At 72.3% G+C, this 55,197-nt stretch carries 56 protein-coding genes; 26 read left to right on the forward strand and 30 right to left on the reverse strand.

Going from position 1 to position 55,197, the window contains the following annotated elements:
- Positions 1-2: 2 nt before the first annotated feature.
- The gene (locus B7C62_05110; protein ID ARF71704.1) at positions 3-398 is read left to right on the forward strand and encodes a hypothetical protein; all 396 of its coding nucleotides are present in this window, start codon (positions 3-5) and stop codon (positions 396-398) included.
- Positions 395-715: a hypothetical protein gene (locus tag B7C62_05115; GenBank protein ARF71705.1), complete on the forward strand. Its 321-nt coding sequence runs from the start codon at positions 395-397 to the stop codon at positions 713-715. Before B7C62_05110 ends, B7C62_05115 begins: the two co-directional genes overlap by 4 nt.
- A gap of 56 nt (positions 716-771) precedes the next feature.
- On the opposite strand, the gene B7C62_05120 is transcribed toward B7C62_05115, so the two are convergent.
- Positions 772-1,707, reverse strand: a complete 936-nt coding sequence (locus B7C62_05120; GenBank protein ID ARF71706.1) for an alcohol dehydrogenase — start codon at positions 1,705-1,707, stop codon at positions 772-774.
- Between the two features lie 213 nt (positions 1,708-1,920).
- Between B7C62_05120 and B7C62_05125 the strand changes: the two genes are divergently transcribed.
- Both B7C62_05125 and B7C62_05130 read left to right on the forward strand, forming a co-directional pair.
- Positions 1,921-2,943 carry an acyl-CoA dehydrogenase gene (locus B7C62_05125; GenBank protein ID ARF71707.1) on the forward strand — a complete coding sequence of 341 codons (1,023 nt, stop codon included), beginning with the start codon at positions 1,921-1,923 and terminating at the stop codon, positions 2,941-2,943.
- Between the two features lie 6 nt (positions 2,944-2,949).
- Complete coding sequence (locus B7C62_05130) at positions 2,950-4,164, forward strand: acyl-CoA dehydrogenase (GenBank protein ARF71708.1); 1,215 nt, start codon at positions 2,950-2,952, stop codon at positions 4,162-4,164.
- Positions 4,165-4,217: 53 nt separating this feature from the next.
- On the opposite strand, the gene B7C62_05135 is transcribed toward B7C62_05130, so the two are convergent.
- From B7C62_05135 to B7C62_05145, 3 genes are all read right to left on the reverse strand, one after another.
- Entirely contained in the window at positions 4,218-5,552 is a 1,335-nt protein-coding gene (locus tag B7C62_05135) for a Leupeptin-inactivating enzyme 1 (protein ARF71709.1), read from the reverse strand.
- 291 nt (positions 5,553-5,843) lie between these two features.
- Positions 5,844-6,437: a TetR family transcriptional regulator gene (locus B7C62_05140; GenBank protein ID ARF71710.1), complete on the reverse strand. Its 594-nt coding sequence runs from the start codon at positions 6,435-6,437 to the stop codon at positions 5,844-5,846.
- A 166-nt stretch (positions 6,438-6,603) separates the two neighbouring features.
- The gene (locus tag B7C62_05145) at positions 6,604-7,404 is read right to left on the reverse strand and encodes a dehydrogenase (GenBank protein ID ARF76994.1); all 801 of its coding nucleotides are present in this window, start codon (positions 7,402-7,404) and stop codon (positions 6,604-6,606) included.
- Positions 7,405-7,651: 247 nt separating this feature from the next.
- Between B7C62_05145 and B7C62_05150 the strand changes: the two genes are divergently transcribed.
- Positions 7,652-8,926, forward strand: coding sequence for a hypothetical protein (locus B7C62_05150; GenBank protein ARF71711.1), 1,275 nt, complete (start codon positions 7,652-7,654; stop codon positions 8,924-8,926).
- Between the two features lie 123 nt (positions 8,927-9,049).
- Here the strand turns inward: B7C62_05150 and B7C62_05155 are convergent, their stop codons facing one another.
- The gene (locus B7C62_05155) at positions 9,050-9,532 is read right to left on the reverse strand and encodes a GNAT family N-acetyltransferase (GenBank protein ARF71712.1); all 483 of its coding nucleotides are present in this window, start codon (positions 9,530-9,532) and stop codon (positions 9,050-9,052) included.
- 277 nt (positions 9,533-9,809) lie between these two features.
- Between B7C62_05155 and B7C62_05160 the strand changes: the two genes are divergently transcribed.
- Together B7C62_05160 and B7C62_05165 are read left to right on the forward strand one after the other, a co-directional pair.
- Positions 9,810-10,430 carry a hypothetical protein gene (locus B7C62_05160; protein ARF71713.1) on the forward strand — a complete coding sequence of 207 codons (621 nt, stop codon included), beginning with the start codon at positions 9,810-9,812 and terminating at the stop codon, positions 10,428-10,430.
- A 93-nt stretch (positions 10,431-10,523) separates the two neighbouring features.
- On the forward strand, positions 10,524-11,249 hold the full coding sequence (locus B7C62_05165) for a hypothetical protein (GenBank protein ID ARF76995.1): 726 nt from the start codon (positions 10,524-10,526) through the stop codon (positions 11,247-11,249).
- Here B7C62_05165 and B7C62_05170 read toward each other — a convergent pair.
- Entirely contained in the window at positions 11,246-11,773 is a 528-nt protein-coding gene (locus tag B7C62_05170) for a redox-sensitive transcriptional activator SoxR (GenBank protein ID ARF71714.1), read from the reverse strand. The genes B7C62_05165 and B7C62_05170 overlap by 4 nt on opposite strands.
- Before the next feature lie 183 nt (positions 11,774-11,956).
- Between B7C62_05170 and B7C62_05175 the strand changes: the two genes are divergently transcribed.
- Positions 11,957-12,418 carry a dehydratase gene (locus tag B7C62_05175; protein ID ARF76996.1) on the forward strand — a complete coding sequence of 154 codons (462 nt, stop codon included), beginning with the start codon at positions 11,957-11,959 and terminating at the stop codon, positions 12,416-12,418.
- Between the two features lie 71 nt (positions 12,419-12,489).
- Here the strand turns inward: B7C62_05175 and B7C62_05180 are convergent, their stop codons facing one another.
- Genes B7C62_05180 through B7C62_05200 form a run of 5 tightly spaced genes read right to left on the reverse strand, consistent with a single transcriptional unit; the run spans position 12,490 to position 17,330 of the window.
- Positions 12,490-13,188, reverse strand: a complete 699-nt coding sequence (locus B7C62_05180) for an urea ABC transporter ATP-binding subunit UrtE (GenBank protein ARF76997.1) — start codon at positions 13,186-13,188, stop codon at positions 12,490-12,492.
- A gap of 5 nt (positions 13,189-13,193) precedes the next feature.
- Positions 13,194-14,021: an urea ABC transporter ATP-binding protein UrtD gene (locus tag B7C62_05185; GenBank protein ARF71715.1), complete on the reverse strand. Its 828-nt coding sequence runs from the start codon at positions 14,019-14,021 to the stop codon at positions 13,194-13,196.
- On the reverse strand, positions 14,018-15,205 hold the full coding sequence (locus B7C62_05190) for an urea ABC transporter permease subunit UrtC (protein ID ARF71716.1): 1,188 nt from the start codon (positions 15,203-15,205) through the stop codon (positions 14,018-14,020). Before B7C62_05190 ends, B7C62_05185 begins: the two co-directional genes overlap by 4 nt.
- A complete protein-coding gene (locus B7C62_05195; GenBank protein ARF71717.1) occupies positions 15,202-16,086 on the reverse strand; it encodes an urea ABC transporter permease subunit UrtB in 885 nt (294 codons plus the stop codon). The genes B7C62_05190 and B7C62_05195 overlap by 4 nt, the downstream gene beginning before the upstream one ends.
- A complete protein-coding gene (locus tag B7C62_05200) occupies positions 16,083-17,330 on the reverse strand; it encodes an urea ABC transporter substrate-binding protein (GenBank protein ID ARF71718.1) in 1,248 nt (415 codons plus the stop codon). Before B7C62_05200 ends, B7C62_05195 begins: the two co-directional genes overlap by 4 nt.
- A gap of 376 nt (positions 17,331-17,706) precedes the next feature.
- Between B7C62_05200 and B7C62_05205 the strand changes: the two genes are divergently transcribed.
- The gene (locus B7C62_05205; protein ID ARF71719.1) at positions 17,707-18,240 is read left to right on the forward strand and encodes a MarR family transcriptional regulator; all 534 of its coding nucleotides are present in this window, start codon (positions 17,707-17,709) and stop codon (positions 18,238-18,240) included.
- Here the strand turns inward: B7C62_05205 and B7C62_05210 are convergent.
- The 4 genes from B7C62_05210 to B7C62_05225 form a co-directional block, all read right to left on the reverse strand.
- The gene (locus tag B7C62_05210; GenBank protein ARF71720.1) at positions 18,197-19,315 is read right to left on the reverse strand and encodes a hypothetical protein; all 1,119 of its coding nucleotides are present in this window, start codon (positions 19,313-19,315) and stop codon (positions 18,197-18,199) included. The two genes, B7C62_05205 and B7C62_05210, sit on opposite strands and share 44 nt — an antisense overlap.
- A gap of 40 nt (positions 19,316-19,355) precedes the next feature.
- On the reverse strand, positions 19,356-19,985 hold the full coding sequence (locus tag B7C62_05215) for a TetR family transcriptional regulator (GenBank protein ARF71721.1): 630 nt from the start codon (positions 19,983-19,985) through the stop codon (positions 19,356-19,358).
- Positions 19,986-20,072: 87 nt separating this feature from the next.
- On the reverse strand, positions 20,073-20,363 hold the full coding sequence (locus B7C62_05220) for a hypothetical protein (protein ID ARF71722.1): 291 nt from the start codon (positions 20,361-20,363) through the stop codon (positions 20,073-20,075).
- 97 nt (positions 20,364-20,460) lie between these two features.
- A complete protein-coding gene (locus B7C62_05225; protein ARF76998.1) occupies positions 20,461-21,612 on the reverse strand; it encodes an acyl-CoA dehydrogenase in 1,152 nt (383 codons plus the stop codon).
- Positions 21,613-21,689: 77 nt separating this feature from the next.
- Here B7C62_05225 and B7C62_05230 point away from each other — a divergent pair, with 77 nt between their 5' ends.
- Positions 21,690-22,367 carry a TetR family transcriptional regulator gene (locus B7C62_05230; protein ARF71723.1) on the forward strand — a complete coding sequence of 226 codons (678 nt, stop codon included), beginning with the start codon at positions 21,690-21,692 and terminating at the stop codon, positions 22,365-22,367.
- A gap of 255 nt (positions 22,368-22,622) precedes the next feature.
- On the opposite strand, the gene B7C62_05235 is transcribed toward B7C62_05230, so the two are convergent.
- Both B7C62_05235 and B7C62_05240 read right to left on the reverse strand, forming a co-directional pair.
- Positions 22,623-23,183, reverse strand: a complete 561-nt coding sequence (locus tag B7C62_05235) for a formylmethionine deformylase (GenBank protein ARF76999.1) — start codon at positions 23,181-23,183, stop codon at positions 22,623-22,625.
- Between the two features lie 5 nt (positions 23,184-23,188).
- Entirely contained in the window at positions 23,189-24,160 is a 972-nt protein-coding gene (locus B7C62_05240) for a transcriptional regulator (GenBank protein ID ARF77000.1), read from the reverse strand.
- A gap of 143 nt (positions 24,161-24,303) precedes the next feature.
- Between B7C62_05240 and B7C62_05245 the strand changes: the two genes are divergently transcribed.
- The 4 genes from B7C62_05245 to B7C62_05260 are packed head-to-tail and all read left to right on the forward strand — an operon-like array spanning position 24,304 to position 28,284.
- Positions 24,304-25,458: a vegetative cell wall protein gene (locus B7C62_05245; GenBank protein ID ARF71724.1), complete on the forward strand. Its 1,155-nt coding sequence runs from the start codon at positions 24,304-24,306 to the stop codon at positions 25,456-25,458.
- Positions 25,455-26,159 (forward strand): hypothetical protein, encoded by a 705-nt coding sequence (locus B7C62_05250; GenBank protein ID ARF71725.1) that lies wholly within the window; start codon positions 25,455-25,457, stop codon positions 26,157-26,159. The genes B7C62_05245 and B7C62_05250 overlap by 4 nt, the downstream gene beginning before the upstream one ends.
- Entirely contained in the window at positions 26,156-27,391 is a 1,236-nt protein-coding gene (locus B7C62_05255) for a hypothetical protein (protein ARF71726.1), read from the forward strand. Before B7C62_05250 ends, B7C62_05255 begins: the two co-directional genes overlap by 4 nt.
- Positions 27,388-28,284 (forward strand): hypothetical protein, encoded by an 897-nt coding sequence (locus B7C62_05260; protein ID ARF71727.1) that lies wholly within the window; start codon positions 27,388-27,390, stop codon positions 28,282-28,284. Before B7C62_05255 ends, B7C62_05260 begins: the two co-directional genes overlap by 4 nt.
- On the opposite strand, the gene B7C62_05265 is transcribed toward B7C62_05260, so the two are convergent.
- Positions 28,242-28,724 (reverse strand): hypothetical protein, encoded by a 483-nt coding sequence (locus tag B7C62_05265; GenBank protein ID ARF77001.1) that lies wholly within the window; start codon positions 28,722-28,724, stop codon positions 28,242-28,244. The genes B7C62_05260 and B7C62_05265 overlap by 43 nt on opposite strands.
- 269 nt (positions 28,725-28,993) lie before the next feature.
- Between B7C62_05265 and B7C62_05270 the strand changes: the two genes are divergently transcribed.
- From B7C62_05270 to B7C62_05280, 3 genes are all read left to right on the forward strand, one after another.
- Positions 28,994-29,473 carry a DNA mismatch repair protein MutT gene (locus B7C62_05270; GenBank protein ID ARF71728.1) on the forward strand — a complete coding sequence of 160 codons (480 nt, stop codon included), beginning with the start codon at positions 28,994-28,996 and terminating at the stop codon, positions 29,471-29,473.
- A 195-nt stretch (positions 29,474-29,668) separates the two neighbouring features.
- Complete coding sequence (locus tag B7C62_05275; GenBank protein ARF71729.1) at positions 29,669-30,655, forward strand: EamA family transporter; 987 nt, start codon at positions 29,669-29,671, stop codon at positions 30,653-30,655.
- The gene (locus B7C62_05280) at positions 30,621-31,640 is read left to right on the forward strand and encodes a polyphosphate kinase 2 (GenBank protein ID ARF71730.1); all 1,020 of its coding nucleotides are present in this window, start codon (positions 30,621-30,623) and stop codon (positions 31,638-31,640) included. Before B7C62_05275 ends, B7C62_05280 begins: the two co-directional genes overlap by 35 nt.
- 7 nt (positions 31,641-31,647) lie before the next feature.
- Here the strand turns inward: B7C62_05280 and B7C62_05285 are convergent, their stop codons facing one another.
- The 6 genes from B7C62_05285 to B7C62_05310 form a co-directional block, all read right to left on the reverse strand.
- Positions 31,648-32,727 carry an alcohol dehydrogenase gene (locus tag B7C62_05285; protein ID ARF71731.1) on the reverse strand — a complete coding sequence of 360 codons (1,080 nt, stop codon included), beginning with the start codon at positions 32,725-32,727 and terminating at the stop codon, positions 31,648-31,650.
- Between the two features lie 36 nt (positions 32,728-32,763).
- Positions 32,764-34,158, reverse strand: coding sequence for an aldehyde dehydrogenase family protein (locus B7C62_05290; GenBank protein ARF71732.1), 1,395 nt, complete (start codon positions 34,156-34,158; stop codon positions 32,764-32,766).
- A 167-nt stretch (positions 34,159-34,325) separates the two neighbouring features.
- Positions 34,326-35,645, reverse strand: coding sequence for an MFS transporter (locus B7C62_05295; protein ID ARF71733.1), 1,320 nt, complete (start codon positions 35,643-35,645; stop codon positions 34,326-34,328).
- A gap of 61 nt (positions 35,646-35,706) precedes the next feature.
- Positions 35,707-37,113 (reverse strand): citrate:proton symporter, encoded by a 1,407-nt coding sequence (locus B7C62_05300; GenBank protein ARF71734.1) that lies wholly within the window; start codon positions 37,111-37,113, stop codon positions 35,707-35,709.
- 169 nt (positions 37,114-37,282) lie between these two features.
- Entirely contained in the window at positions 37,283-39,487 is a 2,205-nt protein-coding gene (locus tag B7C62_05305; GenBank protein ID ARF71735.1) for a molybdopterin-binding oxidoreductase, read from the reverse strand.
- Positions 39,488-39,638: 151 nt separating this feature from the next.
- The gene (locus tag B7C62_05310; GenBank protein ID ARF77002.1) at positions 39,639-40,214 is read right to left on the reverse strand and encodes a TetR family transcriptional regulator; all 576 of its coding nucleotides are present in this window, start codon (positions 40,212-40,214) and stop codon (positions 39,639-39,641) included.
- A gap of 319 nt (positions 40,215-40,533) precedes the next feature.
- Between B7C62_05310 and B7C62_05315 the strand changes: the two genes are divergently transcribed.
- A complete protein-coding gene (locus B7C62_05315; protein ARF71736.1) occupies positions 40,534-41,853 on the forward strand; it encodes a homogentisate 1,2-dioxygenase in 1,320 nt (439 codons plus the stop codon).
- Here the strand turns inward: B7C62_05315 and B7C62_05320 are convergent.
- On the reverse strand, positions 41,762-42,151 hold the full coding sequence (locus B7C62_05320) for a hypothetical protein (GenBank protein ARF71737.1): 390 nt from the start codon (positions 42,149-42,151) through the stop codon (positions 41,762-41,764). The genes B7C62_05315 and B7C62_05320 overlap by 92 nt on opposite strands.
- Here B7C62_05320 and B7C62_05325 point away from each other — a divergent pair.
- The 3 genes from B7C62_05325 (at position 42,150) to B7C62_05335 (ending at position 45,623) form a co-directional block, all read left to right on the forward strand.
- Positions 42,150-42,956 carry a GntR family transcriptional regulator gene (locus B7C62_05325; protein ARF71738.1) on the forward strand — a complete coding sequence of 269 codons (807 nt, stop codon included), beginning with the start codon at positions 42,150-42,152 and terminating at the stop codon, positions 42,954-42,956. The two genes, B7C62_05320 and B7C62_05325, sit on opposite strands and share 2 nt — an antisense overlap.
- A 91-nt stretch (positions 42,957-43,047) precedes the next feature.
- Positions 43,048-44,325: a DNA methyltransferase gene (locus B7C62_05330; protein ID ARF71739.1), complete on the forward strand. Its 1,278-nt coding sequence runs from the start codon at positions 43,048-43,050 to the stop codon at positions 44,323-44,325.
- Between the two features lie 71 nt (positions 44,326-44,396).
- Positions 44,397-45,623 carry a formyl-CoA transferase gene (locus B7C62_05335; protein ID ARF71740.1) on the forward strand — a complete coding sequence of 409 codons (1,227 nt, stop codon included), beginning with the start codon at positions 44,397-44,399 and terminating at the stop codon, positions 45,621-45,623.
- Positions 45,624-45,714: 91 nt separating this feature from the next.
- Here the strand turns inward: B7C62_05335 and B7C62_05340 are convergent, their stop codons facing one another.
- Entirely contained in the window at positions 45,715-45,978 is a 264-nt protein-coding gene (locus B7C62_05340; GenBank protein ARF71741.1) for a hypothetical protein, read from the reverse strand.
- 242 nt (positions 45,979-46,220) lie between these two features.
- Positions 46,221-47,030: a lipase gene (locus B7C62_05345; GenBank protein ID ARF71742.1), complete on the reverse strand. Its 810-nt coding sequence runs from the start codon at positions 47,028-47,030 to the stop codon at positions 46,221-46,223.
- A gap of 178 nt (positions 47,031-47,208) precedes the next feature.
- Here B7C62_05345 and B7C62_05350 point away from each other — a divergent pair, with 178 nt between their 5' ends.
- Positions 47,209-48,342 (forward strand): ATPase, encoded by a 1,134-nt coding sequence (locus B7C62_05350; GenBank protein ID ARF77003.1) that lies wholly within the window; start codon positions 47,209-47,211, stop codon positions 48,340-48,342.
- 86 nt (positions 48,343-48,428) lie between these two features.
- Here the strand turns inward: B7C62_05350 and B7C62_05355 are convergent, their stop codons facing one another.
- On the reverse strand, positions 48,429-48,803 hold the full coding sequence (locus B7C62_05355) for a GntR family transcriptional regulator (protein ARF71743.1): 375 nt from the start codon (positions 48,801-48,803) through the stop codon (positions 48,429-48,431).
- A gap of 96 nt (positions 48,804-48,899) precedes the next feature.
- On the opposite strand from B7C62_05355, the gene B7C62_05360 reads away from it, so the two are divergent.
- From B7C62_05360 to B7C62_05370, 3 genes are all read left to right on the forward strand, one after another.
- Positions 48,900-49,820: a GNAT family N-acetyltransferase gene (locus B7C62_05360; GenBank protein ARF71744.1), complete on the forward strand. Its 921-nt coding sequence runs from the start codon at positions 48,900-48,902 to the stop codon at positions 49,818-49,820.
- Complete coding sequence (locus B7C62_05365; protein ID ARF71745.1) at positions 49,801-50,313, forward strand: DUF402 domain-containing protein; 513 nt, start codon at positions 49,801-49,803, stop codon at positions 50,311-50,313. The genes B7C62_05360 and B7C62_05365 overlap by 20 nt, the downstream gene beginning before the upstream one ends.
- A gap of 220 nt (positions 50,314-50,533) precedes the next feature.
- A complete protein-coding gene (locus B7C62_05370) occupies positions 50,534-51,079 on the forward strand; it encodes a hypothetical protein (GenBank protein ID ARF71746.1) in 546 nt (181 codons plus the stop codon).
- Positions 51,080-51,163: 84 nt separating this feature from the next.
- Here the strand turns inward: B7C62_05370 and B7C62_05375 are convergent, their stop codons facing one another.
- Entirely contained in the window at positions 51,164-52,651 is a 1,488-nt protein-coding gene (locus B7C62_05375) for a methyltransferase type 11 (GenBank protein ARF71747.1), read from the reverse strand.
- A 242-nt stretch (positions 52,652-52,893) separates the two neighbouring features.
- Here B7C62_05375 and B7C62_05380 point away from each other — a divergent pair, with 242 nt between their 5' ends.
- Positions 52,894-53,949, forward strand: coding sequence for a chitin-binding protein (locus B7C62_05380; protein ARF71748.1), 1,056 nt, complete (start codon positions 52,894-52,896; stop codon positions 53,947-53,949).
- A gap of 105 nt (positions 53,950-54,054) precedes the next feature.
- Here B7C62_05380 and B7C62_05385 read toward each other — a convergent pair whose 3' ends face one another.
- Positions 54,055-54,948: a lipase gene (locus B7C62_05385; GenBank protein ID ARF71749.1), complete on the reverse strand. Its 894-nt coding sequence runs from the start codon at positions 54,946-54,948 to the stop codon at positions 54,055-54,057.
- Positions 54,949-55,197 lie beyond the last annotated feature (249 nt).

A 55,197-nucleotide genomic window follows, 5' to 3' on the forward strand; every position in this document is an offset into this window, starting at 1 on the left:
GTGTGAACAAGATCGCGCAGAGCGTACGGCTGTGGTTCGCGCCGGAGCGGGTCCGGGACGAGGGGACCACCCCCGACTACCGGTTCTCCCTGGCCAACGAGCGTACGTTCCTCGCCTGGATCAGGACGGCGCTGGCCCTGATCGGCGGGGGCTTCGCCGTGGACCAGTTCCTGCCGGAGCTGGCCTGGGGCGTCCGGGCGGGGCTGGCGCTCGGGCTGCTCGCCACCGGGGTGCTGTGCGCGCTGCGGGCGGTCAACCACTGGGTGCGGTGCGAGCGGGCGATGCGGCGCGGGGAGGATCTGCCGGTCTCCCGGTTTCCGACGGTGCTGAGCCTCGTGGTCGCGGTCGTGGCCGTCGCGATGGTGGTGGTGGTCCTCTTCGGCTGGGAGGGCCGGTGACGGGCGGCGAGGGCGGGGAGCGGGACCCCGGGCTCCAGCCCGAGCGGACCCGGCTCGCCTGGCGGCGTACCACGTTGTCCGCCACGGTGGTGGCGCTGCTCGCCGGGCGGCAGGCGCTGCACAGCGGTGCCAGCCCGGCCGGGCTGGCCGCCCTGGCGCTGACCGCGGCGGCCTGGCTGGGGTTCCTGACGGCGGCCCACCTCAGGGTGGTGCGCCTGGGCGTGGCGCGACCGGAGCCGCTCGGTCCGCGCGGGGCGCTGACGGCGGCGCTGTGCACGGTGGCGTTCGCGGTGTTCGCGGCGGCGATGCTGTTCTGAGCGCGCCCCCGGGCTGTTCGGGCGTCGCTGTTCCGAGAGCTGCGGACCGTGTTCGCTCAGACGTCCCAGTCCACCGTGACCACGATCTTGCCCCGCGTGCGTCCCTCCTGGTTGAGCCGGTACGCCTCGGCCGCCCGCTCCAGCGGGAAGACCCGGTCCACATGGACGGTGACGATGCCCTGTTCGGCCAGTTCCGCGAGGTGGGCCAGGTCGGTGGCGTCGGGCCGGACGAAGGCGTAGCGACCGCCGTACGAGAACACCTCGCTGTCGGCGATCGAGGCGAGCCGGCCGCCCTCGGCGAGGGTGTCGGCCGAGACCCGCAGCGCCTCGCCGCCCACCGTGTCGAAGGCGGCGTCGAAGCCGTCGGGGGCCAGCTCCCGCAGCCGGTCGGCGAGGCCGTCCCCGTAGGCGACGGGCTCGCCGCCCAGACCGCGTACGTACGCGTGGTTGCGCTCGCTCGCGGTGCCGATGACCCGGCAGCCCTCGTGGCGGGCGATCTGCACGGCGATCGAGCCGACCCCGCCCGCCGCCGCGTGGACGAGGACGGTGTCGCCCTCGCGGATCTTGAGGGTGCGGTGCAGCACCTGGTACGCGGTGAGCCCGGCCAGCGGCAGGCCCGCGGCCTCCTCGAAGCTCAGCCTGAGCGGCTTGCGGGCGAGGGTGCGTACGGGGGCGGCGACGTACTCGGCGAACGTACCGCGCGAGAGGAAGTCCTCGCGCACATAGCCGATCACCTCGTCCCCGACCGCGAACTCGTCCACGGCGACGCCCGGTTGCACGACGACCCCGGAGACGTCCCAGCCGGGGATCACCGGGAAGACGGCTTCGAGGCCGCCTTGGAGGAACCCCTCGCGGGCCTTCCAGTCGACCGGGTTGACGGCGGCGGCCCGTACCTTCACGAGCACCGAGTCGGGGCCGACCCTCGGGTCGGGCCGCTCGCCGTACTCCAGGACATCGGCCGGGCCGTACGCGCTGTAGCTGATCGCCTTCATCCCTCGACCTTCGGCGCAGGTCAGGGCAGGCGCAACTCAGGACGTACGCGGCCGGGAGCCGGCGGGGGCGCCGGGGTCCGCGCGGTTGACCGCGGGAGTGCGCCGGACTGATCGCGGGAGTGCACTGGACGACATACCGACTGGTCGGCATGATGGTCGGCGACCGTGGTCCCGTTCGTCGCCCCATCGCCCCATCGCCCGGAGGTACGCCCCATGAGTCCCGTCCCCCCACCAGGTCTCGACCCCGAGCTGCTGCGCGGGCACCTCGACCGCGAGCGTCCCGGGCTGGTGCGCGGGCCGCTGGAGGCCCGGCTGATCGAGGGCGGCCGGTCGAACCTGACGTACACGGTCACCGACGGGACCGGCCGGTGGGTGGTGCGTCGGCCGCCGCTGGGCCATGTGCTGGCCACCGCGCACGACATGAAGCGCGAGCACCGGGTGATCAGCGCCCTGCACCCCACCGCCGTGCCGGTGCCTGAGCCGTTGCTGCTCTGCGAGGACGACGCGGTGCTCGGTGCGCCCTTCTACGTCATGGAGCACGTCGAGGGCGTCCCGTACCGCACCGCCGAACAGCTCGCCCCGCTGGGCCCCGAGCGCACCCGGGCCGCCGTCCTCGCCCTGGTGGACACCCTGGTCGACCTGCACGCGGTGGACCCGGAAGCGGTGGGGCTCGGGGACTTCGGGCGGCCCGACGGGTTCCTGGACCGGCAGCTGCGGCGCTGGGGCAAGCAGCTGGACGCCTCGCGCAACCGGGAACTGGCCGGCATCGACGAGCTGCACGCCTCCCTCGGCCGCGAGCTGCCCGTATCGCCCGCGCCCACCGTCGTCCACGGCGACTACCGCCTGGACAACGTGCTGCTCGGGCCGGACGAGAAGATCAACGCCGTGCTGGACTGGGAGATGTCCACGCTGGGCGATCCGCTGACCGATCTCGGGCTGCTCGTGATGTACAGCTCCGACCTCGATCTGCCGCGCTCCCCCGTCTCCACCACCAGCGGCGCCGCCGGGCACCCCTCCCCCGCCGAACTGATCGAGCGGTACGCCGCCGGATCGGGCCGGGACACCTCCGCCATCTCCTGGTACACGGCGTTCGCCTGGTTCAAGCTCGCCGTGATCCTGGAGGGCATCCACTACCGCTACACCCTCGGGCAGACCGTCGGCGCGGGCTTCGACCGGATCGGTGAACTGGTCCCGGTCTTCATCGAGCACGGCCTCACCACCCTCCAGGAAGGCTGACCACCCATGGACTTCGCATTCGACGCCCGAACCGAGGAGCTGCGCTCCCGGCTGCTCGCCTTCATGGACGAGCACGTGTATCCGGCCGAGCCGGTCGCGGAGGAGCAGCGGGCGCTGCTCGCCTCGCCGTGGGACACGCCCGCGGTCGTCGGGGAGCTGAAGGCCGAGGCGCGGCGGCAGGGGCTGTGGAACCTCTTCCTGCCGGACGCGGCGTACGGGGCCGGGCTGACGAACCTCCAGTACGCGCCGCTCGCGGAGATCACCGGCCGCTCCCCGCACCTCGCGCCGACCGCGACGAACTGCGCGGCGCCGGACACCGGGAACATGGAGGTGCTCTTCCAGTTCGGCACGGACGAGCAGAAGAAGCGGTGGCTGGAGCCGCTGCTCGCCGGGGAGATCCGCTCCGCCTTCGCGATGACGGAGCCGGAGGTGGCGTCCTCGGACGCGACGAACATCGAGACCCGGATGATCCGGGACGGCGATGACTACGTCATCAACGGGCGCAAGTGGTACATCTCCGGGGCGATGAACCCGGACTGCGCGGTCTTCATCGTGATGGGCAAGACCGACCCGGACGGCGACGATATCCGCCGACAGCAGTCGATGATCCTGGTCCCGCGCGACACCCCGGGCGTCGAGGTGCGGCGGGCGATGCGGGTGTACGGGTACGAGGACCACTCCCACGGGGGCCACGCGGAGGTGGTCTTCCACGACGTGCGGGTGCCGGTGGCCAACCTGGTCGGGGAGGAGGGCGGCGGGTTCGCCATCGCGCAGGCGCGGCTGGGGCCGGGGCGCATCCACCACTGCATGCGGCTGATCGGGATGGCGGAGCGGGCCATCGAGCTGATGTGCCGCCGGGCGGTGGACCGTACGGCGTTCGGCAAGCCGCTGGCCGCGCAGGGCGTCGTGCAGAACTGGATCGCGGACGCCCGGGTGACGGTGGAGCAGCTGCGGCTGCTGGTGCTGAAGACGGCCTGGCTGATGGACACCGTGGGCAACAAGGGGGCGCACACGGAGATCCAGGCCATCAAGATCGCCACCCCGCGCGCGGTGGTGGACATCCTGGACTCGGCGGTGCAGCTGCACGGGGCGGGCGGGGTGAGCCAGGACTTCCCGCTGGCGGAGCTGTGGGCCTCGGCGCGGACGCTGAGGCTGGCGGACGGGCCGGACGAGGTGCACCAGCGGTCGCTGGCCCGGCGGGAGATCAAGCGGTACGGGTGAGAACGGGGTGCGGCCCCCTCCGGCGGAGGGGGCCGCACCGGATCGTCCTGCGGTCAGAACGTGAGCTTCCAGCTGTCGATGTAGCCGGTGTCGGACCGGTAGACGTCCTGCACCCGGAGCCGCCAGACGCCGTTGGCCGCCTTGGTGGAGGCGTTGACGGTGTACGTCGTGATGACGTTGTCCGCCGAGTCGCCGCTGCTGGAGTTCTTCAGCCGGAAGGCGGCGCCGTCCGGGGCCAGCAGGTCGATCACCAGGTCGCCGCGGTAGGTGTGCTTGATGTCCACGCCGACCTGGAGTGCGGCGGGGGCGTTGCCGGTCCGTCCGGAGACGGTGATCGCGGAGGTGACGGCCGCACCGGCGTCCGGGATGGCGACGTCCGTGTCGTTGGTGAAGACGGTGCCCGTGGGCGGCTCGCCGCCGGAGCCCGCGGAGAGGGTCCAGATCGCGTGGGCGGCGGCATCGCTGTTGCGGTCCAGGGCGGTGTCGTTGATGTTCGCCGTGGTGTCGCAGGAGGTGTGGTAGCAGCGGTCGAACGCCTGGCCGGCCGTTCCGCCCCACTTCTGCGCCTGGGCCGCGGTCTTGGTGCGGCTGGCGCCGGTGAAGAGGCCGCCGACGGGGACGCCCGCCGCCTTGAACGGGGCGTGGTCGGAGCGGCCGTCGCCCTCGGTCTCGATCTCGGTGGGCACGTTGAGGCCCACGAAGTAGTCCTTGAAGGTCTTCTCGATGACCGGGTCGTCGTCGTAGACGAAGTAGCCGGCGTTCGGCGAGCCGATCATGTCGAAGTTGAGGTAGCCGGTGATCTTCGAACGCTCGGCGGCCGGGAGGTTGTTGACGTAGTACTTGGAGCCGATCAGGCCCAGCTCCTCCGCGCCCCACCAGGCGAACCGCAGGCGCTTGTCGGGCTGGTACCCGGCGCGGGAGACGGCGAGCGCGGTCTCCAGGACGGCGGCCGAGCCGGAGGCGTTGTCGTTGATCCCGGCGCCGGAGGAGACGGAGTCCAGGTGGGCCCCGGCGATCAGGACCTTGTTCGGGTCGCCGCCGGGCCATTCGGCTATGAGGTTGTAGCCGACGGCGCCGCTGGTGGTGAACTGCTGGAGGGACGTGGTGTATCCGGCGGCGTCCAGCTTGGCCCGTACGTAGTCGACGGACGCCTTGTAGCCGGGGCGGCCGTGGGCGCGGTTGCCGCCGTTGTTGGCGGCGATCGTCGAGAACTGGGTGAGGTGGGCCTTGACGTTGGCCAGCGGGATGTCGGGCGCCGCGACGGCGGCGGGGGCCGCGGTCGTCGGGGCCGCCTGCGCGGTGGGCGCGGCGGTCGCCAGGAGAGCCGCGAGGGCGACGGCGGCGACGGCCGCCGGGGATCTGCGCAGGGTGAGGCGGTTCGGTCTCATGGTGGGGCTCCGGATTCCGTTCGGGGACTGACGGAACGTGCGGGGGGTACCCGGCCGCGTCGCACGCGTGGAACGTACGGCCGGGTCCTGGAGCTGGTGAAGCGCACCGCACGACCGAGGAGGCTCGGTGCGATGCGTGACCGATGGTCAATGAGGTGACAGTGTTCCGTCAAGAGCGGAAAGCGGACATGTCAGTTCCATTAACGAACACATATCGGTGTTTGGACGGGTGCAACCGCCCCCGAACAGGGCGGTGTTACGTACTCCCCGGCACTCCCCGCGCCGGGCGCGCTACGGGCGCAGGGCCCGCAGCAGCAGGTCCGCGAGATGGGCGGCGACCTGCTCGGGGGTGAGCGGGCCGTCCGGGCGGTACCAGGTGGAGAGGTGGTGGACCGAGCCGAAGTGGTAGTCGACCACCAGGTCGGCGGGGGTGGCGGTGGAGAAGACCCCGCTGCGCTGCCCCTCCTCGACCAGCGCCCGGAACCGCTCGTGGTAGCGGCGGCGCTCCGCCCGTACCTGCTTGTTCTTCTCCGGGCTCAGGTGGTGCATGGAGCGGAAGAAGATCGCGGCGTCGTCCAGGTTGTCGATGGTCGTGACGACCACGTCCGCCGCCGCGTCGCGCAGCCGCTGCTCGACCGGCGCCTCGGCGTCCGCGACGGCGTCGAGCCGCTCCTGCTGGAGCCGCAGCACCCGGGCGTAGACCTCCTGGAGCAGGTCCTCCTTGGAGCCGAAGTAGTGGTAGAGCGCTCCCTTGGTGACGCCCGCCGCCTCGACGATCTCCTGGACCGAGGTGCGGTCGTACCCGTGCTCGGCGAAGAGCCGGGTGGCGGCGGCCAGCAGCCGTTGGGGGACGGGCGTGCCATTCTGCTCCGTCGCCTTGGCCATGAGCCGCCACCTGCCTTTCATACCGTGCGTTCGCCGTTTCGACGAGGTTCTGACGGGGGGAACGCGGTCCCGCCTGAGGATCTTCCCACTCGCCGCCTCCGGAGGCTCGGTCAGGACCTCACCGGGCGGTGAGCGGCCGCGCGCCGGGCCGCCCGGGGGCCGTCGCTCAGGGGCCGGTCGCCGCCCCCGGGGCCGCCGCTCCCGCTCCGGTGGTCTCCTCCCACTTCTGCTGGAGGCGGTTCATGCCGCCCAGCCAGCGGTCGGGGTCGGCGGCGCGGGCCTGGTGGTACCCGGCGACCTCGGGGTGCGGCAGGACCAGGAAACGGTCGGCCGCCATCGCGTCGAACAGCGCGTCGGCGACGGCATCCGGCTCGACGGCGCCGGGGGCGAGGACCAGTTCACCGGCCGAACCGGCGGCGGTGAGCATATCGGTGCGTACGCCCTGCGGGCAGATCGCGTGGACCTTGACGCCCCGGTGGCGGTAGGTGAGCGAGAGCCATTCGGCGAAGGCGACCGCCCCGTGCTTGGTCACGCTGTACGGGGCCGCGCCGATCATCGTCAGCAGTCCGGCGGCGGACGCGGTGGTGACGAAGCGCCCGCCGCCCCGCTCCAGCCACTGCGGCAGCAGGGCCCTGGCGGCACGGACATGGGCCATCACATTGACGTCCCAGGCGGCGGCCCAGACCTCCTCGTCGGCGAACGCGTCGCCGGGCGAGGCGAGTCCGGCGTTGGCGCAGTAGACGTCCACCGTGCCGCCCAGCGCGTCGCGAGCGGCCGCCACGACGCCCGAGGCGTCCCCGGCGACGGCGATCCCGCCGATCTCCCGCGCGAGCGGCTCGATGCGCGCGGGGTCCAGGTCGTTGACGACGACCCGCGCTCCCCCGGCGGCGAACCTGCGGGCCAGGGCGGCGCCGATACCGCCTCCGGCTCCCGTGACCACCACACCGGCGCCCCGCACCGTGTCCATCGCCGCCATCCCGTCCCTCCGCCTTCCGGTCCGTGCGTCCGTACATGCGTCCGCGCTTCCGTTCGCACCGGCAGACTAACCGGTCGGTATGTCGTCGCGGAAGGGCGGGCGCGGCGGTCGCGGGAGCCGGCGGAGGGCGGCGGTCCGGCGCGCGGACATCGGGGCGGCCCGGGTCGTTCCGTACGGCTCCCGGCCGCGCTAGCGTGCGTGGCCATGACAGTCGGCGCACGATCATGGAGGTAGCGGAATGAATCTGTCCCGACGTGGTGTGCTGGCCGCCGGAGGCGCCGTGGGGGCGCTCGCGGTGACAGCGGCGGGCAGCGCTCCCGCCGCCGCATCGGCCGCTTCCGTACGGGGCCGGGGCCGCCCCCGGGTCCGTACCGGCTTCGACCGGCTGGCCGCCGACGGCTACCGGCTGCTGCGGGGGCAGAAGGTCGGGGTCGTCACCAACCCGACCGGCGTGACCGCCGACGTACGGCACATCGTCGATGTGATGCACCCGGACGCCCGCGTGGACCTGACCGCCGTCTTCGGCCCCGAGCACGGCTTCCGGGGCACCGCGCAGGCGGGCGGTTCGGAGGGGCGGTACGACGACCCGGCGACCGGGCTGCCGGTCTACGACACGTACCTCAAGAGCGGGCAGGACCTCGCGGACATCTTCACCGCGTCGGGCGTGGACACGGTGCTGTTCGACATCCAGGACGCGGGTGCGCGCTTCTACACGTACATCTGGACGCTGTACGACTGCATGGAGGCGGCGGCGCTCGCGGGCAAGCGCCTGGTGGTGCTGGACCGGCCCAACCCGGTGACCGGGCGGGCGGCGCTGGGGCCGGTGCTGGACCCGGCGTTCGCCACGTTCGTGGGCCGCCGGGAGATCGCCCAGGCGCACGGGATGACGGTGGCGGAGCTGGCGCTCCTCTTCAACGCGGAGTTCCTGCGGGCCGATCCTGTGCGGCTGGAGGTGGTGACGATGTCGGGGTGGCGGCGCTCGGACTTCTTCGACGACACCGGGCTGCCCTGGGTGCCGCCGAGCCCGAACATGCCGACGCCGGAGACGGCCCTCGTCTACTCCGGCACCTGTCTCTTCGAGGGCACCAACCTCTCCGAGGGCCGGGGCACCACGCGCCCCTTCGAACTGCTCGGCGCGGAGGGCATCGACCGCCACTGGGCGGCGGCCGTGAACGCGCTGCGGCTGCCGGGGGTCGCCTTCCGGGAGGCGTACTTCGCGCCCACGTTCTCCAAGTTCCAGGGGAAGACGGTGGGCGGGGTGCAGGTGCACGTCCAGGACCGGGAGGTCTTCGACCCGGTCCGTACGGGGATCGCCCTGCTGGTGACGGCGAAGCAGACGTGGAGCGGCTTCGCCTGGCGCCCGGACCACTGGATCGACAAGCTCACCGGGAACACCCGGGTCCGCACCATGATCGACGCGGGGGCGGACACGGACGCGGTGGTGGCCGCGTGGCGGAGCGACCTGACAGCGTTCCGGGCGAAGCGGCGGAGGTATCTGCGGTACGAGGGGTAGCGCGGGCGAGGCCGGGACGGGGCGCGGCGTTCCTGCGGGAGGGCGGCCCGCACCCGCCGGTCCCAGGCCGTGAGGCCCCCGCCCGCAGGTCCCAGGCCATGAGAGCGCCGCCGCCTGCCGGTCTCAGCCCGTGAGGTCCAGATCGCCGAGGTACTCGCCGTCGCTCGTCAGGCCGCGCTTGCGGTAGCCGAGCCGGAGGTAGAACTCCTCCGGACCGCCCTCGCCGGGGTGCCAGGTCACGGTCGAGACCGTCCCGCCCCGGCGGCGGATCTCCTCGTTCACCGCGCCCACCGCGAAGCGCCCGTACCCCCGGCCCTGCTCACCGGCGGCTATGGCCAGCCGCCAGAGGCCGGAGCGGCGCGGGGCGTCCGGCACATCGGCGTCGTAGTCGAACCGGGCGTCGAAAAAGGCCATCACGAAGCCGACGATGCGGTCGCCGTCATGGATCAGCCGGGGCCAGGCGACACCGGGGTGCACATATGCCTCGGCCAACGACTGCGCGACCGGCGAGACGAACTTCCGCTGTTCGGGCGCGACTTCCAGCCGACAGGCGTCGAGCACCGTGTCGGGGGTGACCTCTTCGAGGCGGGGAGAAACTGCTGTCATGAGGGCAGCCAACCGCACCCGCCCGAGGCTCCGCCACTCTTTTCCCCTGGTCAGCGCGGCGGGAACGGACGGCACCCCGGTACGGGTGCCCCGAGGGCCCCGCACGGCCGCGCGCCCTCTCACCACCCATGCGCGCGCCGTTCCGCTTCAGCCCGTGTCGCCCTTCCCACATGGGGAGTCTCGGCCAATGGAAGGTTTCCATCTTTCGATGGAGCCGAAACGGGCAGGCGTACGTCCACTCCTTGACGCCGAAGGACGAACGACGGAGGTGGCAGACATGGCCGGTTTCCGGAGTCTTGCGAGACAGGTTCGCGATCCGCGGGGCGATCTGGCCCTGCGGCGGTACTCGCTGCGCAAGTGCCTGGAGAGATTCGCCCCCTACGGTCACCGGGCGACCTGGGACCATCTGTGCGCCCGGCACGGGATCGATCCCGAGGACCGGGCCCCCGATCCGGCGCGGCTGCTGAGCGCCCTGGAGGAGCTGGAGGAGGCGCGGGCCATCTGGCTCGCGTACGAGGCGGGGTTCGCCGAGCGGCGGCGGCGCGAGAAGCACGAGGGCCTGCGGCGGCCCGGCGCGTTCGACGACTGGCACCGCCGGACGTGGGGCGGCCACGGGGTGGCCCGCTGCGCGGACCCGGAGGTCCACCCCAGCGAACCGCTCGCCGAGGTGCTGCGGCGGCTGATCTCCGCGCTCGGCTCCGGCCCCGGCTCCGCCTGCCCGGTCTGCGCGGACACCGGGATCGAGTGGCGGCAGGAACGGGAGCGCGGGCACGAGGCGTGGTCGGGGCCGGTGTGCACGGGGTGCGGGATCGCGGTGCCGCAGCCGGTGCTGACGGACCGCACGCTGGCCCGGGCCCGGCTGGTACGGCACCGGAGGCTCGCGGCGGCGGCCGCGTAGGACGGGTCCCGGGATGCACCACCGGGGACCGCCGCGGTGGCCCCCCGGGCGTTCCCGGGCCCGTTGTCAGTGGCGGATGTCACCATCGGGGACATGATCCAGGTCTGCCTGAACGGCCGGCGCGGTGCGGACGCCTCGGCGGCCGTGCCCCTGTCCCCCGAAGCGCTGGCCCGGTCGGCGGCCGAGGCCGTCGCCGCCGGTGCCACGGACATCCATGTGCATCCGCGGACCCCCTGCGGGCAGGACACGCTCTCGCCCCGGGTGGTGGCCGCGACGCTGACGGCGATACGGGCGGCGGTGCGGGTCCCGGTCGGGGTGACGACGGGCGTCTGGGCTGAGCCCGATCCGGTGCGCCGGGTCGAGCGGGTGCGGGCGTGGACGGTGCTGCCCGACCACGCCTCGGTCGACTGGCACGAGCCGGGCGCCGAGGAGCTGGCCGCCGCGCTGCTGGAGCGGGGCGTGGGCGTGGAGGCCGTGCTCCGGTCGGGCACGGAGGGGCACCGCCTCTTCCGGCGCTCCCCCCGGGCGTCCGAGGTGGCACGGGTGCTGGCCGGGGTCACCGACACGGACCCGGCGACGGCGACCGGCTCCGCCCGGCTGCTCCTCGCCGAGATCGGCACCGCCCACGGCCGCCCGGTGCTGCTGCACGGGGAGGAGGGCGGGGCGTGGCCGGTGGCCGCCCTGGCCTTCCGGCTCGGCCTCGGTACGCGGATCGGCGCGGAGGACGTGACGGTGCTGCCGGACGGCCGCCCCGCCCGCTCGAACGCGGAACTGGTCGCGGCGGCGGTGCGGTTGCGGCAGGCGGCGGCGGCAGCCTAAGGAGTCTCCTCCGGGGCCGGGGCCGGGGCCGGGGCCGCGCCCGGGGCCGGGGCCTCCGCCGGGTTCTTCCTGCGCTCGGGCATCAGACGCGAACCGGTGATCCGTTCGCCGGAGATGTCGTCGGGGTTGGACAGCACGCAGGTCTCCAGCGACAGGCACCCGCAGCCGATGCAGTCGGTCAGATGGTCGCGCAGCCGGTGCAACTGCGTGATGCGCTCGTCCAGTTCCCGGCGCCATGCCTCGGAGAGACGGGCCCAGTCCTCCCGGTTCGGCGTGCGCTCCTCGGGCAGTTCGGCGAGTGCGTCCCGGATCGTGGCCAGCGGGATGCCGACGCGCTGGGCCGCCCGTACGAAGGCGACCCGGCGGAGTGTGTCGCGCGCGTAGCGGCGCTGGTTGCCGCTGGTGCGGCGGCTGCTGATCAGGCCCTTGGACTCGTAGAAGTGCAGGGCGGAGACGGCGGCGCCGCTGCGCGCCGAGAGCTGACCGACCGAGAGTTCGCAGAGTGTCTGTGGGATCTGGGGCACTCCTCAGATGCTACTGCTCCCCCGGCGGACCCCTCCCCAGCCGTTCTCCCGATCGCGTTCTTCCGGCCGCTCCCCCGGGCGCTCTCCCGCTCGTTGACAGGAAGCCACCGCGCAACGATGCTGAGCAAGCGCTTGGACATCGCGCCGGAAGGTGCGGAGAACCGGAAGGCAGGGACCGGGAACATGGCAGAGCCGAAGATCTTCACGTCCGCGCAGGAGCTGCGCGACGGCGTGGGCGAGCAGCTGGGGTACAGCGACTGGCTGGAGGTCGACCAGAAGCGGATCGACCTGTTCGCCGAGGCGACCGGCGACCACCAGTGGATTCATGTGGACCCGGAGCGCGCGGCGGCCGGACCGTTCGGCACGACCATCGCGCACGGCTATCTGACGCTCTCGCTGCTGCCCGCGCTGGTGCCGCAGGTGATGCGCGTCGAGGGCATGAAGATGGGCATCAACTACGGCACCAACAAGGTCCGTTTCCCCGCCACCGTTCCCGTCGGCTCCCGGCTGCGGGCCACCGCCGTACTGAGGAGCGTGGCGGAGGCCGGGGGCGGTGTGCAGGTCACGGCCGTCGTCACGGTCGAGCGCGAGGGCAGCGAGAAGCCGGCCTGCGTCGCCGAGTCGGTGTCGCGCTACTACTTCTGACCGCGCGCTTCCTGCCCGGACCGGGACGGTCCGGGAGGAGGGGCAGGAGGGGCAGGAGGGGCAGGTGGCGCTCACACGCTCAGCGCCTCCCGGACCGTCCGCTCCGCCCCCGTGCCGCCCTCGCCCGACAATGTGACCCGGCCCGCCTCCAGGACGTAGTAGCGCTCCGCCGCCCGCATGGCGAAGCCCACGTGCTGTTCGACAAGGAGGACACAGAGGCCGCCGCGCGCGGCCAGGGAGAGGATCGTCGTCTCGATCTCGGCGACGACGGAGGGCTGGATGCCCTCGGTCGGCTCGTCGAGGAGGAGGAGCCGGGGGCGGGTGACGAGGGCGCGGGCGATGGCGAGCTGCTGACGCTGGCCGCCGGAGAGGAGTCCGGCGCGGCGGTGGGAGAGTTCACGGAGTACGGGGAAGAGGTCGAGGGCCTCGGCCATGGCGTCCCGGCCGCCCCCGCGCGGGGAGCTGTCGGCGACGAGCCGGAGGTTCTCGGCGGTCGTCAGGTGGGGGAAGGACTGCTGGCCCTGGGGGACGTACGCCATGCCCCGGGCGACGCGCTGGTGCGGGGCCAGGCGGGTGATGTCCTCGCCGTCGAGGAGGACGGTCCCGTGCGACGGCCTGATGAGGCCCATGGCGGTGCGCAGGAGGGTGCTCTTTCCGGCCCCGTTGTGGCCGAGGACGGCGGCGACGCCGTCGTGCGGCACGGCCGCGGTCACACCGTGCAGGACGGTGGTGCGGTCGTAGCCCGCGCGGACGTCGTTGATCTCCAGCACGGCGGTCACACCTCTTCTCGGACGGCGGCGGGGGATGGGGCGGCAACGGGAGCGGCGGCCGGAGGATCGGATTCCGCGGCACGGCCGGACTCGGGTTCCGCGGCCCGGCCGAGGTAGACCTCCTGGACCTTGGCGTCGGCCCGGACCTGGGCGACCGTCCCCTCGCTGAGCACCTTGCCCGCGTGCAGGACGCTGACGCTGCGGGCGAAGGAGCGCATGAAGTCCATGTCGTGCTCGATGACGACGACGGTGCGGTCCTCGCTGATCCGCTGGAGCAAGGCGCCGGTGGACTCCCGCTCGTCGTGGCTCATCCCGGCGACGGGCTCGTCCAGCAGGAGCAGCTTCACGTCCTGGACGAGCAGCATGCCGATCTCCAGGCTCTGCTTCTGGCCATGGGCCAGCACCCCGGCCGGGCGGTGGCGGAGCGCGGTCAGGCCGGTGGTCTCCAGGGCCCTGCCCACCGCGTCGGGCAGGTGCTTGCGGCGCCGGAGCAGGTTCAGCGCGCCGCGTCCGGCCCCCGCCGCGATGTCGAGGTTCTGCTCGACGGTCAGCTGCTCGAAGACCGTCGCCGTCTGGAAGGTGCGGCCGATACCCCGGCGCGCGATGCGGTGCACGGGCTCGCCGATGATCTCCGCGCCGCCGAACCGGATCGATCCGCTCGCCCGCACCAGGCCGGTGACGGCGTCCACCAGGGTGGTCTTGCCCGCGCCGTTCGGCCCGATCAGGAAGCGCAGGTCACCCGGGGGAATGTCCAGATCGACGCCGTCGACGGCGCTGACACCCCCGTCGAACGTCACCCGCAGATCGCGGACGGTCAGTCCCTCGCCGCTCATGCGGCCGCTCCCTTCGTCGTCGTACCGGCCCCGGGGTCCGGGGTCCGCCGCCCGCGCAGCACCGTCCGCAGCGAGGCGAGCCCGCCGGGCAGGAAGCCGACCGCGACGACGAACAGCAAGCCCTGGAGGTACGTCCACCCGGCGGGCCAGGCGTCCGAGAGCGTGCTCTGCGCCCAGGCCACCGCGATCGCCCCGAGCACCGCGCCCACCAGTGAGGCCCGCCCGCCGACGGCCGCGCCGATGACGAAGCCGATGGACGGCACGACCCCGATGAGCGCCGGGGAGATGATCCCCACCGCGGGGACGAACAGCGCTCCGGCCAGCCCCGCCATACCGGCCGCGGCCACGTACGCCACCAGCTTGACGTTGGCCGGGTTGTAGCCGAGGAAGCGCACCCGCTCCTCGGAGTCCCGTACCGCGACGAGGAGTTCGCCGTACCGGCTGACGAACAGCTGCCGGGCGAGGGCCATCAGGAGCAGCAGGGCGATCGCGATGACGATGTACACCATCCGCTGGTTGACCGGGTCGTTCAGGTCGTAGCCGAAGAAGCCCTGGAAGTCGGTCAGGCCGTTGGTGCCGCCCGTGGTGGCCTGCTGGCCTACCAGCCAGATCGCCAGCGCCGCCGCCAGCGCCTGGCTGAGGATCGCGAAGTACGCGCCTTTCACCCGGCGGCGGAAGACCAGCACGCCGAGCAGCGCGGCGACGGCCATCGGCAGCAGTACGGTCATGGCCAGGGCGAAGACCGGGTTCGCGAACGGCTGCCACCACCAGGGCAGTCCGCCCTCGGTGCCGTACAGCTGCATGAAGTCCGGCAGCGGCTGTCCGGTCGCCGCCGCGTCGGCCAGCTTGAGGTGCATGGCCATGGCGTAGCCGCCGAGGCCGAAGAAGACGCCCTGCCCGAGCACCAGCAGCCCGCCCCGGCCCCAGGCGAGGCTGACGCCGACGGCGACGATCCCGTAGCAGAGGTATTTGGCGAGCAGCCCGAGCCGGAAGTCGGACAGGAGCAGCGGGGCGACGCCCACCAGCAGCACCGCGCCGAGCAGGAACGCGGCGGGGACACGGAAGCGGGTCGGCAGCCGGGGCAGGAAGCGGATCGGGAAGGGTGCGTCCGGCGGTCCGGCCGGGGGTTCGGCGGCCGGGCCGGTTGTTGCCGTGGCTGTCGGAGGTGTGCTCGTCGTCGTCATACCAGGCTCCTGGTGCGTACGGTGTACAGGCCCTGCGGCCGCCACTGGAGGAAGGCGACGATCCCCACGAGGACCACGACCTTCGCCACGCTCACGGTCGTCGAGTACTCCAGGACCGACTGGAGCAGGCCGAGCACGAACGCGGTGATGACCGCCCCCCTGAGCCGTCCGATGCCGCCGACGACCACGACCAGGAAGGCGTCCACGATGTAGTTGGTCCCGGTCGTCGGACCGATCGGGCCGATCAGCGTCAGCGCGACCCCCGCCATGCCCGCCAGCCCCGAGCCGATGAAGAACGTGGTCCGGTCCACCCGCCCCGTCGCGATCCCGGACACCTCCGCGAGGTCCCGGTTCTGCACGACCGCCCTGATGCGGCGGCCCAGCGGGGTGGCCCGCAGGACCATCGCCAGGCCGCACACGCACAGCAGCGCGAACCCGAGGATGAACAGCCTGCTGTTCGCCAGGTTCACCCCCGCGACCGTGACACTTCCCGTGAGCAGGTCCGGCGCGGTCGTCTGGACGTTCGGTGCGCCGAAGACGTCCCGCGCCAGCTGCTGGAGCATGAGCGAGACGCCCCAGGTGACCAGGAGCGTGTCCAGCGGACGGGTGTACAGCCGCCGGATCAGCAGCCATTCCAGGAGGGCGCCCATCGCCCCGGCCACGAGGAACGCGGTGGGCAGGGCGACGAGGAGCGAGAGGCCGGCGTCACCGATCGGCTTCTGGAGTACGTACGTGGTGTAGGCACCGGCCATGATGAACTCGCCGTGCGCCATGTTGATGACGCCCATCTGACCGAAGGTGAGGGTCAGGCCGAGGGCGATGAGGAGGAGGACGGCGCCGATGCTGACGCCGGTGAAGGACTGGTTGAGGATGACCGTCACAGGTCCGCCGCCCAGTCGTAGCCCTTCAGGTACGGGTCGGGCTTGATGGGCCCGCCCGAGTTCCAGACCTCCTCGATGAGACCGCTCGCGGTGATCCTGCCGATGCGGGCGGTCTTGTGGACGTGCTGTGTCGCGCCGTCGACCGTGACCTTCCCCTCCGGCGCGTCGAACTCGATCCCGTCCGAGGCCGCCTTCACCTTCTCGACGTCGAACGACCCCGCCTTCTCGACCATCGCCTTCCAGAGGTGGACGGAGATGTACGCCGCCTCCATCGGGTCGCTGGTGGGCTTGTCCTTGCCGTACGCCGCCCGGTACGCGGCGACGAACTTCTCGTTCGCCGCGCCGGGAGTGGTCTGGTAGTAGTTCCAGGCCGTCAACTGCCCTTCCAGGTACTGCGTTCCGATGCTCTTGACCTCCTCCTCTGCGATGGAGACGGAGAGCACCGGCAGCTTCTTCGCGGTCAGTCCCGCGGACTTGTACTCCTTGAAGAAGGCCACGTTGCTGTCGCCGTTCAGGGTGTTGAAGACCGCGTCGGCCCCCGCGCCCTTGACCTTGTTGACGATGGTCGCGAACTCCGTGGAGCCCAGGGGGGCGTAGTCCTCGCCGAGCACCTCCATGCCGTTCGCCTTCGCGTACGTCTTGATGATCCTGTTGGCGGTGCGCGGGAAGACATAGTCGCTGCCGACCAGGTAGAGCCGGGTGAGGCCCTGTTTCTTGAGGTAGTCGAGCGCGGGCACGATCTGCTGGTTGGTGGTGGCGCCCGAGTAGAAGATGTACGGGGACTGCTCCAGGCCCTCGTACTGCACGGGGTAGAAAAGCAGCGACTTGTTCCGCTCGAAGACCGGCTTCACCGCCTTGCGGCTGGCCGAGGTCCAGCAGCCGAAGGTCGCGACGACCTTGGAGTCCGTGATGAGCGCCTGCGCCTTCTCGGCGAAGGTGGGCCAGTCGGAGGCTCCGTCCTGGCTGACCGGACGGAGCTTCTTGCCGAGGACGCCGCCGGCCGCGTTGATCTCCTTGACCGCGAGCAGCAGCGCGTTGTGGACGGTGACCTCGCTGATCGCCATCGTGCCGGAGAGCGAGTTCAGCAGGCCGACCTTGACGGTGTCGCCGGAGGTGTCGGCCTGGGCACCGGCGGCCTTCGAGGTGTCGCCGCCGGTCTTCGCGCCGCAGGCGGTGAGCGCGGCGCCGACGCCGAGAGCGGAGATGCCGGTCAGGAGACCGCGCCTGGTGATGAGCCCGGACATGTCACATACCTCCGAGAGAGGAAGGGAGAGGGAGAGGCGGTGCGGCCTTTTCGACCGCACGGGTCCCAGCCGTTCCGGGGTGGCCTCCGGGCTGGTCGCTGAAGTGGTCCACAGCCTGGGGCGGAACTGTTTCCGGGGCATTGCGGCGCAGTTGAAGAACAGTTTCCGGCGGAAGCGATCGCGTTTCCGGATCAGGTGATGCGGCGTCACCCGGCTGCGAGGTAAACGGATTTCCGGTGCGGGAATTCATTGCTTCCACCGGAAAGGATCAGAATCGGGGAATGCGGGAATGCCCTGCCGGGAGTACGGTGATCGGCGGTAGGCTCCGTCGCGCCCCCGCCACGGGGGCCTTGCGGATGTGAACCCGAGGAGTGCGATGGCGAGGCGGCCCCAGGAACTGCTCCACCTGCTGACCCGGGCCGAGCGCCTCGCGGCGCGCCGCGTCCAGTCCGCGCTCGACGCGTTCGGCTGCTCCGTCGAGGCGTGGCGGGTCCTCGATCTGCTCTCCGGCGAGGAGGGGCGGAACATGACGGCCCTCGCGGAGGACGCCGCCCTGCCCGCGCCGACCCTGACCAAGATCGTCGATCAACTCGTGGACCAGAACCTGGTGTTCCGCCGGGTCGACCCCACCGACCGCCGCCGGGTCCTCGCCCAGCTCACCCCCCGGGGCCTGCGACGGCGTCGGCAGCTCTCCCGCGCGGTACGGGCGGAGTGGGGCCCGTCGTCACCGGGGCTCACGGAGGGCGAGGAGGATCAACTGATGCCACTGCTGGGCCGGTTGTCCGGCGCACTGGCGGGCAAGGACGGACACGGCGGCGAAGGGGTCGACAGTGGCGGCGAGGAAATCGGCAACGGCCGCCAAGAGATCACAACAGCCCCTGCGGGGAATCCAGTTGGGCGAGCACGGTGAAGTCGAGACCGTCGGCCTCCGCCAGATAGATGCGCTGGCGCACATGCCGCCCGTCCAGGCCGAGCAGGCCGCGCGGCCCCTCGTACCGGACGTGCTCGGCGGCGGCACCGATGGCGGACACCTCCAGGGTGCGGGCGCGTTCGACGAGCGCCGCGAGCAGCAGCACACCTTCGTAGCAGGACTCGCCGAGGCTGCCGGGGACCGGCGCGTCCACGCCGAAGCGGGCGGCGTACCGGCCGTGGAAGTCCATGCTGTGCCCGTCGGCGAGCGAGGCGAAGAACCCGGCCGTGCTGTAGAGGCCGGCGGTCGCCCCGGGGCCGCTGCCGAGGAGCATGCTCTCGTCCATCAGCGTGCTCAGCCGCAGACAGCGGGCGTCCAGCCCGGCCGCGGCGAACGCCCGGTTGAACCGGACCGCGTCGCTGCCCACGAGCAGCATCAGCACGGCGTCGGCGTCCGACCGCTCGACACGGCGGAGGACATCGGTGAAGTCGTCGGTCCCCAGCGGGAGATACGCCTCCCCGCAGACCCGCCCCCGGGACTCCCCCGCGTACCGCCGGGCCGCCCGGGCGGTGCGGCGCGGCCAGACGTAGTCGTTCCCGACGACGAACCAGCGGCGTACGTCCCGCATCCGGGCGAGCATCCGCATCGCCGGGAGCAGCTGCCCCGCCGGTGTCTCGCTGGTCATGAAGACGCCCTCGGTCCGCTCACCGCCCTCGTACAGCGCCGTGTAGACGTACGGCACCCGGTGCGCGACCCTCGGCGCCAGCGCCTGCCGCACCGAGCTGATGTGCCAGCCGGTGACGCCCTGCACCGCCCCCGCCGCCACCAGCGCCCCGACCTCCGCCGCGACCCTCGACGGCTCCGCCCCGCCGTCCACCTCCAGGAGCCGCAGCTCCCGCCCCAGCACCCCGCCCGCCGCGTTGACCTCCTCCACGGCCAGCCGCGCGCACGCCTCGCACCCCGGCCCGAAGATCCCCGCCGGTCCCTGCATCGGGTAGACCAGCGCCACCGTCAGCACCGACGCGTCGGCCGTGAACCACTCGGGGGTACGGAAGCGCGCCGGAGGCAGGGACATGCCCCCATGATGGCCGGTCGGCCACCCGGGCCGACACCCCCTACGGCCGGTGCGGGGCTCCGACCATGCGCAGGACCAGGTCGGCATAGAGGGCGCCGACCTCGTCGGGGGTACGGCTGCCCTGGGCGTTGAACCAGCGGGCCACGTCGATGCAGAGGGAGAGCACGGCGAGGGTGGTGCCGGGGATGTCGGGGACGTCGAACTCCCCGGCCCGTACGCCCTCGCTGATGATCCGGCGCACCACCGCGTCGCTCCTGCGGCGCAGCTCGACGATCTCGGTGCGGTGCTCGGGGCCGAGGGCGTCCAGCTCGTACTGGACGACGCGCGCGGTGGTGTGGCGCTCGGCGTGCCAGCGGACGAAGGACCGTACGGCTCCGGCGAGCCGCTCGGCGGCCGTGCCGTCCCGGTCGGCCTCGGTCTCCAGGACGTACAGCGCCCGGTCGTGGCCGATCTTGCTGATCCGGTGGAGCAGCTCTTCCTTCGTCTTGTAGTGGATGTAGAGCGCGGCCGGGCTCATTCCGGCGCGCCCGGCGATGTCACGGGTGGTGGTCGCGTGGTACCCGCGTTCGGCGAAGGCGTCGACCGCGGCGACGAGGAGCCGCCTGGCCGCCTCGGGCGTGACCTCGCCCCAGGGAGCGTCGTCGCCGCCCGTCTCCTCCGCCGTACTCATCGCTCAGCGCCCCTCTCCGTCAACAGGACGAACACCATACCCCGAACCTGAGCAAGCGCTTAGGGGCATCTCACGGGCGGTGCGGGTTCAGAGCTTCTGAAAGGGGTCGTGCTCGGCGAGGATCTTCTCCAGCCGGGCCTGGTCGACCCGGCTGACGATCTGCCCGGCCTCCTGCCGGTCCCGGATCACCTTGGCGAGGGTGAAGCAGGACGTCACGAGGTAGAGCACCCCGATGGCGAGGAAGCCGCGCACCCAGGCGTCGGCGTCGAGGAAGAAGATACCGAGGGCCACCGCCCCCATCGCCACCAGGAAGGAGGCGACGGCCTGGCCGTAGAAGGCGGCGGTGCTCTGCTGCTTGACCGTTGTCGTGTCACTCATGGGCCCAGCATCCGCCGACGTGGCGTGCGCCACATCTGCGCCCGTACTCAGCCGCATACTCAGACACCCGTACGAGTCCGGACCGGTGCGGCCGCGCTCAGAACGCGGAGACGCCCGTCAGCGCGCGGCCGATGATCAGCTTCTGGATCTGGCTGGTGCCCTCGTAGAGCGTCATCACGCGGGCGTCGCGGAGGAGCTTGCCGACCGGGTACTCGTCGATGTAGCCGTAGCCGCCGAAGACCTGGAGGGCGTTGTTGGCGCAGCGGACGGCGGCCTCGGAGGCGTACAGCTTGGCCTGGGAGGCGGCGGTGGCGAACTCCTGGCCCCGGTCGATCAGGTCGGCGACCCGCCAGGTGAGCAGCCGGGCCGCCTCGACATCCACGGAGATGTCACTGAGCAGTTCCTGTACGAGCTGGTGGCCCGCGATGCCCTTGCCGAACTGCTCGCGCTCCCCCGCGTACCGTACGGCGGCGTCCAGGGCGGCCTGCGCGATGCCGACGCACCCCGCCGCGACCGACATCCGCCCCTTGGCGAGGGCCGACATGGCGACGGTGAAGCCCTTGCCCTCAGGACCGAGGAGGGTATCGACGGGGACGCGGACTTCCTCCAGGACCAGTTCGGCGGTGGCCTGGCCGCGCAGGCCGAGCTTGCCGTGGATGGCGCGGCGGGTGAGGCCGGGGGTGTCGGCGGGGACCAGGAAGGCGGAGACGCCGCGGTGGCCGGGGGCGTCGTTCGTCCGCGCGAAAAGAAGAACCACATCGGCCCAGGTGCCGTTGGTGATGAAGGTCTTGGTGCCGTTGATGACGTAGTTGCCGCCGTCGCGCACGGCCCGGGTGGCGAGGTTCCCGGCGTCCGAGCCGGTGCCGGGCTCGGTGAGGCCGAAGCAGCCGACCGCCTCGCCGGAGGTGAGCCGGGGCAGCCACTGCCGCTTCTGCTCCTCGCTCCCCCAGGAAGCGATCGTCTTGGCGACCAGGCCGAGCGAGACGGAGACGATGCCGCGCACGGAGGAGTCGCCGCGCCCGAGCTCCTCGGTGACCAGGCAGTACGTGAGGTGGTCGCCGCCGGAGCCGCCGTACTCCTCGGGGACGGTGAGGCCGAGGAAGCCGAGCGCGCCGAGCTTCTTCACGATCGACCTGTCGACATTCTCGGCCCGGTCCCAGGCGATGACGTGCGGGGCGACCTCGCGGGCGACGAAGTCCTCGGCCAGTTTCCGGACGGCCTCCTGCTCTTCGCTGAGCTCCAGGTTCATGGCGGGCCGCCCCATCTCTCGTACAGCACTTAATTAGCACTGCTAGTTTCTGGTTCGCAGCGCCTACTATGAGCCGCATGGCCCGACCGCGCAAGCCCCTCCTGAGCAGAGACCGCATCGTCGAGGCGGCGGGCGCGCTCGTGGACGCCGAGGGGCTGGACGCCGTCTCCACACGTCGGCTGGCGGCGGAGCTGGGGGTCAGCGGGCCCTCGCTCTACAACCACTTCCGCAACAAGGACGAAATCCTCGACGCGGTCGCCGACGCCGTCTCCGTACAGGTCGATCTGTCGATGTTCGAGGAGTCCGACCCCCGGGACTGGCGGGAGGCCCTGCACGACTGGGCCCTCTCCTACCGGGCCGCCCTCGCCGCGCACCCCCACATCGTCCCGGTCCTCGCCCGGGGCCCGGGCCGCCGCCCGGCGGGGCTGCGGGTGGCCGACGCGGTGTTCGGGGCAATGGTGGGGGCGGGGTGGCCACCGGCCCAGGCGACCCGGATCGGGGCGCTGATGCGGTACTTCATCACCGGCTCGGCGCTGGGCTCCTTCGCCGGGGGCTTCGTGGACGACGAGAGCGCGTACGACCCCGCCGACTACCCGCACCTCGGCCAGGCGCACCTGCTGGCGGAGCGGCGGCGGGAGGTGGACGAGGGGGCGTTCGAGACGGGGCTGCGGGCGCTGCTGGACGGGCTGGCGATGCAGTACGGGGAGTACGGGCCGCCCGAGGAATCGGTTCGACGGGCGCCGAAGCGTCCTTGACTCGCCCTGGGGCCCATGAGGTGGGCTATGAGGAAGCAGGGAGGGGCGCCTACAAGGTGATGTCCGCTGAGAGAGCAGCACACTTGGCCGGGTAGCGGACCTCGGCTCGAGGTCGCAGACAGTCGGTTCACGGGACAGGTCGCCTGCCACTTCGACAAGTACGACGAGCGGGATTTCGCCCTCGCGCAGGCTGGGGCCCCTGGGGCTCCGTGGGACAGCCCCGTAGCCGTTCGTGAGACGGTGCCGCGTCGGCCGCTACTGCTCGTAGGCCCACGCCCGGCCGGTCTGCCGGTACTCCTCGACGGGGATGGGGACGATGCCCGTCCGCATGCGCGCGGTGTAGAGCAGACCGTCGAGGTGGTCGATCTCGTGGTGGACCAGTCGGGCGAGCCCTCGTTCGTAAGTGGTGGTCACCAGACGGCCCTCCAGCGTGGTGGTCTCCACGGTGATCCACAGTGGCCGAGGGACCATGCCGCGAACGTCGAAGAACGACAGGCAGCCCTCGTACTGCTCGTCTTCTTCGCTGGAACGGTCGGTGATTCGGGGATTCAGCAGGACGATCGCTGGAGCCCCGGCGGCGTGGGGCTGGACGACGGCGGCGGCACGGCCGATGCCGATCTGGGGCGCCGCGATGCCCATGCCCTTGGCGAAGGGGTGGACTTGCCCGATCCGCTCCATGGAGGAGAACAGCCGCTCGATGGCCTGCTCGGCCGCCTCGCGCTCAGTCGGCAGGTCGAAGACGCGCGCCCGCTCGGCAAGAACGGGGGCCCCGCGCTGCACGACGCCGAGGTCCCGCATCTGTTCACTGGGTTGCATCTGGATCACCTGAACTCCCCTTCATCCGCTTCATGTTCGGGTCTGACCCGGAACCGCCACTCCAAACGGTATCGGGCGTGGAGCGCGGGTGCGGAAGTGCTCCAGGCGAAGACGCGCACCCCTCCCTCCTCGCGCTGGACCGGTGCCGTTCGCAGCGGTGCCGCCTCGGCGGTCATGGAGGTCTCGGTGCCCCACACCGCGGGGTCGAGTTCGGCGGGGAAGGCGAGTTCGACCGCCAGGTGCTCGGTGGGCAGGCGGACCGCGCGCTGGAACCAGCGGCCCCACTTCTCCTCACCCACCGAGTAGGCGTACTCGATCCACACCGACTCGCCCGGGTAGAGAGGGAAGCGACCCTGCTCGTTCTCGAACAGCAGCCACACCTCTTTGAAGGCGTCGCGGTCATGCTTGGCCTGCCAGCGCATCGCCTCCCCGCGACAGGTCGCAGTCAGCGAGAGCTCGTTCCACGTCAAAGGATGCTCGCGATAGTGGGCGTTGGACTGTTCCGGCTCGCCGGGGTAACGGTCGACGCTGATGCCGATCAGATAGCGGGTGATGGGCTCACTGCCGGTGTTCCGCAACAACCGACGCATCGTGAGCCGGTAGAGGCGCCCGTCGTAGTCGAGGCGGGCCGCATCGTGCTCCACTACGATCGCCGACCCGGTCGCATACGGCTGCTCGGACCGGCGAGGGGCGGGTGCGACCGCCGTCGGCGCCACAGGAGCCCTGGCCGTCTCGTACTCCAGCCAGCGCTTCCAGATGGCCTTGCCCGCGTTCAGTGCCTCCTCCGCACGACGGGCGAAGTCCTCGGTCGGCTTGTGCCGGCCCGACTCGACGTGGCTTACGTAGGACGGGTCGAAGCCCATCCTTCTGGCTAACTCCCGCTTGGCCAGGCCCCGCACCTCACGCCAGTAGGCGACCTCCGCCGCAAACGCCTCGGCGGTTTGCTCAACCGTCAAGGCATCGTCCCGCGCATCCATCAAAGCCCCCGCCCCGGCCATCGGATGAGATGAATGAACCGTGAGTGATCTCGATTCACCATTCTGTCACGGTCCCGTCCGCCAGTTTCCTTCCTCTACCGGCCCAGGTCGACCCCCGGGCCCCAACGAGGAGGGTCTCAGCGATGCGCGTGCTGTATCTGCTCAACGTCTCCAACGCCAGTCAGCTGTCCGCCGACTCCGGTTACACCTTCGCCGACATGCTCGCCCCGGCCCTGACGGACGCCGGGGCAGAGGTGACTGTGGCCTCGCCGGTCCCGGTCGGCGACACCCGCGTGCACTTCGCGCCCACCACCTCGCCGTCCACCAAGTACCGGGCCCGCTTCGACCCCGGCATGGACGCCCTGGTCACCCTGATCCGCAACCGGCGGCCCGAGGCGGTGGTGGCCAACCAGATCGAAGCCGCCCCCGCGATCCGGGCCGCACTCCTGGAAGCCGGGGTGGACGCGCTGATCGCCGGCTACTGCCACTACCTGCCGTTCGCCTTCACCGACACCGGCGTCCTGGAGCTGGACCCCGCGATGAACGACCGGGGCCTGGGCCGCAGCGTGTTGCTGGCCTTCGCCGCCGGCCTCGCGGCCTGCGACCGCATCCTGGTCCACTCCTCCACCGCCGCCTCCTGGACCACCGCGGCCGCCGCCCGAACCGGCATCGACCTCGGCGACAAACTGCACATCGTCCCCGCCCCCAGGGACGTACGGCTGGTGCGCGACCCGGCCGACATCACCCCGCCCGGAGGCAGGGCCACCGGCATCTACAACCACCGCCTGTACAAGCACTACGGCACCGCCCGCTTCACCCGGCTCGCCCGCCGCCTCGTCGCCGACACCCCGGTGCGGCTCACGGTGATGGACCTGTTCGGCACCCGCAGCCCCGAGCGCATCCGCCTCGACCCCAGCCCCGAACGGCACCTGGAGGAGCTGGCGACCACGGACGGCGTCATCATCGCCTCCGACCGTGGCGACCGCATCCGCTACCGCAACCTGCTAGCCGGAACCCACTTCGGCATCGCCCCCTTCCGTCCGGGCTGCCCCTGGTCCATGTCGGTGATCGACTGCCAGGCGATGGGCCTGCCGGTGATCGGCCCGCGCACCGGCTGGCTTGTCGAGCACATCGACCACGAGCTGCTGTTCGACACCGACGAGCAGGCCGTCCAGATCGCCGAGCGCCTCGCCACGGACGCCGAGTTCTACCTGGTGCACGCCAAGCGCGCGCATGCCTCCACCACCGACCTCACGCCTGCCGTGGTGGCAGCCCGTTATCTGGAGGCGATCAAGTGACCGGCTTCGAGGCAGTGCAGCTCTCGTACGACGAGCCGCTGGCCGGCTCCCTGCACACCCGCCTCGCCCGGGTGCTGGGCGGCAGCGTCAAGCGCCTGCACGGAGTGCGCGGGATGCGGCGCGCCTACCGACTCACCGCCGAGCTGGTAGACACCGAGCAGTTCTTCCTCGCGGATGGTGACTTCGCCATCGACCCCGAGTTCCCCACCGCAGCGGTCCAGCCTCTGGCCGACGGTGTGGCGATGCGGGTCTGGCAGGCGGTCAACCCGGTCAACGGCCTGACCTACGGCTACGGCGGCCTCAAGCTGATCCGTCGCTCGGCGCTGAGGGAGATGGGTCAGGCCGTCGACGTGCTGGCCGCACTGCCCGGCCGGGTCGAGTTCTGCCGCCAGACCGCCGGAGTCACGCGGTTCAACCAGAGTCCGTTCCACGCGTGGAAGGCGGGCTTCCGCGAGTGCGCGATGCTCGCGCGCGGCAGCGAGTACAGCATGACCGACGCTTCCGCCCAGGAACGCGTCGCCGCCTGGACGGCCAGCCGCGACGGCGAATTCGCCCCCTACGCGGCGGCCGGAGCCCGCGACGGAATCGCCTTCGCCCAGGCCGCCGCCCGCGACCCGCAGCACTTCGAGGCACTCAACGACCCGCCCTGGCTGTACCAGCACTTCACCACGCTGTACGGCGAGCAGGCGGTGACCGGATGAGCGCCGCCCCCGGGCCGCTGGTGCTGATCGAGCCGTACGCGCACCGGGGCGGCGGACACCACCAGCGCACGCTGGCGGCGCTCGCTGCCGTACGGCCGGGCAGCCTCGTCATCGCCCCCGGCGGCCTGAGCGAGGACCTGGCCCCGCTGGTTCGATCGGGAGCCCGAGTCGCTGCCGGTCCGGCCGGACCGGCAGCGAGGACCCTTCTCGCCGTCGCGCGGACGGCAGGCCGCGTCGCTGCCGTCGGTCAGCGGGTCTTCGCCTCCCGAAGCTGGCCACAGGCGGTCCGCCGGTCCCCGCACCAGGTCACCCTTCTCGCCCGGTGCCTGACCGAGGCCGCCTGCCTTCGCACCGCACGCCGCCTCGCCCCGCGAGCCTCGTCCATGGTGATCCTCAGCGCGAGCGAGGCCCTGCACGGTGCCGCCGCCCTGCTCGGCGGCGCCCCGCACCTGAGGTTCGTCCACGAGGCGGTCACTACCGAAGACCGTCCCGTCCGGTGGCTGGGCCGGCTCGCCCGCAAGGGCGAGAAGCGGGTGATCGCCCTGTACCCGACTGCCGCCGTCCGTGACCAGGTCGGACCGGGCTTACCTCACCTTCCCGGCGAGGTAAGGGCGTTCGCAGTTGATGACGGACGCCCGCTTACCGACGCTGAGCGCGACGGAGCTCGTAGCGCCTTCACGATCCCCGCCGACGCGAAGGCGGTGTGCGTGGTCGGCGGCTGGTGGCCGTACAAGGACATCCCTACCGTCGATTCGGCCCTCGCCCGCCTCACCGCCCCGCTTCACGTCCTGGTGTGCGGCACCCCATTGGACGACGCCGTCCTCACACGCTGGCACCAGCTCCCCAACGTCCACCTGCACACCGTGCCCGGCCCGGTCGGCGACCAGGTCCTGCGGCTGGTGTACGCCGCAGCCGACGCGGCCCTCGTCGCCCGGAAGTCCGGCGTGGGCAAGGAATCCGGGCTGGTCATGGACGCCGTCCGCCTCGGCGTACCGCTGATCGTTTCCACGCACGACCCCGAGCTGACCGCCCGCCTCGCCGGGGAACCGTGGACCCGGCTCTTCGCCGCCGGTGATCCGGACGCCCTCGCCAAAGCGCTGGACCAGCTCACGGAAGACGTTCCCGCCCGCCCAGGCCCGTCAGCGCGCGGGGCTCTGGACATGAGCTCGGCGGCCGACCAGGCCGCCTTCCTCACCGACACCTACGCCCGCCTGACCAAGGAATCCCGATGAAGACACCCGTCTCTCCCGCCTTGGTCGCGGTGGTCGGCCCGGTCGAACCGGCCCTGCTGGCCGCCTGGACCGCCCACTACCGCCGACTCGGCGTCGAGCGGTTCCACCTCGCCTTCCACTTCCCCGACCACATCCACAACGCCTGGCGGCACCAGCTCATCGCGGCTAGCCACGACCTCGGCATCGTCCCTGCCCGGATCAGCACCGGACCCTGGCACGAGCACACCAACACCCAGCTCCGCGACTTCCTGCGCGAGCATGCGGGCCCCGGCTGGCACCTGATCGCCGACTCCGACGAGTTCCAGACCTACCCCGCCCTGCTCAACGAGATGATCGCCTGGGCCGAGGCCGCCAAGCACAAGGTGATCGGTGGGCTGATGCTCGACCGCGCCACGAACGACGGCCGCCTGGCACTGTGGCGGCCGGAAATCGGACTGGACCGGTCCTTCCCGCTCGGCGGGCACCTCACCCACCGGCTGCTGAAGGGCGATCCCCGCAAGATCGTCCTTGCCCACTCCTCCGTAACCGTGGCATCAGGCAACCATCGGGCACCGGGCCACAAGCCCGACCCAGACAAGCTCGCATGCGTCCACCACTTCAAGTGGCGCTCGGGCGTCCTGGACGACCTCCGCCTACGAGTCGACCGGTTCACGTCCGGTGATTGGGCCGAGCAGACCCCGGCCGTCCGCAGCGAGGCGTCCCGCCTGTTGCAACACATCGACCGCCACAACGGCCGGATCGATGTCGCCGACCCGCGTCTGGCCTTCCGTCACGTCACGCTTGATCGACTGCCGAGCGGCTGGGCCGCCGAAGCCGCCAAGATCACAGCCATCTGGCGCCCGCACACGGCTCAGAGCCAGCCCGGCTCCACGATCTCCTCGCCCTCGTCCTGAGGCTTCTCGAAGCGAGCAAAGAAGTCGTCCAGCGCCTCCGGGGTCACGACCAGCGCGTTGGCGTCTTCTCGCTCATTGCGCTCCGCCAGCCTGCGCAGCAGCTCCTCTCGCTCCACCGGGAAGTACAGAAGCCGCCACCGGCCGCCGGCCGCCTCCACCAGCTCCTTCATCGCGTCGCGGTCCTTACGCGGCCACAGCCCGTGGTCCCACACCACGTCCCGGCCCTCGGCGACCAGCTCGGCGAGCCGCTCGTGCAGCTCGGCGACGACCGGAGCCTCCTTCTCGAAGTAGGTGTTCTCCGGGTAGTCGACGCCGTACCGACCGTGCCGCTCATGGACGACCTCGTCCACCGACAGCCGCACAGCACCCTCCGGCTCCAACTGCCGCTGGGCATAAGTGGTCTTCCCCGAACCGGTGAGCCCCACCAGTAGGAACACCACCGGAGTGTCCTCGGCCACCGCCAACTCCCTCCAACACCACCAGCGCTCCTCGGCCAGTCTGCCACCGTCGGCCGGTCCCGGACCCCGTTCCTCCTCACCACCACCCGAAGGAGCAGCCCGTATCCGCCTCCGCACTCGCCCGCACACTGCGGGCCTACGTCCACTACACCCCCGGCGCTGAGGGCAGGTTGCCAGTAGGTACAACAAACCCGATCGAGCGGACCGGCAGGACCACCGAGACCTCCGGCACATCGATGAGGAGTGGGCACGTGATCAACACCAGCGTGATGAACAGCCGCAACGCAGTCTGCGTAATCGTCCATGACAAGGCCGCCGGCACGATCGCCGCCGTGCTCTACACCGCCCGCAGCTGGTCACCGCAACCGGCCTGGGCCTTCCCCGGCGGCAAGGCCGAACCCGGTGAGTCCCTCGATGAGGCCGCCGCCCGCGAACTCAAGGAGGAGACCGGCCTTCTTGTCGACCCGGCGGATCTCGTCCTCGTCCACGTCATCCACGTCGAACAGGGCTGGGACCAGGCCGGGCAGTTCGTCCTGTTCGTCTTCGCCACCGACACGTGGGCCGGTGAGCTGACCAACGCAGAGCCGGACAAGCACCTGACGGCCGAGTGGGTTGACGAGAGCCGCCTGCCCACGCCCACGCTCCCAACCTCCACGCAGGCCCTGGTGGCGTATCGGGACGGAGGTCCTTCCTTCTCCCTCTACGGGTGGTCGGCCACCAGTGTGCAGTAAGCGGGCGCCAGATGCTCGGCGGGCTGTCACCATGCCGAGCCGGCTTGTTCGGGTGCCGCTGGCCCTGTCTGCGGACCGAATCCCCGCAACGCGGGAATCCTGACGGCCCCTGGTTCGGCGCTCTGCCACCCAACCGATTGACGGTCCTCCGCAATTCGGTGGGGACAGAAGTGTTTCCGCTTTACGGTCGTGGCCATGACGACGACCCCGGCACCCCCGACCGCCTCCTCCGCGCCCGCCCGGTCCTGGCGGGCCACCGCCGCCGCCTGCACCACCGTGGTCCTGTGGGCCTCCGCCTTCGTCTCCATCCGGAGTGCGGGCGAGTCGTACTCCCCCGGCGCCCTGGCCCTCGGGCGGCTGCTGTCGGGGGTGCTGGTGCTCGGGGTGATCCTCCTCGTGCGGCGGGAGGGGCTGCCGGGGCGCGGGGCCTGGCGTGGGATCGTCACGTCCGGGGTGCTGTGGTTCGGGCTGTACATGGTGGCGCTCAACTGGGGCGAGCAGGAGGTCGACGCCGGGACGGCGGCGATGCTGGTGAACATCGGGCCGATCCTGATGGCGCTGATGGGGGCCCGGCTGCTCGGCGAGGGGCTGCCGCGCCGTCTGCTGCTGGGGATGGGCATCTCCTTCTCGGGTGCGGTCGTCGTCGGCCTCGCGATGTCCGGGCACGGCACCTCGTCGGTGCTGGGCGTGGCGCTCTGTCTGCTGGCCGCGGTGGCGTACGCGCTGGGTGTGGTGAGCCAGAAGCCGGCGCTCGCGCACGGCTCCTCGCTCCAGATCAACACCTTCGGCTGCCTGATCGGTGCCGTGGCATGCCTGCCGTTCACCGGGGTACTGATCTCGGAGGCGGCCGACGCGCCGCTGTCCGCCACGCTGAACATGGTCTACCTCGGTGTTTTTCCGACCGCCCTCGCCTTCACCACCTGGGGTTACGCCCTGGCCCGGACGACGGCGGGCCGGATGGGCGCGACCACGTACGCGGTGCCCGCGCTGGTGGTGCTCATGGCGTGGGTGCTGCTGGACGAGGTCCCGACCCTGCTCGGTGTTCTCGGCGGGCTGCTCTGCCTGGCCGGGGTGGCGGTCTCCCGGAGCCGTCCGCAGACTGGGCCCACACGTGGAAATCCGGCCCGGCCGGTGGAGGGAAACCGTCATGACGCGGAGCACCAAGGCGCACGGCGCCCGTAACGGCCGCAACGGGGCGCGGAAGAAGACCGCCCGTGAGGAGGCCGCGCAGGCGGCCCGCCACGGCGGGCCGTATCTGGACGGGTTCAAGGTGGCCGACAGCGGTGACGACGACCCGGTCCTGGTGGAGCCGGACGGCCATGCCCGGGACGCATGGCGGGAGGACTACCCGTACGGCCACAAGCTCCGGCGCCGCGACTACGAGAAGAGCAAGCGCGCCCTCCAGATCGAGCTGCTGAAGCTCCAGCACTGGGTGAAGGAGCGCGACGAGCGGCTGGTGATCCTCTTCGAGGGGCGGGACGCGGCGGGCAAGGGCGGCACGATCAAGCGGTTCACCGAGCATCTGAATCCGCGTGGTGCGCGAATAGTCGCGCTGGAGAAGCCCACCGAGCGCGAGCGCACCCAGTGGTACTTCCAGCGGTATGTGGCGCATCTGCCGAGCGCCGGGGAGATCGTGCTGTTCGACCGCTCCTGGTACAACCGGGCCGGGGTGGAGCGGGTCATGGGGTTCTGCACGACCCGGGAGTACCTGGAGTTCATGCACCAGGCCCCCGGCTTCGAGCGGATGCTCGCCCGGGACGGCATCCACCTGGTGAAGTTCTGGTTCTCCGTCTCCCGCAACGAGCAGCGCAACCGGTTCATGATCCGGCAGATCGATCCCGTACGGCGGTGGAAGCTGAGCCCCGTCGACCTGGCCTCGCTGGACAAGTGGGACGAGTACACCGAGGCCAAGGAGCTGATGCTGTTCCACACCGACACGGCCGACGCTCCGTGGACGGTGGTGAAGAGCAACGACAAGAAGCGGGCCCGGCTGGAGGCGATGCGGCACGTCCTGGACCGCTTCGACTACCCGGGCAAGGACCCGGAGGTGGTCGGGGTGCCGGACCCGCTGATCGTGGGCCCGGCCTCCCGGCTGTTCGAGGAGGGCGAGATGGACGCCCGGCTGCTGGGGCCGGTCGCCTCGACGTCCCGGACCACGGACTACTAGCAGCGCTCTAGAACACCACGAGCGCCCGGCCGCCCTTGCCCGCGATCATGTTGTCGAAGGCGGCCGGGATGCCGTCCAGACCGATGCGTTCGGTGACCATCATCGACAGGTCGAAGCGGCCCGCGCGGATGTGGTCGGCCAGGGCGGGCAGATCGCGGGCCGGGTCGCTGTTGCCGTAGACGCAGCCCGTCAGGGACCGGCCCCAGTGGAAGATCTCCAGGGCGTTGAACGTGACCTCCTGGTCCTTGCCGCCGATGCCGACGACCGTCGTACGGCCGCCGCGCCGGGTGGACTCCCAGGCGGCCCGGATGGTCGCGGGGCGGCCGACGCACTCCACGGCCACGTCCGCGCCCTGGCCCCCGGTGAGCTTGCGGATCTCGCGCGGGGTGGTGGCGGAGGCGATGACGTAGTCGGTGGCCCCCGCCTGCCGGGCGAGCTCCTCCTTGGCCGGGGAGACGTCGACCGCGATGATCCGGGAGGCGCCCGCGATCCGGGCCGCCTGGAGGACGGCGAGGCCGACGCCGCCGATCCCGAAGACGACGACGCTCTCGCCCTGGCGGACCTGCGCGCTGTGGTGGATCGCCCCGTAGCCGGTGAGGACCGCGCAGCCGAGGAGGGCGGCGTCGGTGAGGGGGATGCCGTCGGGGGCGGGGAGCACGCAGTTCGCGGCGACGACGGTCTCCTCCGCGAAGGCCGCCACGTTGAGGCCGGGGTGGAGTCCGGTGCCGTCGGCCGTACGGGCGTGGAGGTTGGCGGTCCCCTTCAGCGCGTCGGCGCAGAGCCAGACCTCCCCGATCCCGCAGTGGAAGCAGGCGCCGCAGGAAGGCGCCCAGTTGAGGACCACGCCGTCACCGGGCGCGACATGCGTGACGCCCTCACCGACCGCCAGGACCGTACCGGCTCCCTCGTGGCCGAGGACGGCGGGCACCGGGACGCGCATGGTGCCGTTGGACAGGGACAGGTCGGAGTGGCAGACCCCGGCGGCGGCGAGCGCGATGCGCACCTGGCCGGGGGCGGGCTCCGGCAGGACGATGTCGGTGATCTCCAGCGGAGCTCCGACGGCGGGCAGTACGGCGGCGCGGACCACGAACAGGCTCCTTACACAGGAAGGGAGTTACGGGGGTCAGAACTGGAGCGACTTGGTCTGGAGGTACTCCGCCAGACCGTGCGGCCCCAGCTCGCGCCCCACGCCCGACTGCTTGTAACCGCCGAAGGGGGCCAGCGGGTTGAACCGGCCGCCGTTGATGTCGACCTGCCCGGTGTCCATCCGGCGGGCGAAGGCCACCGCCTCCTCGTCGTCCGCCGCCCACACCGCGCCCGCGAGCCCGTACACGGTGCCGTTGGCGATACGGAGGGCGTCGTCCACGTCCTCGTACCGGAGGATCGACATCACCGGGCCGAAGATCTCCTCCTGGGCGATGGTCATGTCCGGGGTGACGTCGGCGAAGACGGTGGGGCTGACGTAGTAGCCGGTCTCCAGGGGCGCTTCGGGGCCTCCGGCGACCAGCCGGGCGCCCTCCTCCATGCCCTTGCGGATGTAACCCAGCACCCGGGCCTGCTGCTTGGCGTTGACGAGCGGACCGACGCGCTCGCCGGGGGCGTACTTGAGGATGGCGTGGGCCGCGAGCTCCACGGCCTCGTCGTACCGCTCGGTGTCGACCAGCATCCTGGTCCACGCGCTGCACGTCTGGCCCGAGTTGGACATCACGTTGGCGATGCCCACGTTGACCGCCTTGGCGAGATCGGCGCCGGGCAGGATCACGTTGGCGGACTTGCCGCCCAGTTCGAGGGCGACGCGCTTGACGGCGGCTCCGGCGGTGGCGCCGATCTGCTTGCCGACGGCGGTCGAGCCGGTGAACGAGACCAGGTCGACGCCCTCGTGCTCGGCGAGCGCCTGACCGGCGACCGGGCCGAGACCGGTGACCAGGTTGAAGACCCCCGGCGGCAGCCCGGCCGCCTCGGTGGCCTCGGCGAAGAGCTGGGCGGTGAGCGGGGTGTCCTCGGCGGGCTTGAGGACGACCGTGCAGCCCGCGGCGAGCGCGGGGGCGACCTTGGCGACGATCTGGTGGAGCGGGTAGTTCCAGGGGGTGATAGCGCCGACGACCCCGACCGGCTCCAGCAGGACGGTGGAGGTGCCGATCCGCTCCTCGAAGGCGTACGAGGCGGCCAGTTCGGCGTAGGAGGCGGCAACCAGGACCGGCAGGCCCGCGTGGACCGTCTGCGAGAGGGGCAGCGGCGCACCCAGCTCGGCGGTGATCGTCTCGGCCAGCTCGTCCTTGCGGGCCGCCAGCGCGTCGCTCAGGGCGGAGAGCCGGGCGGCGCGCTCGGCGGGCGGGGTGGCGGCCCAGCCGGGGAACGCGGCGCGCGCGGCCCGGACCGCCGCGTCGATGTCCTCGGCCGTGCCCGCCGGGACGTGGCCGATGAGCCGCTCGTCGGCCGGGTTCACGACGGCGATCGTGTCCTGGCCTGCGGCGGGCCGCCACGCGCCGCCGATGTACATCTGGTCGTGGGCCTTCATGGCTGTTTCCTCCCGGGCGGGATGTGCTGACGCCGACGTGCTGTCGTACGGTCCCGAACGCCCAAACTAGCGCCGTTAGTTTTCCGACGCCAGGGAGCCCCCGGAGACGCCCGTCACGCCGGGAGGCGTACGCCCCCGGGCTCGCGCGGGCCCGCACCGTCAGCCGGTCAGGGCGCGTCGGCCCGGGGCGCACCCCGTTCACGTACGGGACCGGGCGTGGGCGGTACGGGGGTGGGCTCCGGCTGCACGGACGTCCGGCCCGCGCCACCGCCCCGCAGGCCGAGGCCCGCCGCCGCCAGCAGCAGGGCGCCGAGCAGGGCGAACGGGGCCGCCGCCCCCGCCGCACCCGCGACCAGGCCCGCCGCGGCGGGGGCGGCGGCCTGGCCCAGCCGGTTGCCGGTCAGCCGCAGGGCCAGGGCCGTGGACCGGGCCTCGACGGGGGCGGCCCGGACCACCGTGGTCATCGACAGCGGCTGGCCGACGCCGAGGCAGAACCCGAGGGCGGCCAGCAGGACGGCGAGGACCGGTACGGGGACCGGGAGGACCAGGCCCGCGCAGAGCAGCCCGGCCAGCAGGCAGCTGGTGGTCAGCAGAGCCGTCCGGCCGAGGAGCCGCAGCATCGGGGGCATCACCAGCCGGCAGGCGATGGTGGCGGCGGCCCGCAGGCTGAGCAGCAGCCCGACGGTGGCGGGGGCGATCCCCCGGTGCTCACCGACCACCGGCAGGTAGGCGGTGAGGATGTCGGTCGAGGACAGGACGGCCATGCTGATGAAGATCCCGGCCGGGACGCCCCGCGCGCCGAGGATCGTGGTGACCGGGACCCGGGCGTCGGCCTTGGCGGTCGGCTTCCCGGCCGCAGGCCCGGCGCCGAGGCCGGAGCCGGAGCAAGCGCCGGGCGTACGCCGGTGCTCGATGCGCCACAGCGAGGTGAGGGCGACCGCGCAGACCGCCGCCGAGACGAGGAGCGCGAGGGCGCTCGTACGGACCAGAGCACCGCTCTCCCCGGAGATCAGCGCTCCCGCCGCGATCGGGCCGACCAGCTGGCCGAGCGAGGCGCCGATGGTGAAGTGGCCGAAGTTCCGGTCCTGTTCGGCCGGGGCCGACTGCCGCGCCACGATCGACTGGGCGCCGATCACGAAGCAGAGGTGGCCGAGGCCCATCACCCCGCTCCAGGCGGCCATCGCGGGCAGGGAGGAGACCGTGCCGCTGAGCGCGCAGCCACCGGAGATCAGCACCACGCCGACCGGCAGCAGAGGCGCGCACCGGCCGTGGTCGGTGCGGCGGCCGAGCGGGACGGCGGCGAACAGCGGAAGCAGGGCGTAGACCCCGGCGATGACACCGACGGTCCCTTCGTCCGCGCCCAGCGCGAGGGCCCGGTAGGAGACGGCGGGCCGCGCCATCGACACCGCCCCCTGCGCGAAGGCGAAGGCGATGACGAGGCGCAGCAGCCAGCCCCGGCCGGGTCCGGGTCGCGGTGCGGAAAACATCAGGAGGTGTCCATCAGAGGGTGTCCAGGGATGACGAGAGGGATCAGTACGAGGGCCACCATCAGATCGTGCCGAAGAGGATGCCCGCCCCGAGCACCACCAGCGAGGTGAGCACCGCCCACTTCACCGTGAACCGGGTGTGGTCGCCGAACTCCACCTTCGCCATGCCGACCAGGACGTACACGGCGGGGACCAGCGGCGAGGACATGTGCAGGGCCTGACCGGCCAGGGAGGCGCGGGCGATCTCCAGCGGGGAGACCCCGTGGGCCGCACCTGCTTCGGCGAGGACGGGGACGACACCGAAGTAGAAGCCGTCGTTGGACATGAAGTAGGTGAGCGGCAGGCTCAGCAGCCCGGTCACGACGGCCATGTGCGGGCCCATCGCGTCGGGGACGGCTCCGACGACCCAGTCGGCCATGTGCTCGACCATCCCGGTGCCGGTCAGAACGCCGGTGAAGACGGCGGCGGCGAAGACCATGCCGGAGACGTTGAGGACGTTGTCGGCGTGGGCGGCGATCCGGGCCCGCTGGTCGGGCATGTGGGGGAAGTTGACGGTGAGGGCGAGGGCGGCGCCGAGGAGGAAGAGCACCGGGATGGGGAGCAGTTCCATGATCATGGCGGTCAGCAGGGCGACGGTCAGACCGGCGTTGAACCAGTAGAGCCTGGGCCGCAGGGTGGAGCGGTTCGGGTCGAGGCCCTGGAACTCCGCCTCGTCATCGTCACCGTCCTGCGTGAGGTCCGCCGAGCCCGTACCGCCGGAGCCCTTGCGCGGACGGTCCTCGCCCGTACCGCCGGCGCCCGCCAGGACGGTCTCCTGCTCCGGCTCCCGTACCAGCGCCTCGTCCAGGGTGAGCGTGCCCAGGCGCTTGCGCTCGCGGCGGCCGAGGACGTACGCCAGCAGGAACACGGCGAGCAGTCCGACCGCGAGCGCCGGGATCATGGGGATGAAGATCTCGGAGGCGTCCAGCTTGAGCGCGGTCGCGGCGCGGGCGGTGGGGCCGCCCCAGGGAAGGGTGTTCATGACGCCGTTCGCCGTGGCCGCCACCCCGGTCATCACGACCAGGCTCATCTTCAGGCGTTTGTAGAGCGGGTACATCGCGGAGACGGTGATCATGAACGTGGTGGAGCCGTCGCCGTCCAGCGAGACGATCGCGGCGAGCACCGCCGTACCGACGACGATCCGCATCGGGTCGGCCCTGCAGAACCGCAGGATGGCCCGGACGATCGGGTCGAAGAGGCCGACGTCGATCATCACGCCGAAGTAGACGATGGCGAACATCAGCATGGCGGCGGTCGGCGCCAGGTTGCCGACGCCGTCGAGGACGTAGTCGCCGAGCCGCGCTCCCTGTCCGACGGCGACACAGAACAGTGCGGGGATCAGTACCAGCGCCGCGATCGGCGACATCTTCTTCGTCATGATCAGGACCAGGAAGGTCGCGATCATGGCGAAGCCGAGGATGGTCAGCATGGGGGATACCTCACGTTCGTCCTTGAACTCCCACCGGTCCCGGCGGTCGGCCCGGACGACGTTAGGGGCGGCTCCGAAGAGTTAACAAGACGTTGACGCGTGAGCAATACGAGCAAAACCCCAGGTCAACGCGGTGGCGCCAGAGACGGTGGGGGCGGAGGAGATGAGGTCAGCCGGACGGCGTCACCGTGACCGGGATGGCATTGAGCACCGCCGTCCCCGACAGCGGGTCCAGGAGCGTGCCGTCGAGCAGCTGGTTCACGTTCGCCCCGGGGGTGGCGGCGGCCACGGACATCCGGGTGCCGGGGCGGCTGTGGCCCCAGCCGTGCGGGAGGCTCACCACTCCGCTGCGTACGGTGTCCGTGATCTCGGCCGGGGCCTCGATCCCGCCGCCCGCCGACTCGATCCGTACGGTCGTCCCGTCCACGAGCCCGAGCCGGGCCGCGTCGTCGGGGTGGATCTGGAGGGTGCAGACGTTGGAACCGCCGGTGAGCGAACCGACGTTGTGCATCCAGCTGTTGTTGGAGCGCAGATGGCGGCGGCCGACGAGGACGAGCGGGGCGGGCCGGTCCCCCAACGCCCGGCGCAGGCGCGGCAGATCGGCGGCGATGGGGGCGGGGAGCAGTTCGACGCGGCCGGAGCGGGTGCGCAGGATCTCCGGGACGCGGGGCCTGAGCGGGCCGAGGTCGATACCGTGCGGGTGGGCGAGGAGTTCCTCCAGCGTCAGTCCGTACGGGCCGAGCCGGAGCATGAGGTCCAGGCGGCGTTCGGGGCCGCTGCCGCCAGTGAGTTCGGCGGCCAGGGCGGCCGGAGCGCCCGCCCTGGTGAGCGTGGCGGTGATGGCCAGGTCGTCGACGGCGGAGGGCGCGGTGCCGTGCATCCCGCTCACCGCGAGGACCAGCCGGGCGTGGATCTCGCTCTCGTCCATCCGCCCGTCCTCCAGGGGGACGGGGGCGGGGGTGTAGCGGACCTGGTTGCGTACGGCGAAGGAGTTGAACGCGAAGTCGAAGTGGGCGCTCTGGGAGGGCGGCGGCGGGGGCAGGACGACGTCCGCGTGGCGGGAGGTCTCGTTCAGATACGGGTCGACGCTGACCATGAAGTCGAGGTGACCGGCGAGGGCGGCGTCGAGCCGGTCGCCGTCGGGGGCGGAGAGGACGGGGTTGGCGGCGAGCACGATCAGGGCGCGGATACGGCCCTCGCCGGGTGTCTCGATCTCCTCCGCGAGGGCGGCGGTGGGGAGTTCGCCCTTGGCTTCGGGGTGGCCGGAGACCCGGCTCGCCCAGCGCCCGAGGGCGAAGCCCTTGCCGGGGGTGGCTGTACGCGTTCCCGGGGCGCGCTTGCGCGGCGCGCGGGCCGTCGCGGAGAGGGGGAACAGCGCGCCGCCGGGGCGGTCGAGGTTGCCGGTGAGGATGTTGAGGACGTCCACCAGCCAGCTGGCGAGGGTGCCGTGCTCGACGGTGCAGCTGCCGATCCGCCCGTACACGGCGGCGGTGGGGGCGGCGGCCAGTTCGCGGGCGAGGGCGGTGACGGTGGCCGCGTCCACGTCACAGGCGGCGGCGACCGCGTCCGGGGTGAAGTCGGCCAGGGCGGCGGTGAGTTCGTCGAGGCCCTCCAGGTGCTCGGCGAGCGGTCCGGGGTCGGCGAGCTTCTCCTCGATGAGGACGTGGGCCATCGCGGCGAGCAGCAGCGCGTCGGCCCCCGGCCGGATCGCCACATGCCGGTCGGCGAGGCGGGCGGTACGCGTGCGGCGCGGGTCGATGACGGTGAGGGTGCCGCCGCGTCGGCGCAGCGCCTTGAGGCGGCCGGGGAAGTCGGGGGCCGTACAGAGGCTGCCGTTGGACTCCAGCGGGTTGGCGCCGATCAGGAGGAGGTGGTCGGTGCGGTCGAGATCCGGTACGGGGATGGCGTGCGCGTCACCGAAGAGCAGCCCGCTGGAGACGTGCTTGGGCATCTGGTCCAGGGTGCTCGCCGTGAACACGTTGCGGGTGCGCAGGGCGGCGAGCAGCAGCGGCGGGTAGAGGGCGCCCGCCATGGTGTGGACGTTGGGATTGCCGAGCACCACGCCGACGGCCTGCGGGCCGTGGGCCTCGGTCAGGGCCGGTATGCGGGCGGCGATCCGGTCGAACGCCTCGTCCCAGGACGCCTCCCGCAGCTCGCCGTCCCCGTCGCGCACGAGCGGGGCGCGCAGCCGGTCGGGGTCGGCGTCCAGGCCCCCGAAGGACGCCCCCTTGGGGCAGATGAACCCCCGGCTGAAGATGTCGTCGCGGTCGCCGCGCGCACCCGTGACGGTGGTCCCCTCGATGGTCAGGGTGAGGCCGCAGGTGGCTTCGCAGAGGGGGCAGATACGCGGTGCGGTACGGGAGTCGTGGGACATGGGCCCTCCCCGGGCGGCGGCGGTGCGACGGCACGGCGGGGTGACGGCGCTGACGGCACCGCGAGCATACCGACCGGTACGCATGGTGGGGAGGTGCGGGAAGGCGGGCAGATCCTGGAGTTGAGGCGGCGGGCCGACGCCCCCGCCCCCCTCAGTCCAGGATCTGCGCGAGGTACGCCCGTACCAGCGTCCGGGTCTCGGCGACGATCGCCGGATCGCCCGACGGGTCCGTACGGAAGGCGAGCTGGAGCAGCGCGTCCGCCGCCTCCACGCTCACCAGGATGGCCCGCAGCAGCTCCGGACCGGGGTCGCGGCCCAGATGCCCGGCGAGGAGTTCGCCGAGCCGGCCCGCGAGGCGGCGGTTGGCGTCGTCCGACGTCTCCTCGGCGGGTGCCGGGGGCCCGAAGTCGACCAGGGCGAAGCCGGGCACGGTCCGCTTCATCGCCAGGTACTCGTCCAGTACCGCGTCGATGGCCCCGCGCCAGTCGTCGGCGGGGATCGACGCGAGCCGGTCGGTGATGCGCTCGGCGTAGAGGTCCAGGTTGCGCAGCGCGAGGGCGTCGACGAGGGCCCGCTTGTTGGAGAAGAAGCGGTAGACGGAGCCGATCGGCACCTCGGCGCGCAGGGCGACGTCACGGGTGGAGAGCTGCTCGTAGCCGGTCTCGTCGAGCAGTCCGGCGCAGGCGTCGAGTATCCGGGCGAGCCGGTCGGCGCTGCGCTGCTGCACGGGGGCGCGGCGGAGGTTCGGGTTCGGGTGGGGCACGGACCCATGATGCCGTGGCCCTCCGGCGGACCGCCGGGGACCTCCCGCGACACCCCTCGGCCGCCCCGCGACGCCCCCTCGGCCGCCCCGCGATGCCCCCTCGGCCGCCCCGCGATGCCCCCTCGACCGCCCGGCGCACCCCGTGGCCGCCCCGCAGGGACCACCAAGGCCCCCGAATGGCGCGCCGCATGCCGTTGACGCGCCCCATCCCTTATTCCTACGGTGTTCCATAGGATTCGTTGTCCGGCGGATTCGAGGGCTTCATGGGCACCGGGAGTGCGGGATGAGCGGTATCGAGCAGGCGAGGAAGACGGCGGAGGGGCTGACGTACTCCTCCGGTTTCGGCAACGAGCACAGCTCCGAGGCGGTTCCGGGGGCGCTGCCGCACGGCCGGAACTCACCCCAGCGCGCCCCCCTCGGCCTCTACGCGGAGCAGCTGAGCGGCTCCGCCTTCACCGAGCCCCGCGCGGACAACCGCCGCTCCTGGCTCTACCGCATCCGCCCCTCCGCCGTGCACCCGGCCTTCACCCGGACCGACAACGGCGGCCTGCGCACGGCGCCCTTCACCGAGTCCGTACCGGACCCGAACCGGCTCCGCTGGAACCCGCTCCCCGCCCCCGCGCCGGGCACGGACTTCGTCGGCGGGCTGTGGACCCTGGGCGGCAACGGGGACGCGGCGCAGCGGACCGGTATGGCGATCCACCTCTACCACGCCAACTCCTCCATGGTGGACCGGGTGTTCAGCGACTCCGACGGCGAGCTGCTGATCGTCCCGGAGCGCGGCGGCCTGCTGCTCCGTACCGAACTGGGCCTGCTGCGCGCCGAACCGGGCCATGTCGCGCTGATCCCGCGCGGTGTCCGCTTCCGGGTGGAGCTGCTGGACGAGACCGCACGCGGGTACGTCTGCGAGAACTACGGCCGCCCGTTCGTGCTCCCGGACCTGGGGCCGATCGGCGCCAACGGCCTGGCGAACGCCCGGGACTTCCTCGCCCCCGTCGCCGCGTACGAGGACGACGACCGGCCGGTGGAGGTGGTCAACAAGTTCTGCGGGAACCTCTGGTCGGCGACGTACGGCCACTCGCCGCTCGACGTGGTCGCCTGGCACGGGAACCACACCCCGTACGTCTACGACCTGCGCCGGTTCAACGTCATCGGCTCGATCAGCTACGACCACCCCGACCCCTCGATCTTCACGGTGCTCACCTCGCCGTCCGACACCCCCGGTCTGGCCGGTGTCGACTTCGTCGTCTTCGCGCCGCGCTGGCTGGTCGGCGAGGACACCTTCCGGCCGCCGTACTTCCACCGGAACGTGATGAGCGAGTACATGGGGCTGATCGACGGCGCGTACGACGCGAAGGCGGAGGGCTTCGTACCCGGCGGCGGCTCGCTGCACAACATGATGTCGGCGCACGGACCGGACCGCGAGACCTTCGACCGGGCGAGCGCGGCGGAGCTGAAGCCGCAGAAGATCGACGACGGTCTGGCGTTCATGTTCGAGACCCGCTGGCCCGTCACGGCGACCGCGCAGGCGGCCGGTGCCGACCACCTCCAGCGCGGCTACGACGACGTGTGGCAGGGTCTGAGCCGCAACTTCCGGCCGTAGGGACAGGCCAGGCAACAGGCCGGGCGGCGGAGGGGCCCGGAGGACGGGACGGGGACGACGTGATAGAGAGCCATGAGACGACGACCGGGGCGGGAGGCCGTGGGGACGCGGGGGCGGGGGTGGGGTCCGGAGCGGGAGCAGGGTCCGGAGCCGAGGCCGGGTCCGGGTCCGGAGCCAGGGCAGGGGCCGGGTCGGGGTCCGAGGCCGGAGCCACGTCCGGGGTGAGCCCCGCATCGCACGGCGACGCGGGCGCCCGGACGGAGTCCGCTTCCGGGCCCAGGTCCGGGCCCACGCCCATGCCCGATCCCGCGTCCGCGCCCGGCCCCCGGCTGCCCCCGGTGGACCGGCCGCAGCCCCCCGCCTTCGCGCCCGACTCCCTCGTCCTCAACCGGAAGCTGCCGCTCTGGTACCAGGTCTCCCAGTCGCTGCGGGCCTCCATACTCGGCCGCCCGCAGGACGCCTCGCCCCGGCTGCCCACCGAGGAGCAGCTCGCCGCGCACTACGGGGTCAGCGTGCTCACCATGCGGCAGGCGCTCAAGGAGCTGGAGGCGGAGGGGCTGATCAGCAGGCACCGGCGGCGGGGCACGTTCATCGAGCCGCGCGCCCGGCGGGTCTCCCCGGTCCGGCTGCTGGGCTCGGTCGACGCGATCGTCGCCCAGCAGTCCGGGGAGGCGACGACGGTTCTCGGCCACGGGACGGTGCCGGTGCCGGGCGATCTCGCGGAGTTCTTCCCGGACTGCGCCGAGGTGGTCAGCTACCGGCGGCTGCGCCGCGACGGCGAGAGCGGTGAGCCGACCAACTGGGCGGAGAACGCGGTGCGCCCCGATGTCGCCGCCCGCATCGACGTGGCCGACCTCGGACGCTGGCCGATGACCAAGGTGCTGCGCGACGGCGTCGGGGTCAGGATCTCCCGGATCACCGACACGGTGGAGGCCCGGCTCGCCGACCCGGTCACCGCCGAGCTCCTCGAGGTCCCGCTGCTCAGCCCGATCCTGCACTACACGGGCGTGACGTACGACGAGGAGGGGCGCGTGGTGGATGTGGCCCGCATCCGCTACCGGGGCGACCGGTTCTCGTTCTCCGTGACGGTGGAGGCGCACTAGGCTCCGGCCCCGGGCGCCCGGCCCCGCCGTTACGATGCGACCGGTGGGCAGGGGTGACGGACAGGGTCGGCGGACCGGGGAGGACGGCTCGGTGGCAGCGCGCAGGACGGCGGCAGCGGCCGGATCGGGCGAGGGCGCGAACGCGGACGCCGGGTCCATGGAGCTGGACGAGCTGATGCCGTGGTCGGTGCGGCCCCTGCGCACCGGCCGCTCCTGGGTGGGCGGCCCCGATCCCGCCGCGCTCCGGGCCCGCTGGGAGCGGCTGGCCGCCGCCGAGGGGGCCGAGCGGGACCGGCTGTTCCGCCCGACCCGTTCCCGTACGCCGCACACCCCGGTCGCCGCGCTGCCCGGCCAGTCCACCGGGACGGGCCGCTTCGCCCGTGAGCCGGGCGCCTGCCCCGATCCCGTACGGATTCTGCACGGACCGTTCGACGAGCAGTGGCTGCTCCCCGACCACCGGCTGATCGACGCGGCCCGCCCGGAGCTGTGGCGGGTCGGCGACGGGCGGCAGCTCTTCGCGGTCGAGCACGGTTACGTGCCCCGGGCCGGCGGGCCCGCCCTGTCGGTGAGCCACCTGCTCCCCGACGGGCACTCCCCCGCCGGACGGCCGGGCCGCATCCGCCCGCTGTACCGGCGGCCCGGCGCCACCGACCCCAATCTGGCGCCGGGTCTTCCGGCCGTACTGCGCGCCCGGCTGGGCGTCGATGGCCCCGCCCCCGAGTCCGTACTGGCCTGGGCCCTGGCCGCCGCCCGGCCCTCCCCGTCCGGCTGCCGGGTCCCGCTGCCCGCCGACGCCGAGGTGTGGGAGGCGGGGGTGGCGCTCGGCCGGGAGCTGGTACGCACCCAGCTGCGCGGGGCCCGGGACGGGGAGCGCCCCCGGCTGCCGGGCGGGCGCAGGCCCTATGTGCGGGCGGCGCTCCCGGCCCGGCCGGACGCGGTGTCCTACGACGCGGAGGCCGAGGCCCTGGTCATCGGCGATGGCCGGATCTCGCCGGTACCGGCGGGGGCCTGGGAGTTCACGGTGAGCGGTGTACGGGTGCTGGAGCTCTGGTTCGGGCGCCGGGCGGCGGCAGCGGTGGGCGCGGTGCCCGAAGGGGCGGAGGCGGACGGGCTCGATACGGTCGGGGCGCGCGGCTGGACCCGGGAGTGGACCTCGGAGCTGCTGGAGCTCATCTCCGTACTGGCGCTCCTGGACGGCCTGCGGCCCCGGCAGGAGGAGCTGCGGGCCCGGCTGGAGCGGGCGCCCCTGATCACCCGGGAGGAGCTGCGGGCGGCCGGGGTGCTGCCGGTCCCGGACTCCGCCCGGCTGCCCGCCTCGGTGCTGGGCCACCAGGAGGAGGGACCGGAGGGGCAGTTCGCCCTGCTGTGAGGACGGGCGGTCCGTGCCGCCCCGTGGACGTGAGGTGGCGAGAGGCCCGGTCGGCAGGGTAAGCACGGCCCATGAGCACTCAGCCACTCCCGCCTTCCGGCCCCCTCCCCGTCCCGCTCCCCCTCGACGGCGTCACCGTGGTGGCCGTCGAGCAGGCCGTCGCGGCCCCTTTCGCCACCCGTCAGCTCGCCGACCTCGGGGCCAGGGTCATCAAGGTGGAGCGCCCGGACGGCGGTGACTTCGCGCGCGGATACGACACGGCGGCGGGCGGGCTGGCCTCGCACTTCGTCTGGTGCAACCGGGGCAAGGAGTCGCTGGCGGTCGATCTGAAGGACCCGCGCGGGCTGGCGGTGGTACGGGAACTCGTCGCCGGGGCCGATGTGTTCGTCCAGAACCTGGCCCAGGGCGCGGCGGCCCGGCTCGGGCTGGACGCCGCCACGCTCTGTGCGGCGCACCCGCGGCTGGTGGCCGTGGACATCTCCGGGTACGGGGAGAGCGGACCGTACGCGCACAAGCGGGCCTACGACATGCTCGTGCAGTGCGAGGCGGGCCTGGTCTCGGTGACCGGGACCGCCGAGCGGCCGGTGAAGGCGGGCATTCCGGCGGCGGACATCGCGGCGGCCATGTACGCGTTCTCCGGGGTGCTGGCGGCGCTGCTGCGGCGCGGGACGACCGGGCGCGGCGGGCCGGTGGAGGTCTCCATGCTGGACGCGCTGGCCGAGTGGATGGGGCACCCGCTGCACCAGGGGATGCACGGGTCCGCGACCCCGCCGCGTACCGGGCTGGCGCACTCGGTGATCGCGCCGTACGACGCGTACGGCACGGCGGACGGCGAACAGGTGCTGCTCTCCGTGCAGAACGACCGGGAGTGGCGGCGGCTCGCCGAACAGGTCCTCGGGGAGCCGGAGTTGGCCGACGACCCGGACTTCGCGACGAACACCGCGCGGACCGCCAACCGGAAGCGGACCGACGAGGCGGTGGGGCGGGCGCTGGCCCGGCTGACGGGGCGGGAGGCACTGGACGCGCTGGAGGCGGCGGGGATCGCCTGCGCCCGGCTGAACACAGTGGCCGATGTGGCGGCGCACCCGCAGCTCGCGGCGCGGGACCGGTGGCGGGAAGTGGAGTCACCGGTGGGGCCGTTGCGGGCGCTGCTGCCGCCGGTCGTCCTGCCGGGCGGCCCGGAACCTTCGATGGGTGCCGTACCGGCGCTGGGTGAACACACCGACGCGCTGCTGCGAGCCCTGGGGATGACGGACGAGCAGACGTCGGCGCTGCGCCGGGACGGGGTGATCGCCTGAGCCGTCCGGAGGGTGAGCCACCCGGCGGGTGAACGGCCCAGGGAGTGGGCCGCCCCGAGCGGTGGGCCGGCCCCGTACTGACGTACGTCGGTCAGCGGCGGCTGCCGAAGAGCGAACGCCGCAGTCGCCGCAGCGGGGCGAAGAGCGACACGCGGGCGCTCCTGCTCCGGCGGGTGTGCGCGGCATCACGCGAGGTCAGCTCGCGCATCAGCAGCGTAGCTTCCGCCGCCTCGCGCTGCGGGACGACAGGGCCGCCGAGCACCGCGAGATGGCGGTCGAGGCGCGTACTGGTCGCACCGCTTCCGCATGTGATGGCAGGCACCCGCGGCCTGCTCCGCACCGTTATCTGTTCCATGTCACTCCCCACCCGTACGAGGGCACCCGGTCCGGGCAGGTTAACCCTATCGCCCCACGGTGACACACGGGTATCCCGCCCGCAGGATCGAGCACACACTTACGGAGGTTGACGACCAGTTACCGAATTCGCCCGATTCCCGGGCGACTACGGACAGTTCGGATGGTTTTTTCGGTGGGACGGGAGGCCCCGGCAGCCGGGACCTCCCGCGCAGGAGAACGGCGGACAGATCAACTCACCTGTCAGGCAGCGGACTTGAAGACGGGCAGATAGCCGCCCGACTGCCCGGCGGCGGTGGGGTGGTAGGACTCACCGATGTTGAGCCAGTTCACGCTGTGCAACCACGAGTTGCTGGAGCAGATCTCGTGTCCGGTGAAGGTCGTCCTGACGTCACCGAAGGTGAAGCCGTGGTCGGCGGCGCGCTTGGCGGTGGCAGTGTTCAGATGGTCGGAGGCGGCGTTGATGGCGGCCCGCTCGCGCTCGCTGAGCCCGGCCACGCAGGAGCCGCTCAGCTGGTAGAAGCGGGGGTAGCCGAGGACGACGACCCGGGCGGAGGGGGCCTTGGCCTTGATGGCGGAGTACACGGAGTCGAGCCGGCCGGGCAGGGTGGAGTCGACGTAGGCGCGGGCGGTGGCGATGCGGTTGAGGCAGGTGGCCTCGGACTGGAGGACACAGGTCGTCATGACGTCGGCGAAGCCCGCGTCGTTGCCGCCGACGGAGATCGAGACGAGGTCGGTGGAAGCGTTGAGCGGTCCGAGCTGGCTGCCGGTGACGTCGTTGGTCCTGGCACCCGAGCAGGCGGTGAAGGCGAAGGTGGAGGGGGAGTTGGCGTTGGCCCAGAGCCGGGGGAAGGCGCGGGTGCTGCGCTTGCAGTTGCCGCTGGCGCTGTCATAGCTGCCGGCTCCGACGCCGGAGGAGTACGAGTCGCCGAGGGCGACGTAGTCGACGGCCTTGGCGGACGCGTCGGCGTTCGCGATCCCCGCGCCGGTCAGGGCGAGAGCGGCACCGAGCAGGAGCGAGGACGAGAACGCCACGAGTCTGGACATTTTCATGGGGGACTCCTTGAGCAGGGGGTATCTGCGCTACTCCGTAGTAGCAGCGCACCGGCCTGCCTGGAAGTGTTCATGCCAAAAATAAGTGATGAGTGCTTCCGCCCGCCCCCTGGAGTTCAACGGACGCGCCTTGACGCGCCGGTGCCGGTACGTCACACGGGAGGGGTACGAAACCTGGGTGCGCGGGGCGGCCCCGTACCGGATCATGGGCGCCATGTCCGCCACCAGCCCCGCGTCCGCCCTGCCGATCCGGCTCACCCTCGATGACAGCGATTCCCCCTCCGACGTCATCGACGCGCTCTTCCTCGGCCGCTTCGCGACGGGTGAGCAGCCGTACTCCCACAGCTCCTCCCTCGACCGGGTCAGGACCGGGGCGACCCTGCTGCCCCCGCACGCCTCGGTGCTGCGGACCGCCCGGGACGACAATCGCAGCGCCACACTGGCCGAGGGCGACGGCTGGACCCTGCTGGTCTCCCGGTGGAGCCAGGGCGCGGACGTCACGGTCACCGCGACCAGTGCCGAGCTGGCGGAGAAGGTCCTCGGGCAGGCGACCGAGGGCGCGAAGGACGAACCGGAGCCGCAGCCCGACAACGTCACCATGGGCTTCTGGTACGTCTCCCCCACCCGCGGCCCCCACCGCACCACCCGGCGGATCACCGCGGGGAGCTGGGACGAGGTCCGCCCCAACTACACCGCCCCGGTGGCCGATGCCATGGACCGGCTGATGAAGGTCACCCCGGACGACATCGCGGGCCGGCTGCTCCTGCTGCACGGACCGCCCGGCACCGGCAAGACGTCCGCGCTGCGCACCCTGGCCCGGTCCTGGCGCGACTGGTGCCAGGTCGACTGCGTACTCGATCCGGAGCGGCTCTTCAACGACGTCGGCTATCTGATGGACATCGCGATCGGCGAGGACGACGGTACGGAGAAGGGCCGGTGGCGGCTGCTCCTCCTGGAGGACTGCGACGAGCTGATCCGGGGCGAGGCCAAGCACACGGCGGGCCAGGCCCTGTCCCGGCTGCTGAACCTGACGGACGGTCTGCTCGGCCAGGGCCGGAACGTGCTGGTGGGAGTCACCACCAACGAGGACCTGGAACGGCTGCACCCGGCGGTCGTCCGGCCGGGGCGCTGCCTGGCCCGGATCGAGGTCGGCCCGCTGACCCGCCAGGAGTCGGTGGCCTGGCTGGGCACGGAGGAGGGCGTGAACCGGGAGGGCAGCTCGCTCGCCGAGCTGTACGCGCTGCGCCGGGGCATCGGCCCCGCGTCGGTGCCGAAGCAGGACGCGGGGGCGGACGCGGGGCTGTATCTGTAGCGCGGGGGCGCGGCTTCGGGGGGTCGGGGGGTGGTTTCGGGGCGGCTCCGGGCGGGGGTGGGCCCCGCCCGAGGGCGGCGGGTTCCTCAGCGCGTGTACGCGGCCCGTACCGCGTCCTGCGCAAGCGACAGCGCCCGGTCCCGGGGCAGCCCGAGCCGGTGGGCGGCCTCCGCGTAGCTCTGCGCCGCCGCGGCGGCCTTCTGCTCGGCCGCTCCCCCGGCGGCCGCGATGAAGGTCCCGTTGCGTCCCCGGGTCTCGATCACGCCGTCGGCCTCCAGCGCGCGGTACGCCTTGGCCACGGTGTTGGCGGCGAGGCCCAGCTCCTCGGCGAAGCCGCGTACGGTCGGGAGCCGGTGGCCGACCGGAAGCGCGCCGGAGCGGGCCAGTTCGGAGAGCTGGGTGCGCAGTTGCTCGTACGGGGCGATACCGGAGTCCGGGTCCAGGACGATCTTCTCAGTCACGGGCCGATTCTCCCCCACGGATCTCCCCCGGGGGCCTCTTTCACGGACGGAAAAAGAGGAGGCGCCCGGGTACCGGCTGCGCCTACTGTCCCCCGCATGACTGTGATCGTGCGAGATTTCCGGCCGTCCGACGCGGAGGCGTGGACCCGTGTCCGCCGGGCCTCGGTCCCCTACCTGGTGGCCACCCCCGAGCAGGTCCTCCACGACCTGGCCCACTCCCATCCGGACCGGCACTACCGGCTGCTGGTCGCCGAGGAGGACGGGGAGATCATCGCCACGGCCCAGGCGGGCATCGCCCATGACAGCGCGGAGCCGGGGCAGGGGTACTTCACCCCGCACACGCTCCCCGGCCGCACCCGGCGCGGGGCGGGCTCGCTGCTGCTGAGCACGGCGGAGGAGCACCTGATGGAGGCCGGGGCCACCTCGCTGTACGCGTGGGTCATGGACACCCCGGAGAGCCTGGAGTTCGCCCGCAACCGGGGCTACCGCCCCAGCCGCTCCGCCCACTTCCAGCGCCTGGACCTGGCGGGCGGTTCCCTGCCGCCGCTCCAGGAGGTCCCGGCGGGCGCCGAGCTGAGGACGGGGGCCGACTTCGCCGACGACCCCCGGCCGCTGTTCGACGCGGACGTCGAGGTGACGGCCGACGAGCCGGGTGACATCCCGATCGAGCTGGACGACTACGAGGACTGGCTGACGAACATCTGGCGGCACCCGGCCTTCGACCAGGAGCTGACCTCGGTGGTGCTGGTGGACGGCGGGGTGGCGGCGTTCAGCGCGGCCACCACCGACGGGGAGCGGACGTATCTGAGCTCCATGACCGGGACCCTGCGGGACTTCCGGGGGCAGGGCCTGGCCAAGCTGGCGAAGAACGACTCGCTGCACCGGGCACGGGCGGCCGGGTACACGGACGCGTACACCTCCAACGACGCGGACAACGGCCCGATGCTGGCCGTCAACGAATGGTTCGGCTACACGATCTGCGCGACGGAAGTCCGCCATGTCCGCATCCTTCCCTGACCCCGGCGCGCCCGGCGGCGAGAGCGTGGCCGTCACCCTGACCAAGGCGGGCCGCGTCAAGATCAGGTACCCGGCGGAGCTGGTCCGGGACGACGGCACCCGGGTCTCCGTGCGGGCACCGTGGGCCGCGCCCGGGGTGCGGGACTTCGGCTTCGTCCGGTTCGAGCCGGGCGATGTCCTCACCGAGCACTACTGGCGGGACCGGTGGTTCGCGGTGAAGGAGGTCCGTACCGGTGACGGCGTGCTGAAGGGCTGGTACTGCGACATCACCCGCCCCGCGGTCCTGGCCGACGGGGTGCTGGCGGTCGAGGATCTGGACCTGGACCTGTGGGTGTCGGCGGACGGCACCTCCGTACTGCGGCTGGACGAGGACGAGTTCGACGCGAGCGGCCTGGCCGGACGCGACCCGGCGGCGGCCGGGGAGGCGGTCCGGGCCCTGGACGAACTGGAGCGCCTCGCCCGGGCCGGGGAGCTGACGGGGCTGCTGGCCTGAAAGCGCCTTCCCGGCCGACCTGTTCCTCCCTGCTGACCGACCGATTCCTCCCTGCTGCCCGGCCGATTCCTCCCGGTCGGCCGATCACCGCGCCGGGAAGACGCCGCGGGGGCGCCGAGGGAGCCGCTGCCATACAGGTTTCACCCCCAATTCCCCTCGCCCTCACCGGCCTTGCGGGATACTCGCAAGTAACCTGACCGCCACCCGGGAGGACCCACCCGTGAAGTTCCGACCGCAGCTCGCCGTTCCCCTCGCCGTCTCCGCCGCCCTCCTCACCGCCTGTTCCGGCTCCGGCCAGGAGCTCGGGTACGGGGAGAAGGCCACGGGTGACGACATCGATGTGACGGTGCTGCGTGTGGAGGCGGGCAGCACGAAGGACCTGGCCGTGCTGAAGGACGCCTCGGAGTACGCCGGACGGACGCCGTACTACCTTCACTACCGCGTCACCAAGACGAAGGACGGGTCCGTCAAGGGGCCCGACTTCGCGGTGACCGGCGACGGCAGGAACCTCACCCGGCTGAGCATCATGCCCGGCTTCGGCACCCCCGTCGTCGGGAAGGACGGCGGTCTCAGCTACTCCAAGGCGCCGAAGTTCGACAAGTGCACCGCCGACGACTCCTCCTCGGACTTCAACGAGAAGGCGGCGGGGGAGAGTTACACATCCTGCTCCATCTACCTCACCGCCGAGGGCGACAGCGCGGCACCGACCGAGGTCGCCTGGCTCGGAGACGACCGGAAGGAGGACCCCGTCGCCGTCTGGAAGTGACCGGGCCGGTGGCCGGGAGGGGGCCGGGTCCGGCGGGACCGGGAGAGGCCCGGGACCGGGGGCGGAAAGGCCCTGGCCCACGGGTCAGATGCCGGAGCCGGTGACCAGCTCCACCTCGTGTCCCGCCGGGTCCTCCAGATAGGCGGCGCGGTGACCGGCGCCGCCCGCGTACGGATGGCGGTCGGGGAACAGCAGCCGCCAGCCGTACGCGGGTGCCTCGGCCGTCAGCGCGTCGAGGGCGGCCCGGTCCGCGACATGGAACGCCAGGTGGTTGAGGCCCGGGCGGCGGCGGTCGTGGCTGCCGTCGACGAGGTCGGGCGACTGCTCGACGACCACGTAACTGTCGCCGCGCCGCCAGCTGCGGCCATGTGCCCAGCGCTGGTACGGGAGGTGGCCGAGCCTGCCCAGCAGCCAGCCCCAGCTGCGCTCCGCCCCGGCCAGGTCCGCCACCCACAGCTCGATGTGGTGGACCCGCCCGGTGATGTCCCCGGCGGCGGGCAGCGCCACGGCCCTCGAAGCGCCGTCCGGCCGGTAAGCGATCGGGTCGCCGTCCCGGTGCCAGTGGATCATGAAGTGCTCGCCCGCCCGGTAACCGTCCAGGCCCGCACGGCAGTACGCGACCATGTCGTCGGGCAGGGCGTCCAGCGGGAACCAGTCCACCCCGGAGCACTTCTCCGGCTCCGCGTTGTACGGCGGGCGCTCCCCGTCGTACTCCGCGAGGAAGAACCAGCCCATGCGCGCCCCGCCGCCGGGCCCCCGGTGCTGCATCACCAGGGCGACCCGCAGCTCGTCGGGGTCCAGCACGACACCGATCTCCTCGGCGGCCTCCCTGATCATCGCCTCACGCACGTCCTCGCCGTCCTCCGCGTGGCCGGAGGGCAGGTTCAGCAGACCGTCCCCGTAACCCGTGCCCGCGCGGCGGGCGAGCAGGACGTCGGGGCCCCGGCGCAGAATCAGATGGACGTCGACGACCTCGGTGTGCCGGTGGACCGGCTCCGCGCGGGCCACCAGGGCGTACCGCTCACCGTCCACCTCCTTGCCCCAGAGCCGAGCGTCGCCCGCCAGATCCTCGTGGTGAACGCGCTCGGTGTGCGGGGCGAGCAGGGCGGTGAGCCGGGCGGCGGGGAGCCCGGCGCCGCTTCCCGCCCCCTCGATCAGCAGCAGCCGCCCGCCCGGCTTCAGCAGCCCGAACCAATGGGCCAGGGCCGCCGCCGGATCGGGCAGCAGCCGGACGACGTTCCGGGCCACGATCACGTCGAACGCCCGCTCCCCCACCGGCGGCCGGACGGCGTCCCCGACGAGCACCTCCGCCCCGGTCCCGGCGAGCTTGGCGCGGGCCAGCTCGGCCATCCGGGGCGACCGGTCCACGGCGGTGACCCGGTGTCCCTGCCCGGCGGCGAGCAGCGAGAGGCTCCCCGTACCGCACCCGAGGTCCAGCACCTCGCTGCGGATGACGGGCAGCCAGCTCTCCAGCCGACCGGCCCAGGCATGGCGCACGGCGGGGTCGAGGAGCCCGTGCCCGGGCTCCTCGTCGAAGGATTCGGCCGCCGCGTCCCAGTCGATCGTGGTCATGGTTCCGATGCTCTCAGCCACCACTGACAACCGCTCTCGGCCACCACGGACAACGGGGCGCGGGCAGCGGATCGGGAAGCTTTCTGAGCGCCCACTTAGCCGGACCTTAAACCGACCATAAGAATCTCCTCCACCCCGTCCCAGCAGGCTTTTTGGCCCTTCCGAGCGGCTAGCTTGCTGAGCGCCGGGGCGGATTCCGCATCGGCGCCCCACCGTTGTGCCGCTTTGAAGGAGAACCCTCCATGACCGCTCGTCGCAAGGCCGCCGGGATCGTCGCCCTCGGTTTCGCACCGCTCGCGCTGGCCGGACTCACCGCCACCCCGGCGCTCGCCCACGGTTCGCTGACCGACCCGGTGAGCCGGGTGTCCGCGTGCTTCGCGGAGGGGCCGGAGAACCCGGTGTCGGCGGCGTGCAGGGCGGCGGTGGCGGCGGGCGGTACGCAGGCGCTGTACGACTGGAACGGGGTGAACATCGCCAACGCGGCGGGCAAGCACCGTGAGCTGATCCCGGACGGCAAGCTGTGCAGCGCGGCCAACGACAAGTTCAGGGGGCTCGACCTGGCGCGCGCCGACTGGCCCGCGTCCTCCGTGAAGGCGGGCAAGCACACCTTCAAGTTCCGTGCCACGGCCCCGCACCGGGGTTCCTTCGAGCTGTACATGACCAAGGCGGGCTATGACCCGTCGAAGCCGCTGGCCTGGTCGGACCTGGAGGCGAAGCCGTTCGCCGAGGTCACCGACCCCAAGCTGGTGGACGGTTCGTACGTCTTCGACGGGACGATCCCGGACCGGACGGGGCGGCAGCTGATCTACACGGTGTGGCAGCGCTCCGACTCCCCCGAGGCGTTCTACGCCTGCTCCGACGTGGTCTTCGGTGGCGGTTCGGGCGGTACGGGCGGTGGCGGCACCCAGAAGGAGAAGCCCGCGGGTGAGGCTCCGAAGGCCGAGGAAGAGGCTCCCGCTCCCGCCCCCTCCGCGCCTTCCGAGGACGCGATCACCAAGGGCGCCGAGAAGTCCTCCGTCGAGCACAACGGGCACGGCGACGACGACGCGAACACGGGGGCGAAGGTCAACTCCGCCGCTCCCGCCGCCCCGGCCGAGGACGAGGCCGAGGCGCCGCAGGGCAACGCCCCGCAGGCAAACGCGGCCGGTCAGAAGGACGTGCTGGCCGAGACCGGCGGTTCGGACACGAGCACCTATCTCGCGATCGGCGGGGCCGCCGCCCTCGCCGTCGGTGCGGCCGTGCTGTTCTCCTCGCAGCGCCGCCGGGCCGTCACCCCGACCGGCCGGCACAGCCGCTGACCCGCTTCCCGCCCCGGGACACCGGGGCGGGACGGTCATGACACGGGCCGAGGACCGCCACCCGCCCCACCGGGCGGCGGTCCTCGGCCCAGCCGTTTCCGGGTGTCAGCCGATCACCGAGGCGCAGGTGGTCGGGGTGGTGCGCGACGGGTCGAGCGCGTTCGCCACCTCGTGGAAGGCGATCCGGTCGATGGTCCCGATCGCCACGTGCTCGGAGAGGTCGAGCGGGCACAGGTCCTGGAGCAGGACATTGCGTACGTTCGGTCCGTCCAGGTACTGCGTGCGGTACGGCGTCACCACCTGGTCGTACTTGGTCGCGATGACGGTGTAGCGGACCCCGGGGACGGTGTCGCCGCCCGCGGTGAGCTTGGTCATGAAGGGCGAGCCGACGACCTGGTCGGCGAGGGCGGGGGTCTTGTCGTTGATGAACTTCTCGACACCGGGGAAGTACGGCAGCAGCTTGGTGAGGCCGAGCAGCGTGGTGCCGTGGTTGCTGGGGGCGATACCGACAAGGGCGTTGACCTTGGGGGCGCCGCCGAGGAACTTCAGGTAGTAGTTGGGCATCATGCCGCCCTGGGAGTGGCCGACGATGTCGGCCTTCGGCGCTCCGGTGGAGGCGAGCACCCTGTCGACGAAGACGCTGAGCTGTTCGGCGGACTTGTCGACGGGTCCGAGGCCGTGGAAGAACGGCACGCCGGGGAGCTGGCCGTAGTCGAGGGAGAAGACGCAGTAGCCCCGGTTGACCAGGTAGGGGGCGAGGCCCAGCCAGTTGTCGATCGAGTTCCCGAAGGTTCCGTGGACCAGGACGACCGGGCGGGGATGGGCGGCGGAGGGCTTGCAGGAGTAGTCGTTCCAGCCACGTGAGGTGGCCGCCGCGGCGGTGGGGGCGGCCGCGGTCGCGGTCGCCGTGGGGGCGACCAGGAGGGTGACGGCGAGGAGCAGGGCGGCGAATACGCTGCGCGTGCGTGGGGTGCGCGCAGCACGGAACCAGGGCAGCATCGTGTGGTCTCCTTGCGGCTCAAGGGAGGTGCGATGGCGGTGCGCCCTGTGGCCCGGACCACAAGCTTTGTGTGCTCATGCCAAATTACGCACGAGTAAGGTCGGGAGGGAAGTTACGCGTCGGTAAAAACTGCTGCGCCCTCACCGTAGATCGGCTAGAGGCGTCAACCCCGCGATTCCGGCCGCGCGCCCGGCCGCCGCCCCGTCCCCCTTGGCCCATTCGGCCCCGCCCCGCCTGCGCGGGCACCG

It is taken from the genome of Kitasatospora albolonga (assembly GCA_002082585.1).
GTDB classification, from domain to species: Bacteria; Actinomycetota; Actinomycetes; order Streptomycetales; family Streptomycetaceae; genus Streptomyces; species Streptomyces stephensoniae.

Excerpts from the sequence above, each read along its gene's own strand:
- B7C62_05360 (ARF71744.1), top strand. The coding sequence starts at position 48,900 with ATGACTGTGATCGTGCGAGATTTCCGGCCGTCCGACGCGGAGGCGTGG.
- B7C62_05255 (ARF71726.1), top strand. The coding sequence starts at position 26,156 with ATGAGCGCCGCCCCCGGGCCGCTGGTGCTGATCGAGCCGTACGCGCAC.
- B7C62_05220 (ARF71722.1), bottom strand. The coding sequence starts at position 20,363 with ATGAGTGACACGACAACGGTCAAGCAGCAGAGCACCGCCGCCTTCTAC.
- B7C62_05200 (ARF71718.1), bottom strand. The coding sequence starts at position 17,330 with ATGTCCGGGCTCATCACCAGGCGCGGTCTCCTGACCGGCATCTCCGCT.
- B7C62_05300 (ARF71734.1), bottom strand. The coding sequence starts at position 37,113 with ATGCTGACCATCCTCGGCTTCGCCATGATCGCGACCTTCCTGGTCCTG.
- B7C62_05385 (ARF71749.1), bottom strand. The coding sequence starts at position 54,948 with ATGCTGCCCTGGTTCCGTGCTGCGCGCACCCCACGCACGCGCAGCGTA.
- B7C62_05135 (ARF71709.1), bottom strand. The coding sequence starts at position 5,552 with ATGAGACCGAACCGCCTCACCCTGCGCAGATCCCCGGCGGCCGTCGCC.
- B7C62_05325 (ARF71738.1), top strand. The coding sequence starts at position 42,150 with ATGCCCGATCCCGCGTCCGCGCCCGGCCCCCGGCTGCCCCCGGTGGAC.
- B7C62_05175 (ARF76996.1), top strand. The coding sequence starts at position 11,957 with ATGGCAGAGCCGAAGATCTTCACGTCCGCGCAGGAGCTGCGCGACGGC.
- B7C62_05280 (ARF71730.1), top strand. The coding sequence starts at position 30,621 with ATGACGCGGAGCACCAAGGCGCACGGCGCCCGTAACGGCCGCAACGGG.
- B7C62_05275 (ARF71729.1), top strand. The coding sequence starts at position 29,669 with ATGACGACGACCCCGGCACCCCCGACCGCCTCCTCCGCGCCCGCCCGG.
- B7C62_05320 (ARF71737.1), bottom strand. The coding sequence starts at position 42,151 with ATGGGCGTGGGCCCGGACCTGGGCCCGGAAGCGGACTCCGTCCGGGCG.
- B7C62_05315 (ARF71736.1), top strand. The coding sequence starts at position 40,534 with ATGAGCGGTATCGAGCAGGCGAGGAAGACGGCGGAGGGGCTGACGTAC.
- B7C62_05150 (ARF71711.1), top strand. The coding sequence starts at position 7,652 with ATGAATCTGTCCCGACGTGGTGTGCTGGCCGCCGGAGGCGCCGTGGGG.
- B7C62_05375 (ARF71747.1), bottom strand. The coding sequence starts at position 52,651 with ATGACCACGATCGACTGGGACGCGGCGGCCGAATCCTTCGACGAGGAG.
- B7C62_05230 (ARF71723.1), top strand. The coding sequence starts at position 21,690 with ATGGCCCGACCGCGCAAGCCCCTCCTGAGCAGAGACCGCATCGTCGAG.
- B7C62_05130 (ARF71708.1), top strand. The coding sequence starts at position 2,950 with ATGGACTTCGCATTCGACGCCCGAACCGAGGAGCTGCGCTCCCGGCTG.
- B7C62_05215 (ARF71721.1), bottom strand. The coding sequence starts at position 19,985 with ATGAGTACGGCGGAGGAGACGGGCGGCGACGACGCTCCCTGGGGCGAG.
- B7C62_05340 (ARF71741.1), bottom strand. The coding sequence starts at position 45,978 with ATGGAACAGATAACGGTGCGGAGCAGGCCGCGGGTGCCTGCCATCACA.
- B7C62_05210 (ARF71720.1), bottom strand. The coding sequence starts at position 19,315 with ATGTCCCTGCCTCCGGCGCGCTTCCGTACCCCCGAGTGGTTCACGGCC.
- B7C62_05185 (ARF71715.1), bottom strand. The coding sequence starts at position 14,021 with ATGAGCGGCGAGGGACTGACCGTCCGCGATCTGCGGGTGACGTTCGAC.
- B7C62_05380 (ARF71748.1), top strand. The coding sequence starts at position 52,894 with ATGACCGCTCGTCGCAAGGCCGCCGGGATCGTCGCCCTCGGTTTCGCA.
- B7C62_05305 (ARF71735.1), bottom strand. The coding sequence starts at position 39,487 with ATGTCCCACGACTCCCGTACCGCACCGCGTATCTGCCCCCTCTGCGAA.
- B7C62_05160 (ARF71713.1), top strand. The coding sequence starts at position 9,810 with ATGGCCGGTTTCCGGAGTCTTGCGAGACAGGTTCGCGATCCGCGGGGC.
- B7C62_05335 (ARF71740.1), top strand. The coding sequence starts at position 44,397 with ATGAGCACTCAGCCACTCCCGCCTTCCGGCCCCCTCCCCGTCCCGCTC.
- B7C62_05290 (ARF71732.1), bottom strand. The coding sequence starts at position 34,158 with ATGAAGGCCCACGACCAGATGTACATCGGCGGCGCGTGGCGGCCCGCC.
- B7C62_05245 (ARF71724.1), top strand. The coding sequence starts at position 24,304 with ATGCGCGTGCTGTATCTGCTCAACGTCTCCAACGCCAGTCAGCTGTCC.
- B7C62_05345 (ARF71742.1), bottom strand. The coding sequence starts at position 47,030 with ATGAAAATGTCCAGACTCGTGGCGTTCTCGTCCTCGCTCCTGCTCGGT.
- B7C62_05240 (ARF77000.1), bottom strand. The coding sequence starts at position 24,160 with ATGGATGCGCGGGACGATGCCTTGACGGTTGAGCAAACCGCCGAGGCG.
- B7C62_05145 (ARF76994.1), bottom strand. The coding sequence starts at position 7,404 with ATGGACACGGTGCGGGGCGCCGGTGTGGTGGTCACGGGAGCCGGAGGC.
- B7C62_05205 (ARF71719.1), top strand. The coding sequence starts at position 17,707 with ATGGCGAGGCGGCCCCAGGAACTGCTCCACCTGCTGACCCGGGCCGAG.
- B7C62_05190 (ARF71716.1), bottom strand. The coding sequence starts at position 15,205 with ATGACGACGACGAGCACACCTCCGACAGCCACGGCAACAACCGGCCCG.
- B7C62_05120 (ARF71706.1), bottom strand. The coding sequence starts at position 1,707 with ATGAAGGCGATCAGCTACAGCGCGTACGGCCCGGCCGATGTCCTGGAG.
- B7C62_05235 (ARF76999.1), bottom strand. The coding sequence starts at position 23,183 with ATGCAACCCAGTGAACAGATGCGGGACCTCGGCGTCGTGCAGCGCGGG.
- B7C62_05140 (ARF71710.1), bottom strand. The coding sequence starts at position 6,437 with ATGGCCAAGGCGACGGAGCAGAATGGCACGCCCGTCCCCCAACGGCTG.
- B7C62_05225 (ARF76998.1), bottom strand. The coding sequence starts at position 21,612 with ATGAACCTGGAGCTCAGCGAAGAGCAGGAGGCCGTCCGGAAACTGGCC.
- B7C62_05165 (ARF76995.1), top strand. The coding sequence starts at position 10,524 with ATGATCCAGGTCTGCCTGAACGGCCGGCGCGGTGCGGACGCCTCGGCG.
- B7C62_05260 (ARF71727.1), top strand. The coding sequence starts at position 27,388 with ATGAAGACACCCGTCTCTCCCGCCTTGGTCGCGGTGGTCGGCCCGGTC.
- B7C62_05155 (ARF71712.1), bottom strand. The coding sequence starts at position 9,532 with ATGACAGCAGTTTCTCCCCGCCTCGAAGAGGTCACCCCCGACACGGTG.
- B7C62_05125 (ARF71707.1), top strand. The coding sequence starts at position 1,921 with ATGAGTCCCGTCCCCCCACCAGGTCTCGACCCCGAGCTGCTGCGCGGG.
- B7C62_05295 (ARF71733.1), bottom strand. The coding sequence starts at position 35,645 with ATGTTTTCCGCACCGCGACCCGGACCCGGCCGGGGCTGGCTGCTGCGC.
- B7C62_05365 (ARF71745.1), top strand. The coding sequence starts at position 49,801 with ATGTCCGCATCCTTCCCTGACCCCGGCGCGCCCGGCGGCGAGAGCGTG.